The sequence below is a fragment of the Halomonas sp. CSM-2 genome (assembly GCF_002119345.1).
GTDB classification, from domain to species: domain Bacteria; phylum Pseudomonadota; class Gammaproteobacteria; order Pseudomonadales; family Halomonadaceae; genus Vreelandella; species Vreelandella janggokensis.
Genome location: NZ_NBYR01000016.1, coordinates 57,672 through 99,612, shown reverse-complemented (window position 1 = coordinate 99,612; position 41,941 = coordinate 57,672). Strand labels below are relative to the sequence as shown.

Genomic DNA, 41,941 nt, shown 5'->3' with positions numbered 1-41,941 from the left:
GTGCTGCTGGGCGACGACGCTGGCAGCGTCATCGCCCAGCAGCACACTCAGCTGGCCTGCCAGGCGATTGCGCACAGCGGTAACGTCGGGGATCGGGCTGCCATGATCCACCAGCGCGACCCTCGGCGTTTGGCCTGTTGCGTATTGCTCACGAACATTGTCGGCCAGCAGCTCGGCAAGGCGCAGGTCATTATCGCCCAGTTCATCGACCAGCGGCTGAGCCACGCGCACGTTAACGTGGGGAAAGCGTTCCTGCAGGGTGGCCATTCGCTCCGGCAGGTAGCCGGTCAGTGCCTTACTGGGGCCGAAAAAGAACGGCAGCACGATAATGTCGTCAGCGCCTTGTTCAGCCGCCCGCTCGGCAGCAGGACCCAGCGTTATCGCAGGAATGCCATCAACCTTTTCCACTGGGATCTTGTTGGAGTGCAGCAGCGAAGCCGCCTGCACGGTTTCGCCCATGAGCTCGCTAAGGGACGCCGCCACACGCCGCAAGTTATGGGTTGCCTGGGGCCGCAGGGAGCCGTTATCCACCAGAAAAATCGCGCGCATGCCTGTCTCCTTTTTCATCCCTATTTCTTCATTGCTATTCGCCGATACGTTCAAGCACATCTGCCGCTGCTCGATGAAGCTGGGCGTGGCGCTTTGCCAACGTGACGATATCACGATCATAGCCGCCGCCAATCACCGCCGCGACGGGGATGTCAGCTTCTCGACAGCACGTCAGTACATAGGCATCTCGTTGATAAAGCCCTTCGTCACTCAGCGCCAGATAGCCCAGGCGGTCATCACGATGAACATCCACGCCGGCGTCATAAAGCACCACATCCGGCTGATAAGCCGCCAACAGGCCTGGCAATCGCGATGCCAGCACCGCCAGATAAGCATTGTCTTCCATCCCATTGGCAAGGGCGACATCTAGATCGCTTTTCGCCTTGCGGGCGGGAAAGTTGCGACCGGCATGCATTGAAAACGTAAAGACGCCAGGTACACCTGCGAAGAGGCGTGCCGTGCCATCGCCCTGGTGAACATCGCAATCGACGATCAACACCCGCTCGACCCAGCCTTTTGTCAGGGCATGAGCCGCCGCAACAGCAAGGTCATTAATCAAGCAATAACCGCTCGCTGCATCAGCATGGGCATGATGGGTGCCACCGGCTGAGTTGCAGGCAAGTCCTGTTGCCAAAGCGACTTCCAGCGACAGCAGCGTGCCACCGGTTTCCAGCCTTACCCGTTCGACCAGCGCGTCAGACCAAACAAAGCCACTACGGCGCTGTGCGGCACGATCAAGCGTACCGCTCAAAAAAGCGTCCAGGTACGCCTGAGTATGCACGCGCGCCAACGCACCGACACTGGCAGGCCGGGGGGTTAGCCACTCAACTGGCGTCGCCAGCGCCTGCTCTCCAAGCTGTTGGCGAAGGACGCGAAACTTCTCCATTGGAAAGGGGTGGTTAACTGGTAAATCAATCGTATAACCGGGATGATGGACGATCGTTAACGCCATTGTACGATGCCACTTAGGTAATCGGGGGTAGATGCTTTATGTTGCTTGATACCACTGCCTTAAACCAGCAAAGAAACTTTTTCGATGAGCATGCCGACCTGTGGCTGTTTGGCTACGGCTCATTGATCTGGAAAGCTGATTTTGACTACCTGGAGCGCCAGCCCGCCTTCATTACCGGCTGGGCACGACGCTTCTGGCAAGCCTCCCACGACCACCGCGGTACTCCAGACGCACCTGGGCGTGTTGCCACGTTGATCCGTGCGCCAGGCGCAGTGTGCCACGGCATGGCCTACCGCATTACGCCTGATGTACTCGGCCCTCTGGATGTGCGCGAGAAAAATGGCTACCTGCGGGAAAAAGTACCCTTAACCTTTACTGACGAGAATGGCGGCGAGTATGGCCAGAGCGAGGGGCTGATTTATCTGGCAAGCGAGGACAACCCGGCATTTCTCGGCGAGGCGCCGCTTGCCGATATGGCACGTCAAATCAACCAGGCCCATGGCCCCAGCGGCCCCAATCGCGAGTACCTTTTAAACCTCGCCCACGCCCTGCGCGAGCTAGGGGCGGATGATGCGCATATTTTCGCGCTGGAGAAGCAACTGGGGTAGCCCTCAGGTACCCCAGCTACATATTCACATCATCAGCCATGACAGGATAAACAGCCCCAGCAGGGTTTGGATGATACCGCCGATGATCGAACCGCGGAAAAAGGCCCGCAATCCTCCCCATAGAATCAACACGCCGATGATCAGCACCACGATGCTGAAAAACGAGTCGCTGATGCCCAGCGAGCGTGTCAGGCCATCGATAAACTCATCAAACGCGCCGAAGAGATTGGTAAAGATACCCATTAGAAACTCGACGACGCCACGAATCACTTCACCGATCGTTTCGCCAACATCATCAAAAAATCCGTTTGCTTGCATGACTCATATCCATGTTTAAAGGGGCGACTGCCTATTGTCAGTGAAGTCGTGCGCTAGCGCAAAGCGAGGTGTCAAAACGGGGGTGTTTGCATAATGGGCGCTTAGCGCTAAAGTTGACCCAACAGCCGTTTAAAAAATAGCCGCTTCATTATTGGCCCTCTAACACAATAAGAGGTGGTCACTATGCCGTCACACTTTCCCCTCGCTGATCGGCTACAAGCGAGCACCCATCAGGTGGAAAACCAGCCGCCGTCGCTGGAAAACTACAATAGCTACACCACTGACCGCGCGCTTCAGGAAGGCGTCAAGCGCGAAGGCGACACTGACGACACGGCTCTCAAAACGTTTGGCCAGTGGGCAGGCTCCTCTGAAGCCATCGCCTTAGGGTTTGACGCCAACCGCCACTCGCCACAATTGGTGACCCATGACCGGCAAGGCCACCGGGTCGATTTGATCGAGTTTCACCCCGCCTATCACCAGCTTATGCAAACAGCGGTGGAGCACGGCCTGCACGCCAGCCCCTGGCGCAACCCGGGTCCGGGGGCCCATGTTGCCCGCGCCGCCAACTACTTCCTGCACACCCAGGTGGAAGCAGCTCACGGCTGCCCGATCACCATGACGTTCGCTGCCCTGCCAGCCTTACGCCATCAGCCCAGCCTGCTTGAGAGCTGGGGCGATAAAATCACCGCGCCCCACTACGACCCGCGCAACGTGCCCTATTTCGAAAAACAGGCCGTCACCCTGGGTATGGCAATGACCGAGAAGCAGGGTGGCTCGGACGTGCGCCTTAATACCACCCGCGCCTACCCGATTGATCAAGGCGGTCCGGGCGAGGCCTATGAACTGGTCGGCCATAAATGGTTTGTCTCGGCGCCGATGTGCGACGCTTTTCTGGTACTCGCCCAGGCACCCGGCGGTTTGAGCTGTTTTCTGCTGCCGCGCTGGCGGCCCGACGGTACTAAAAACCCACTTCATATCCAGCAGTTAAAGCGCAAGATGGGCAACGTGGCGAACGCTTCCAGCGAGGCCGAACTGCGCGGCGCCTTTGCCTGGATGGTGGGCGAGGAAGGACGCGGCGTGCGCACCATCATCGAGATGGTCGCCATGACCCGCTACGACTGCATGATTGGCTCCGCGGCCGGCATGCGCCAGGCGACTGCCCAGGCAATTCACCACACCACCCATCGTCATGCCTTCGGGGCGCGCTTGAGCGAACAGCCGCTGATGCAAAACGTGCTCGCCGACCTGGCCATCGAGAGTGAAGCCGCGACCACCCTGATGCTGCGCATGGCGAGCGCCATGGATCAGCAGGACAACGAGCACGAGCGCCTGCTTTCGCGGATTGCCACGCCGGTCGGCAAGTACTGGATCTGCAAGCGCACGCCCCACCACGCCTATGAAGCGATGGAGGTGATTGGCGGTAGCGGCGTCATGGAAACCCACATAACGGCACGCCTGTTCCGCGAATCCCCAGTTAACGCCATCTGGGAAGGCAGCGGTAATGTTCAATGCCTGGATATCCTGCGCGCGATTGAAAAGCAGCCCGAGGTGCTCGACGCCTACTTTGCAGAGCTCGCCAAGGCAAAAGGCGCTGATACGCATCTGGACCGCTTTATTCACCAGTTACAGCAGCAAATGCAGGATACCCAAGCGCTTCAGTACCGCGCACGCCAGTTGGCGGACGGTATGGCCCTGGCGTTACAGGGCGCCCTGCTGGTGCAGCACGCGCCGACTTGTGTGGCCGATGCGTTCTGCGCCGGACGGCTGGCGGAGCACAACGGCCTCAGTACCGGCACGCTGCCTGCCGGGCTTGATTGCACGGCAATCATTGCGCGCGCCCAGCCAGCAGAATAATTCTGTTGAAACAGGCCCGTGGAATCAGCGTTCACGACTTTGGTCGACTTCCATTGCGTAGCTGATAACGTTAAAAACCATCACGATTAAACAATAATCAGGTAATAGCGGGAGAGCTTGGCGCATCTCACAAGGATGACGCCAGCGCCGAAGGAGCAACAACCCCGGAAACTCTCAGGCAACCGGACCGCTATTGCTCACACTTTCCGAAGAGCGGCTGATGACTGCGTCACTCAGCCCACCGAAGGAGCAAGCGCGCCCCACAGGGCACGCGAATCTCTCAGGTTCCATGACGGAAGGGGTACGCCCAGCAGCCATTACGCCGTTAGGTGGGATTCCCGACGCTCATGAAAACCGGAGAGACTTATGCAACGCATTGCCGTTATCGGTGGTGGTATCACCGGCATTACCAGCGCCTACGCCCTGGCCAAACGTGGCTATGAGGTCACCGTCTTTGAAAAGCATCGCTATGCCGCGATGGAAACCTCGTTTGCCAACGGCGGCCAGCTGTCAGCCTCTAACGCCGAAGTGTGGAACCACTGGCCGACGGTCATCAAGGGCCTGCGCTGGATGCTCAGAAACGACGCGCCACTACTGGTCAATCCCCGCCCGAGTTGGCACAAGCTCAGCTGGTTTGGCGAATTTATTGCCGCGATTCCCAAGTACGCCGCCAATACCACCGAGACCGCACGGCTGGCCATTGCCGCCCGCGAGCACCTGTTTCAGTGGGCAAAAGACGAGCAGATCGATTTCGACTTAAAGCAGAAAGGCATTCTGCATATCTATCGCGACAAAGCGGGCTATGACCACGCCGCCAAGGTATCGCAACTGCTCAGCAAAGGTGGTCTGGAGCGCCAGCCGGTGACGCCCGAGGAAATGCGTGCCATCGAACCCACCCTGGCGGGTAACTACTACGGCGGCTTCTTTACCGAAAGCGACGCCACCGGCGATATTCACAAGTTTACCCACGGCCTGGCGCAAGCCGCCGAACGTCGCGGTGTAACCCTCAAATACGGCCATAGCGTGCAGGATATCGGCGCGGACGAACAGCACGCCTGGATCACCGCCTCTCTTGAAGGCGAGGCTGACGGCGAACCGGTGCGCGAAACCTTTGATAGCGTGGTGGTATGCGCCGGGGTGGGCAGCCGCGCCTTGGCCGCCAAGCTGGGCGACCGGGTCAATATCTATCCGGTCAAAGGCTACTCGATTACCGTGCAGCTCGATGATGCCGCCTCCCAGCAGGCTGCGCCAACGGTCAGCCTGCTGGATGATGAAACCAAACTGGTCACCAGCCGCCTCGGGGATGAACGTTTTCGGATTGCCGGTACCGCCGAGTTCAACGGTTTCAACCGCGATATTCGCGACAACCGCATCCGCCCGCTTATCCGCTGGGTGGAAGAGTGCTTCCCTGGTGTCAGCACCCGCCGCGTGGTGCCTTGGGCGGGCCTGCGCCCGATGCTCCCCAACATGCTGCCCAAGGTCGGCCCCGGCAAACTGCCCACCGTGTTCTACAATACTGGTCACGGCCACCTGGGCTGGACGCTCTCTGCCATTACAGCCGATATGCTGGCGGATGCGGTGGAGGCGAAAAACGCACAGGGCGAGCGATCGACCCAACCACTCGCCTAGCCTGACCTGTACCCATTGCACTTGCCAAGCGGTCATCCGTTAATATGAATGACATCTTATGGTCAGGTGTCTTTATGCTTAATCAACGTGCATTAACTTACCTCAATGAAGTTATTCGCCGCGGCTCGCTGAGGCGCGCCGCGGCCCACCTAAATGTCGATGCCTCCGCCGTTAGCCGCCAATTAAAAGCACTCGAAGAAGAATTGGATACCCAGCTATGCGAACGGCACGGACGCGGCATGCGCGCAACCGCAGCCGGTCAGTTGCTGGTGCATCATTTTCATGCCCAACGGGCCTCAGAAGAGACCGTGCTCTCCCAGCTCATGGCACTTCAGGGCCTGGCGAAAGGCGAAGTGCGTATTGCCGTTGGGGAAGGGTTTATCGCCGATCTGATCACCGCGCCGCTAGGAACGTTTATGTCGGCGTTTGCGGGTATTAATGTCGAAGTCCGCATGGCGGGCGTCAATGAAGCGATGTCGCTACTCAAAGACCGTGAAGTGGATATCGCACTGCTTTATGCACCGCCGGTGGACCCGCAGCTTTACTGCCATGTGGAAACCCGCCAGCCACTCGATGTCATTGTGCCACCCAATCACCCGCTCATTGAGTTGGACCGGCCTGTGACGCTGCATGACTTAAAAGATTGGCCGCTGGCGTTAATGGACAATCCTTTCGGTATGCGGCAAATGGTCAATATGGTGGCCCACCAGGAGCGTATTCATCTCGAAGCACGCCTGCACACCAACTCTGTCTCCGTGTTGAAGAATTTCGTTCGCTCAGGCATTGGCGTTACGTTTATGCCGGAAATCACTGTCATCGATGAAATAGAACGCGGCGAAATTTGCACGCTACCCATGCGCTACCCGGTGATGAACGGTACCCGTGCGCAGATCGTTAGCTTGAAGGGGCAGGAACTCCCTGTGGCTTCCACGGCCTGTATCGATCATTTACACAAAGGCATGCGCTTTTTCTCGGCCGATGCGCCGCGACTGTTGCAATAAAGTCCACACTAAGGGTCTTGCATAGTCAACGCCTCAATACATAGTCTTCTTGTAGGCAACACCTATAAATCTAATAGCGCTCACTCAGCACCCTACAGCTCACGACAATAAACCAGGAGACTGACTATGTTGACTCACCCCGTGTTGACCCAACGCTTTTCACCCAAGCATCTCATCTCGGCGTGCCTGATCGGCTCTGCCCTGATGGCTGGCAATGCCGTCGCCGAGACCACGATAAATTTGGGTTACAACGGCGCCCCCGACCCCGACAAGAATGCTGTACACGTCTTTGCCACTAACCTTAAGGAACTGGTTGAGGAAAAAACCGACAATCAGATTCAATTAGAGCTATATCCCAATAGCTCGCTGGGCGAAGAGCAGGAGCGCATGGAGCAAACCATGAGCACGCCCATGCTCAACGTGGCGTCCTTTGCGGGTGTCTCGCCCCTCGTCGATGAGATTTTCGTCAGTGCTATCCCTTTCCTGTTCGACGATTTTGCGGCAGCCCGTACCTTCTTTGATGAAGGGGAGTACTGGCAGGAAGTCAGTGAGGCGCTGAAGGAGCGCGCCGGTATCGATATGCTGGCAGTCGTTGAGGAAGGCGGCTTTTTAGCCTTTACCAATGACGAGAAGCCTATCAGTCACCCTGACGACTTCGAAGGTCTCCGTTTCCGGGCCATGGACCCAAGCCAGGTTGCTCTCTATGAGGCCTTCGTTGCCTCCGGCACGCCCATTCCCTGGACAGAAACCTACATGTCACTGCGCACCGGGGTAGCGGACGGTCAGATGAACCCGCCGATGTATATCATCCTGGGCAGCCTTTACGAAGTACAGGACTACCTGACGCTTGCCAACATCCAGTATTCGAATCAATTCCTGGTGGGCAACAGCGACATGATCGCCAGTTGGGATGACGAGCTTCGTGATGCCTTTCAGGAAGCCGTCGCCGAAGCGAACCAAAATGCCCGTGAGCACAACGAGGAGCAGGTCGACTCGCGTATCGCCTACCTGGAAGAACAAGGTATGGAAGTGATTCGCCCTTCTGAAGAGGAGCTCACCGCTTTCCGCGAAATCGGTCAGCCTGCTTATCTTGAATGGCTCGAAGAGCGTGATATCGAGCAACGCTGGATCGATATGGCACTGGAAGATGCCGGAATGAGCGACCTGCTCGACTAACGGTATCTATCATCGTGGCAACAACAGGGGCTGGTACGTTACCGGCCCTCTATTTTTTACTTCACATTTCTGAATTTAATGGAAGGCTGCCATGTTCAAAACGCTTCGGCTCCGTCTTCTCACGATCAGCCGCCCCATCACCCTGACTCTGGCAGGAGCGCTGCTATCTCTTAATGTGGCGGCCATTCTTTATGGTGTTTTCGCCCGCTATGTTGCCGGTGGTGCCCCTATCTGGACCGATGAGCTATCGCGCTTCTTGATTATCGCCACCGTGATGCTCGCGGCAGGCGCCGTCTGGTCGGAAGGCGGACATATGCGCGTCGGGCTACTGGAGAAGCTGCTGCCAGCTCCCTTCGCTCGCCTGCTCAATGTGTACCAGTGGCTACTTACCCTGTTGATTGCAGCGGGCGGCGCATGGGTTAGCTATCGCTATGCATTGTCGGTCAGCATGTTTACCACGTCCGGGCTCGGTATTAGCCGCACGGTTCCCCTTCTCTCGGTACCACTTGGCTTCCTGCTACTGGCTTGGCATGTGCTTCTCTATGGTCCGGCGCCCCTCAAGACCGTCGAGGACTCTCTATGAAAACCGTTGAGGACTCCCTATGACGTTGACCATGCTGGTCGTTTTCCTTGGCCACGTATTACTTGGGTTGCCACTGTTTATTGCGTTGTTGACCACCGCGTTTGTGGGTTTTTTATTCGTCGACTTCTCGATGATTCCACGCATGATGCCCCAGCAATTCTTCGGTGGTATCAATGTTTTCTCACTGATGGCCATTCCGTTATTTATCCTTGCTGGCAACCTGATGAACGTCAGTGGTTTGACCGAGCGTCTGATGGGGTTCGCCCGCCTGATAGTTGGGCACTTGCGGGGAGGTATGGGTCACGTCAACGTGGTTTCGAGCGTTTTCTTCGCGGGTGTCAACGGCTCTGCCGTGGCCGATACCTCGGCGCTTGGGTCGTTGCTGGTACCCGCCATGGAGAAAGAGGGCTACTCAAGGGCATTTGCCGCCGGGTTGACCGCGGGCAGTTCACTGATTGGCCCGATTATTCCGCCCAGTATCTTCATGATTCTTTACGCCTCACTGACGAATACGTCAGTCGGTGATCTATTTCTGGCGGGCGTCGTGCCAGGGCTGTTGCTGGGTATTGCCTTTATGGGCATGAACGCCTGGTATGCCTGGCGCCACCGATTACCCAAAAGCACTCAATTTCCCTCATTGGGTCAGCTAGGCTTGGCGTTCATCGCGGCTCTGCCTGCGCTAATTGCTCCCTTCATTATCGTTGCCGGTATCGTGCTGGGCTTTGTCACGCCCACAGAATCGGGCGCGTTGACAGCGCTGTATGTCGCCTTATGTGGCGTCGTGCTGGGAGGGTTACGGCTCAAGGAATGCTGGAAAGCCATCTTGGATACGGCGCGCCTGACCTCTGCCATCTTCCTGATCATGGCCGCCTCAGCCACGATTAGCTGGCTGCTGTCCTATGCCCAGGTGCCGGAACAGTTTGTGTCACTGCTATCACCCTATGTGGATAATAGTGTCGTTATTTTATTACTGCTCAGCGCCATCACCTTTGTCACCGGCATGTTCATGGAGGAGGTATCGGCGTTGATGCTACTGACGCCCATCTTCGCGCCGGTCGCCATGATGGCGGGTATCGACCCTATCCATCTGGGTATCATCATCACGCTGAACATCACCATTGCGCTGATTACGCCACCGCTAGGCGCATGCGTATTCGTGGCGGCGGCGGTTAGTCGTCTTGAAATTGTGTCGCTATTCAGAACCATTTGGCCCTTTGTACTGACGGCAATTGCCGTCCTTATTTTATTGATTCTCTTTCCACCGCTGACGCTGTGGCTACCTACTCAGTTTTGATAACCCGCTTGGATAAGACGATGCCTTTGAACACACTATTGAAGGCCTTGCCGCCTGTACCCAGTTACCCAGCACCGTGCTGGGAACAGCTGCGCCGCGTCCCGATTGACGATAACAGTGAACGTTTAATGCCGATGAGCCTTGCGCCCGCACCGATCAGCGTTTTTCCCGCCTATGCTCGGCTTGGCATCCCAGGCGCGGTACCGGAGTGTTTCGTTCGAGAGGGGGTTTATCGGGCACTACTCGCTGCAGCACGCAGCTTGCCCGACGGCATCGGCTTAATCGTACTGGATGGATGGCGTCCATGGCGGGTGCAGCAGTATCTGTTTGATACCCTGCACGAAGCCATCCACCACCACCAACCCGACCTCAGTGAAGCCGAGTTGCTGGAACGTACCAGGGAGTTTGTCTCGGTACCCAGCCGTGACCCGCTCGCTCCCAGCCCACATCTGACGGGCGGAGCTGTTGACGTCACGCTGTGTGATGCCGATGGCTTGCCGCTGGATATGGGCACCCTGTTTGACGAGGCATTACCGGCCTCTCATAGCGACTATTTCGAGCACCTGGAATCGCTGACCCCTCAGCAACATAAGGCGCGGGATCACCGCCGCCTGCTGTATCACATCATGAGCGAGCATGGCTTCACCAACCTGCCCAGCGAGTGGTGGCACTTCGATTATGGCGATCAATTATGGGCCTACTATGGGCAACATGATAATGCGCTTTACGGGGCTGCCGAGTTGGATACCATCGAGAACCGCTGGCGCAGACAGCTAGGGTAGCTGTCTAACCTCGCCACTAGCGACTCGTTTTTCCAAGCATCAACCCCTCATAGAGAACACATTGAAATCCGCTAATAAATACCCGCCTGGCGATACGTCCCCACTGTTCTATAGCGTTTGAGATAGCATGCGCACAGGACAGCCAATGCCAAAGGCGATCAAATGAACTGGCTCTAAGCGCGTCGCTTCGAGCATTATAGGATGACGTCAATTTTGATTTGATTCGAAGGAGAAGCATCATGCCAAGCGTATTGATTACCGGGGCAACCTCAGGGTTTGGTAAAGCCGCCGCACGGCGATTTGCCAAGGCAGGGTGGTCGCTGATTCTGACGGGGCGCCGTGAGGAGCGACTGGCTGAACTGGAAAGTGAACTGGCACCTCACGTCACCGTACTGACGATCCCTCTGGACGTGCGCGATAGTGACGCGGTTTCACAAGCGCTAAGCCAACTCCCCGATACGCTGCTGCCACTCACTTGCCTGATTAATAATGCCGGGTTGGCACTTGCGCCCGAACCCGCACAAAAAGTGGCGCTGGAAGACTGGCACACCATGATCGACACCAACATCACGGGACTGGTCAACGTGACGCACGCCGCCATGCCTCACCTGTTAGCTACCGGCAAGGGTGCCAGCATCCTCAACCTGGGATCGGTGGCGGGGCAGTGGCCATATCCAGGCGGACATGTCTACGGGGCCTCGAAAGCCTTTGTTCAACAGTTCAGTTACAACCTGCGCTGCGACCTGCAGGGTACCGGGGTCCGCGTGACCGATCTGGCTCCCGGCATGGCCGAAACCGAGTTCACGCTGGTTCGCACCAAAGGCAATCAGGCGGCTTCCGATGCGCTTTATAAAGGCACCACGCCCCTGCAGGCCGAAGACATTGCCGAACAGCTTTATTACCTGGCACTCTACCGCCACACATCAATATCAATCGGCTTGAAATCATGCCGGTGCGCCAGGCATGGGCGCCGTTTGCGATTGATCGCGATCCTGCTTAGGCAAACCTCGTCGATGTCACTAACTCGATAGGTGAGACTTGATCACGCCCTTTCTCTTTAGCGACATAAAGGGCGTCATCCACTCGCTTCATGATACTTTTGACCGCTTCTTGAGGCTGTGCCTCAACCACACCAAAGCTGGCGGTGATGGGGCCTGATGTGGGTAAACTCGCAGTGTTAATCACGCACCGTATCTTATCGGCGAGAAGCACCGCGTGTTCCAGGGGTGTTTCGGGTGCCAGAAGCATGAACTCCTCGCCACCCCACCTTGCGCAGTAGTCTACTTGACGTAAATTGCCTTTCAGCAAATTGGCTATTTCGACCAATACCTGATCGCCTACATCGTGCCCATAGCGATCATTGATATCTTTAAAGTAATCGATATCCAGCATGATCAAAGAGAGAGGGCGTGCGTAGCGATCCTGACGGCTGAGTTCGCTTTTCAACATCGTATCGAATTGCGATCTGTTAACAAGCCCTGTCAGCATATCGGTGGTGGCAAGCCGCTTCAGTTGAGCCTCATTTTCCACCTGATCGGTCACATCACGCTGTGTAAGCACCAGCGTGATGGCATCGTGCTGATGGGTTCCCATTGCCGTGATGCGCCACTCGATGTGTCGGCACGACCCATCATGCCGGCGTGAGACCTCACGCCCACCGATACCCTCGAAGGCGTGCTCGACACTGGTGTTCAGCACATCGTGCAGTTGGGCAAGAATTTGCTGATTGGCCGCTTCTTGCTCAACCACGTTGGGGGTGGCACCCACCCACTCCTCCCGGGCCCCACCCCATAAGCGCTGATAGTCGGTATTGATGTCCATGACTTGGGCACTGCGCGAGTCCCTGGTCATGTTGAAGATAGCCACCGCATGGCCAGTCGCCTCACCACCCTCTTCAGGTCCTGGTCGCGCATAGTGCTGATACATACTATTTACTCATCCTTGAGCTTGTATTGCTCAACATGCGTAGCGGCACTGACCCACGTTGAAAGGTTCACTCGGTGTGGCCTCCGTGCTATTGAAAACAGTGGAGACATTAAAATCACTTTATTTACACTGACGATATAATCATTTACCAGCTGTTAACATAACCTGGGTTATCCAGCGCCAAATGCAGAGATATATTGCGCTAATTTTTGGATAGCCCTATAAAAAATTTACAAAGCACTTACTCAGCGTAGGAGAAATCGGTTAATTCTGCCTGCTTTGCGCCAGCGCATTTCTCAACGTGCCCACTAAAATAATGACCGTTTATTAACCATTCGGGCTCACCCCTCCCGAAACGCCTCGATCACCCGTTCGGCCAACACCTCGCTGGCGTCACCACTGCCTGGGCGCTTCACAAGTGACACTTGGTAATCACCAAGTGGGGGCAACGATTCGTTGTGGAGGCGCTTGAGCGGCGGGCGGATCAAGCTTTTAGGGAAAGCCGTCACGGCTAAATCGGCCAGCATGGCGGCTTTCTGACCAGCACAGAGGTTTTCAGGCGTTATAAGCTCGACAAGAGAAATATCGTGTACAGTAAACCCAGCATCAAAAAGAGCGTCGAACCTTGATAGGTTCGACGCTCTTGGTAAGACCCGCTAGCAACTTTTGAAATTTTGCTTTTAAACGCCTACCGGCCCACCATCGCGCTTTTGAATCACCACGGTTGATGCCCGAGGGCGTACCTGGCCGCTGGCGGCAACGGTGGCATCTTGGGTCAACGCGCTACCATCGGCCGGCCAGTTACCGGGATGCTGAATATTGATGAACAGCGCGGTTTTATCCGGCGTCGCAAAAATACCAGTGACTTCGCAGCCATTCGGCCCCACCGCAAAGCGCTTGAGCTGTTGCTGGTTGCTGTTGTTGATCACCGGTCCGGCACCCTGAATATCATCCAGCCCATTGGGAACCACGGCAAGCAACTGATCGTTGGTGTACTCGGTTACCCCCTCATAACCGTTATCAGTCTGAATCCAAAGAATGCCCTGCCCGTCGTCGCGCTCGTCGAACCAGAGCCCATCGGGACTGGCGAACTGGTTCATTTCGGTCAAGCCCGAATGGTTATCTGTGTCGTCAGCGGCGGCGCCAAATACAAACACTTCCCAGGTAAAGGCGTTGGGCAAGCGGCTTTCACGCCAGCGAATAATATGCCCCGCTTCGTTATTGGCACGAGGATTGGCGGCATTGGTGGGCGCTAAGTCATAACCAACGCCTACCTGTTCCAAGCGCTCACCGCTGTTGGTATAGGTTGGCTGTGTATCTTCAGCGATGCGCTGTGAGTTATTGGTCAGGGTGAGATACACCTCGCCCGAGGCGGGATCAACAGACGCCCACTCAGGGCGATCCATTGGCGTGGCGCCCAATAAATCCGCTGCATCGCAGGTATTGATGATGATACCTGCCGCATCGTCGTCGGCTAGACCAAGCGCCGCTGCCAGCGTTCGGCCGTCCTGTGTTTGCGCATCAGGTGTCAGCGGCAGCCACTCACCACTGCCGTCGGCGTGAAAGCGGGCCACGTAGAGAGTGCCGTTATCCAAATATTTATGACCGATGGCGAGGCGGTCATACGCTTCGCCGGGGCGATTGGCATCGGCGGGATCCCAGGCGGCATCGGAGACGTACTTGTATACGTACTCGTTACGGGCATCATGGCCGGAGTAATAGACCACTGGCTGACCGGCTTCCAGCTTGCCCAACCAGCACCCTTCATGGCGGAAACGCCCAAGTGCCGTGCGCTTGATCGCGAGGGCATCGCTGTAGGGGTCGACTTCCACCTGATAACCGAACGTGCGTGCTTCATTGCGGTAATCATCTTCAGCATTTTCGCCGCGCGGCGTAATATCGAATCGAGCGAACTCGTCGTCCTGCTCAGAGACATCACCTGCTGAGGTATCCCAGCCATAGCGGCTTTTATCGGTGGGAATACCAATCCGCGCATCGTCCTGGAAGCGCTCGCCGCGGTTCACAAAGATATCGGGCCAGTTCTCTTCACAGGCAATATAAGTCCCCCAGGGCGTTACCCCGTTACCGCAGTTATTGTTCGTGCCGCGTGTTTGCATCCCTGTCGGTGAGAACTGCGTCTTGACATAGTCACTGCCCGCCACTGGCCCAGCCAGGTCCATCACCGTTGCGCTCGTCAAACGGCGGTTATAGCGCGACCCCGGCACATGCGCCCAGTGGCCGTTGGCGTCTTTTTCAATCTCAACCATGGTGACGCCATGAGCATTGATTTCAGTGCGCGACTCATCCGCAGGCCGCTGCCTCTCATCCGCATTGGTAGGGCCGCCTTGAGGCGCCCATAGCGCTGCCTGGTCGATATATTCGTTGTTGAGTGCCAGCACAAAACGACGCGAAGCATTGTTAGCATCCAGGGCAAAACCGGCCATACCATCGTGATGCATTCCCACGCTAGAGGCTTGGCGCTCGGCAGTCATCGGCTGGTCGGGCTGCCAGCTGTCGCCAGCACTTAACGGCGTCCCCCAGGGCACTAAGACTTGGGCCACGTAACCTTCCGGCACCACCACGGCATCGGTCAGCGACCCATGAACCGCCTCAAATGCCAGCGTCAGGGGCTTTTTTTGCGCGCCGTTTGAGGCAAGCGCTTGAGCAGTACCGCCAAAGCTAAGCATCGAGGCAGCCGCCATGCTCAAACCACCGCGCATTACATCGCGACGGGATACGTGGCGTGCCAATACTTCGGCAAAAGGTTGGTTGCCACTGTGGTTAAACAGACGATGATCTTCGATCTCTTTACTCATTTTGGTCTCCCCCCCTGATCGTTTTTAAACCAACGATTGAACGTTAGGAGACACTAGAGAAGCTGAATGACAAGACGATGACGCCGTGGCTGCATTTATATGAAAGTTGCTGGAGTGGCAAAGCAGTGACATAAGTCCATACTTATTTAACAATCAGCACGATGACTTTATGGAAGCGTGCCTACCGGGAGCAAGAATGAGATTGATCCGCCTCATGTGGATCGTGCTGGCAGGGTTGAGTTTTAGTATCGGTGTCCTCGGCATTTTTCTGCCCCTGCTGCCTACCACCGTCTTTATGCTAATGGCGGTTTACTGCGCCTCCAAAGGCTCACCGCGCTTTGAGGCCTGGATCCGCTCTCGCCACTATGTCGGACCGCTGCTGGTAACCTGGGAGCAGGAGCGGGCCATCTCAAGGCGGGGTAAATTGGCGGCCGTTAGCACGATCGCGTTGAGCGCGCTGATTACCGGCTGGTCACTCGGCCCCGGTTGGAGTCGCTGGGGGGTAATAGCGCTACTGGCGCTGATTGCCCTTTGGCTGGCTACCCGACCAGAGCCTTCTTCCTCACCTTAAAACCGCCTAAATTACCACCTTATGGGTCGACACCACCTGGCGCAGCCCCATGAACGAGCGGATCTGGCGGTTACTGCTGTACAAATAAAGTACAGTCTTTAGTCTTGGCATATCGGATATTCACACATGAGGATACGCCATGCCTTCTACCCTTCCCGCTCACGTCACCCTTGAAGACCTTGCACAATGGCCTACACCGCTGCCCGATGTAGAAGTTCACGGACTTGATATGGGCTGGTATATCGTTCGCTTGCATCGGGACAACACTGTCAGTTTGCTCACCGATGAGAATGGCGAAACGCAACGTTTTACCGGCACGCAATGGATTGGCCGTGCCTTGGCGCCGCTGGGTTTCACCCACGGCACGCTGACCTGGGCCGACGCCGCCGATGAAATGATCGGCACCGATGTACCCCCTGTGTCTGCTCAGCAGCGCATGGCCCATGGTGTTCGCGTAGCTTTTAACCAGACCTGTCTATAAAATTGATAGAGCGCCATCAAGAGCTTTCAAGTAGCTGTGTTGACGATCAATTTGCCTAAGGATGGACGCTATGCGCGATGATGAAAAATATACCAATACCGAAGAGCAGTTGCTTTATCTTCAAAAAAGCCTGGATGAAGAAGATAGCACCGCTCTGGAAGCGCTATTTGCCGAGCTGGACATCCTGGCCATTGCGCGCACCCTTGAATCTTTTCCCGCTAAAACCCGCGATCGGCTTTGGGAGTACATCCCTGGCGAACTCATCGGCGAGGTATTGGCAGAAGTCGATGAAGACATCCGTGCTGACTATATCGAAGATTTATCGGCAAGCGATGTTGAGCAGATCGTCAAGGGCCTGGATGCCCAGGAAGTGGCTGAAGTACTGGACGTTGCTGACGAAGCCATCAAGACCAGCGTTTATGCCAGCCTGGACCAGGAAATTCGCGCCCAGGTCGAAAACCTGCATGCCTATGAAGATGATGTGGTGGGGCGATACATGGACCCCGAGACGGTCAATGTAAAGCAGGGTGTCTCGTTAGAAGCCGTGCAACGCTATATACGCATCCACCAGCTGCTCGACGATGAATCCCAGCAGATCATGATCACGGATAAAGATAAGCGATTGCTCGGCACACTGACGCTGATTGATTTGATCAAACAACCACAAAGTGCCGTGGTTGATGATTATATGGATGATTTTTTTACCCTGAATGATCAAATGAAAGTCAGTGATGCAGCGGCGTTATTGCGCTCCAAAGAGCTGCCCTTTGTGCCCGTGTGCGATAGCGATGGATTGCTGGTTGGGCAGTTGAACTCCGCCGATGTATTAGAAATCACCCAAGATGACGCTGATATGACCCTGAAGCATATGTCAGGCGTCAGTGATGAAGAAGAAGTATTCACCCCCATCATGCGCAGTGCTAAAAGCCGCGGTATTTGGCTGGGTATTAACCTGTTGACCGCTTTTTTAGCCGCTTTTGTGATCGGTCAGTTCGAAGCGGTGCTCGATCAAATCGTGGCATTAGCCATCCTGATGCCTGTCGTTGCCAGCATGGGCGGCATTGCCGGTAGCCAAACCCTGACGGTCGTGATCCGCGGCCTCGCGTTGGGCCAACTTGCCGGTAACAACAAACAGTGGCTGTATAACAAGGAACTCTGGGTAGGCATGAGCAACGGTCTGGTGTGGGCCCTCGTCGTCGGGTTCATTTCCTATCTGTGGTTCAGTGACTTACTGATCACGCTGGTCATCACCCTGGCCATTTTTATCAACATGAGCCTCGCCAACTTGTCAGGCGTGCTGATTCCGCTAGTGTTGAAAAGGCTGCAGATTGATCCAGCGCTGTCCGGCGCAGTCATTCTAACCACCGTCACCGATGTGGTTGGCTTTCTATCCTTTCTGGGGCTGGCGACGCTGATTATTCTGTGATCAAAACTGAGACGGCACTCACTTCGCCCGCTAACGTTCATCTAATGCTATGCTGTGGTGCCCCGCTTCTGCGGGGCTTTTTATTGAACACGGATATCCAAGAACTGATACCCGAGAACTGATAACCGAGAGAGGCGTATGCTCCCCGACTACTCCGTGATCGCCTGGCTGTTAATCGTATTTTCCGTGTACCTGACCGGCGTTTCCAAAGGCGGCTTTGCGGGTGGTTTCGGCACGCTGTCGGTGCCGCTGATGGCGCTGGCGATCAGCCCGGCTCAGGCAGCGGGCCTTTTATTACCGCTGTTACTGGTGATGGATGTGTTTGCGGTGAAGGCGTGGTGGGGCAGGCAGGCGGTAGCCGAGGTATGGCGTTTTGTGCCGGGGCTGTTCATCGGCGTGGCAGTAGGGACGCTGCTGTTCGACAGCCTGAGCGAACAGGGCTTGCGCCTGACCCTCGGCGTGATCACCTTGGTGTTTGCCGCTTACATGCTACTCAAGCCCGTCGCCAAAAAGCCCATTTCCTCCCGATGGGCATTACCGGCGGCGAGCATCTGCGGGTTTACCAGCTTCATGGCTCACGCAGGTGCACCACCGCTCAACGTGTACCTGCTGCCGCGCAAGCTGTCGAAAGAGACCTTTATCGCCACCTGCGCCGTCACCTTTGCCGTGGTAAACGTGATCAAGCTGGCCCCGTACATGTGGCTTGGTGAGATTAACGTGACCAGTGCCTGGGCCTCGCTGGTACTGGTGCCCATTGCCTGGATCGGCGTGCGCAACGGCCTGTGGCTGCAAAGTCGCGTCAACGAAGTGTTGTTCTACCGCTTGGTTATTCTGGCGATGTTTTTAGTCGGTTTTAATCTGATTTGGCAAGCGTTGGGCTAGCGGCCCAACCACACCGCTGCAAACTCATCGGCCGGTTTGGGCCGACCGAACAAAAACCCTTGCGCTTCGAGGCATCCCATTTCGGCCAGCAGCTCGGCCTGCGCCTGATGCTCGACCCCTTCCGCCAGGGTTTTCATTCCCAGGGCATCGGCCATTGCAATGATGGTTTTCACAATGGCGCGGTCATGCTGATTGTCGAGCATCTCGCGTACAAAGGAGATATCGATTTTCAGCGCGTCGGCGGCAAAGCGTCGTAGATAGGCAAGCGATGAATACCCGGTGCCAAAATCATCGATAAACAGGACATACCCAGCATCGCGCATCCTCTGGGTAATCTCGACCGCCTGGTCGGGGTCGCGCATGAAGTCGCTCTCGGTGAGCTCCAGGGCCAACGCCGACGCGGGCACGCCTTGTGTCAGTTCAGCAATATGCTGAGCCAACTGTGGATCGGCAAACTGTTGCGCGGCGATATTAATCGACAAGCGCCCTGGCAGTGCTGCCATCCCTTGTGATTGCCATTCAAGGAGCTGCCTGGCAGCCTCCGCCAGCACCCAATCACCCAACGCGCTAATCAGCCCGCGCTCCTCCGCCAATGGGATGAATTCCCCCGGGCTTATCCACCCCCAGTCGGGCTCGTACCAGCGACACAACGCCTCCGCGCCCGCCAGTTGGCCAGTCTTCAGATTGACTTGGGGTTGGTAATAAAGCGCCAGGCGGTTTTCCATCAGCGCTTGGTGGAGCCGCTCGGTCATTTTCTGACGGCGGCGCTGTTGACGCATCATGTCGTAGCTGAATGGGCAGACGCTGCCATCACGCTTGGCGTGGTGCAAGGCAATACTGGCCGCCTTGAACAGTTCGCTCGCCACCGTCGCATCCGCAGGGTAACGAGAGAAACCCACACTCACTTCCAGATTGAACGCGTTATGCCCCAATCGGATGGTTTCAGCGACGGCCTCACGAAGGTTGTCCAGCGTTTCGGCCAATTCGGCCTCGTCAGGGTTATCCATCAGTATCGCGAATTCATCGCCGGATAAACGTGCCAGAGTACTGCTATCAGGTATGGCATCCTGCAGGCGCCCTGCGATCGTCGCCAACAGCTGGTCGCCCACCTGATGGCCATGGGTATCGTTGACCTCCTTGAAACGGCGGATGTCGAGCAGAATCAAGCTTAGTGACTGATGGTGCCTGGCTGCTTCGCGCAGCATCCGGGTTTGAACCTCCAGGAAGCGAACGCGGTTCGCAAGCCCCGTTGTGCCGTCAGTATATGCCAGCTGGTGCATACGGCGCTGATCACGTCGGCGCTCTAATTCTGCCGCGGCGCCGGTCGACAAAATACGGAGCACTGAGGTCGCGAAGGCATTGGTCGTAAGCGGCTCACGGTAGAAAACCATCATCACGCCAATCGCTTCACCGTGAGCGTTATCGAGACGTCGGCCTATCCAGGCCTGGGCCTTGATGGCATTGCCGGGTAGGGGCGTGTAATCGCCATTATGCGAAACGGCCTCGCGTTCAATTGCCACCTGTTCGCAGGGTGAACCACTCAGCAGAAAGGTCTGGTTGCTTAGCGGTGTACCGTCTGCGATGAGGCTTACCGTAGTGACCGTGCCCGCCGAGGGATAACGCTCGCCAACCTCATGGGGAGACCGATTGAGCAGTGCGATAAAGCCGCCGTCAGCTTCCAACAATTCCACCAATGTGCTGATCAACTGTTGAAAGTAATCGTCACCCACGTGTGACGTGACCGTTGAGGCCACCTGCATCACCGCCTGCTGAACGCGCTGGGCTTCCTGATTATCAGTCACATCAGTGATAAACCCTTCCAGGCAGACAACCTTGTCCGCCTCATCAAGAACCGCTTGTCCTTGCTCCCACATCCAGCGGATTCGGCCATCGCGATGATGCAGCCGATAAACTACCTGGTAAGGGCGCCTGTCGCGAATCGCCGCCTGCACCTCATCAAACAATCGCGATGCATCTTGCTCATTGATCAATTCAGCGAAGCTGATGAGGTGGTTGCCTACCAGTTCATGGGGGTGATAACCCGTTAGCTCTTGAGCGCCCTGGCTGACCAACTCCATGGTCCAATGCTCATCATTCAGGCAACGGTATGCCATCCCCGGCAGGTGATTGAGCAGCGTATCCAGGCGCCGCTCGCTTTCCCTTGCCACGGCCTCGCTGGCCTTGAGCGCCTCCTCCGCCTGCTGGCGGCCAAGCTCGGCACCGGCTTGCGCCGCCGCAATGCGTAGCACTTCCCTGGCGAGGTCATCCAGCGCCATGGGGGCATTTTTTAATAGCGCCAGTAGTCCGATCGTTCTCCCGTCCGCTGCCAACAACGGCAGGCCCATGTAACTATCGGCTCCCAGCGCCGCCAGCAGATGATCATCAGGAAAGCGCTGTTGCACATCACAGGGATATAAGCACGGTTCGCGCCCCACGACGGTCTCACAGGGTGTACCAGCCAATGGGTAGACGACATTGGGCATATGCATTCCGTTGGACCAAACCGCCAGTGTTTCGACGACACTCGCCTGTGTGCCATTTTCGGTATTAACGTGGGCCACCAATGCATGATCCACGCCCAGCAAGGTGGCCAGCCGCTCCACTAGCGTTGGGTAAAACTGAGGAGTACCCGTTTGCCCCATCCCTTCAGCCAACTGCCGAAAGATATCGGCCGCTTCAATCCCCGTCTGCATTGGTTGTCTCGCTGCCCAGTTTGAATCAAGCTTATAGTGAACCGTCTTGACGGTGAAGCCCTGACACTAAACGCTTGGCTAATATAGGCTACACCTACCGAAGGTATTAGCTTGCTTTCCAACGATATAAGATGAAAAAAATCAATTGGCCCTTTAAGCTAGCATGAGCAAAGGAGCCGATATGACGGGCATCATAAGTAGCGACAACACACATCACCTCGCCATACCGGCTCTGCCGGGTTTTCTGCAGAGCGACCTAGACCAATGCGCCAGGCTACCATCGCTGCCCACGGTGGCTATTCGCGTCCTGGAGGTGGCGGGCTACCCGGATGCGACCCTGAATGATTATGCCAATGCCATCGAGCAGGATCCGGCACTGACCTTGCGGTTGATTTCATTGGCCAATAGCGCTTTTTATGCCCGTCAACAAACAGAAACGCATTCGTGTCGGGAAGCTACGTCGCGACTCGGGCTGGACGCCACGCTGGCCGCGGTGCTGAGTTTTAGCTTATGGCGTGACCGCCAGTCAGGTGACCTGATTCAGCGTATTTGGGGGCGCTCCATTGTGTCGGCCCTGGCGGCCCGCTCCCTTGCAGAACAGCTGTGCCCCGAGGAGGCCAGCTTTGTATTTACCGCGGCACTGCTCCAGGACATCGGCATGCTGGCATTGCTAGCGGTTTACCCCAAAGACGCCCATGACCTGTACGCAAACACCACCTTTTCCCATGCGCAACTCAGTCGTGGCGAACACCTGCGCTTCGGCTGTGACCACTCATCGGTTGGCAGTTGGCTCGCCGCCAAGTGGGGGGTGCCGGTTTCGCTGGCCCAATCCATCAGCGCCAGCCACGATGAGATTGGAACTCAGAAAGAGACTTACTTACTGTGCCTGCGTCTTTCAGGCCCTATCGCCGATACGTGGCTGTCGGCCAACCCCAGTCAAGCGTTGGCGACCCTATTGCGTCAGTTGAGTCCAGTGGTGACGACGCCTGCTATCTCACTAAGCGACTTGCTAAAAAACGTCCAATCCCAACTGCCCCTTTTAACCAATCTCTTCGAACTTACCGTCCCTTCCTCGCACGATACCGAGGCGTTGATCATCCAGGCACAGCAGTTACTCTTTCAGCAGACATTTGTGCTCAACGCCCGGTTGAATGCCCAACAGCAGGAGCTCGATGAGCTCCAGCAACGCCAGACGGAACTGGAAGAACGTAGCCGACGGGATCCGCTCACCGGACTTTCCAATCGCGCTTGGCTGGAAGAACAGCTGCACAAACGTTTTGAATATTGCCAAACGCACGACCACACCATGTCAGTGGTGTTTATCGATCTGGACCATTTCAAGAAGCTCAATGACCGCTTTGGCCACCAGACCGGTGACCGCGTACTGGAGCGCTTCGGCCGCGTACTCGGCTCGCTGGTTCGCGAGGGGGATTTAGCCGGCCGCTACGGGGGCGAAGAATTTTTGATCATTCTGCCCGATGAGTCGGCCAAGGGAGCACAACGTTTCGCCAAGCGGATTGCCAAGCGCCTTGCCGAAACGCCCATGGAAACGGTTGATGGCAAGCCCCTTTTCGTATCGGTTTCCATCGGCATTGCCTGCCTTAGCGACGGCGGCTTTGGCAACGGCAGAGAACTTATCGATGCCGCCGACCAGAGCATGTACTACATCAAACGCAATGGGCGCGGCGGCATTTCGCTTTATGGGCACTAACGATGCATTGCGAAGGCCCGGGGTTAGCGATTCATCGCATAGGGCAGGTACAGCGCAATACTCGGGAAAAGATGCAGCAAGGCAACCGCCACCAGCATCAAGAGAAAGAACGGCAGCGTTGCTTTGGTGATAGTCAGGATATCCTTCCCGGTGAGACCTTGTATCACGAAGAGATTAAAGCCCACGGGCGGCGTGATTTGCGACATCTCGACCACAATCACCAGATAAATCCCAAACCAGATAAGGTCAAACCCGGCAGCGCTGACCAGCGGCATGATAATCGAGGTGACCAGCAGAATCAGCGAAATGCCGTCCAGAAAGCACCCCATCACCAGCAACAGCACCGTTAGCGCCAATAGCAGCATGGTGGGCGACAGGCCCATTTCCCCAATCGCTTGCGCCAGCTTCATCGGGACCTGGGTAAAGCCCATGGCCGAGGTAAGAAACGATGCCCCGGCGATGATAAAAGCGATCATGCACGCCGTGCGCACCGCTGCGAAAAGCGAGGATTGAAATATCTCGCGGTTGAAATGCCCATTCGAACGAGCAATCAACATCGATAGCACCACCCCGACCGCCGCCGCCTCGGTGGGCGACGCCAAGCCGCCGTAGATCGACACAATAATCCCGCCAATCAACAACAGGATGGGGATCAGCGACCAGGTATTTCGCAGCTTTTCGACAAAACTCATTCCCGACTCGTCATTGCCGGTCAGCCCGGCACGGTTGCCCTTGAGCAGCGACCAAAGCACCAGATAGCCCATGAACATCGAAAGAATCATGAGGCCAGGACCAATACCCGCCATGAACAGCCGCGAGATGGATTGCTCGGTCACGACGCCATAGACGATCAGCACGATGGAGGGAGGAATCAACAACCCCAGTGTCGAGGCACTAGCCAGAGTGCCGATCGCCATCTGCGGGTCGTAACCCCGGCGTTCCAGCTCCGGTAAGGTCATCTTGCCCACCGTGGCACAGGTGGCCGCCGACGAGCCACACACCGCCGCGAACATGCCACTGCCGATGATATTGGTGTGTAGCAAACGCCCGGGAAACCGGTTTAACCAGGGCGAAAGCCCACGAAACATGTTGTCGGCCAGCCCCGAGCGGAACAGGATCTCGCCCATCCAGATGAACATCGGCAGCGCGGTGAGATCCCAACCGTAACTCGCCCCCCAGAAATCAGACGCCAGCACCGGGCCTGGTTCAAACGAGCTGAACAGTGAGAGCGCTATCCAGGCGGTACCAATCAACGCAAAGGCTATCCAAACGCCGCTGCCCAACAGCACCAGCAGGGTCAGAATGGTGACGACACTAAGTAGCAGCACAGGGCATCTCCCACAAGGTTCAGGGGTCGTTGTTTTCTTCGCTGGCCATGACTTCGCGAAAACGTGATGGGTCCTTGAATGCCAGGCGCAGCGCCATCACCAGCGCCTCGCCCAGCGCCAAACACAGCAAGGCAACGCCGGTCACCAACACGGCTTGGGGAATCCACAGCGGAATCGACAAAAAGCCTGAGGAAACATCGTTATAGGCGATGCTTTCGCGGATCAACGCAATCAACCCGTAGCAGAGCAGCAGGCTAAGCGTCATCGCCACCATCAAGCCAAACACCTCGAACCAGACTCGGAGCGTCGAGGGAAGCTGGGTAATCAGCAAGGTTACCCGGATATGGGCGTGGTGGACGAAGGTATACGCCAAGCCTAGAAAGGTGGCACCAACCAGCAGATAAGATGCCATTTCAGAGACGCCGGTGATGCTGATGTTTAGTCGCGCGCTACCGACCATGACCAGTAGCGCATCGACCAACCTAGAAAACACCTGGGTCGAGACCAGCGCGCAAATCGCGATCATGCAAAGCGCAGCGCCCCAGGCACCCAGGCGATAAAGCTTATCGAATTTGAACGTCATCGGTTTGGCCTCTTGCGCGCAAAGCGGCGCAGTATCTGCGCCGCTCAACACAGGTCATCAATCCTCAAGTTGATCACGGTATGACTGCAGCGCTTCCTTGGCTTGATCGTCAGCCCGGGATTCCCAATCGGCAAACAGTTCATCACCCGCTTCCTGCAGTGCCTCCCCCACATCCTCGTTGGGTTCGGAAACGGTGATGCCGTTTTCTTTCAATATCGCCAGGCTTTCCTGGTTATCTTCGCGGCTCATTTCCCAGCCGCGCTCTTCGGCTTTCTCGGCCGCTTCCATCAAGGCATCCTGGGTGTCTTCGTCCAGCTGGTCAAAGCTGCGCTGGTTGATGAACACGATGTTCTTGGGTAGCCAGAGGTTGGCATCGGTGTAATGCGAGACGTAATCCCAGGCAGCCATCGAATTGCCCGTGGAACTCGAGGTGATCATGGCATCTACCCGGCCGGTGCTGAACGCTGTGGGGATATCGGACTCTTCCGTTTCGGTCGGGCTGCCCCCCAGGTTTTCGATAAACCGCTGAGTATTGATATTGGGCGCCCGCACACGCAAGCCGTCAAATTGATCCGGGTCGGTCAGCTCTTCAGCGGTATAGATACCCTGAGCAGGCCAGGGTACCGCGTAAAGCGGAATCAGGCCTTCTTCCTCAAACAGATCACTGATGATTGGCTTAGTGGCTTCCCAAAGCGCATAAGCTTCTTCATAGCCTCCGGCCACACCGGGTAGGGTATCCACCTCAAAAATCGGGTTTTCATTGGAGAGTACCGAGAGGAATATCTCCCCTGCGGCAATGGTGCCACGGCGTACCGATGGCTTGATTTCGCCGTGAGAAACGAGGGCACCACCGCTTTGCACGTTAATGGTCAGGTCCCCATCCGTTGCCTCGGCAACGTCTTCGGCGAACTGCTTGGTGTTTTGGGTATGAAAACTGGCATCGCCGTAAGGCGTTGCCATGGTCCATTCGGCGGCCTGAGCGGTCGCGGCGATGCTACATGCCGTGACCAGAAGCAGCGGCGTTGCAATGCGGGTACGCATGATTAAGCCCTCGTGTCGATAGGTTAGTACCTTGTGGTGTTACTGCACGCTTGACGTAGGCGGTGCTTTTCATCACCTTCAAGCCTATAGCCTAGTGCCGTTGATAATCTTATGAGATTTCGTCGTCAACCTTTTTTCCACGAAATAACAGCACGATAGATAGCGCATCAAGGCGTAACGCCAGCAAAAAGCTTGGCAGTGCCGCCAACGACTTCATATATTGAATAAATGCTTGATCGCTTTTTTTAATGACCATGGCTCTTTGATGAGAATAGCTCTTTGATAACTACAGGAGGCCGTATGCCCCTTCCGCTTCTCAACTGCGACATGGGTGAAAGCTTTGGCAACTGGTCGATTGGCCTGGACGACGAGGTGATGCCTTTTGTTGACTGCGCCAACATTGCCTGCGGCTATCATGCCTCCGATCCCCACGTCATGCGCCGCACGGTCAAACTCGCGGCTCGATACGGTGTGCGTATTGGCGCGCACCCCGGCTACCCTGACCTGATGGGCTTTGGTCGCCGCTCCATGGCCTGTTCACAAAGCGAGGTCGAGGATATGGTGCTCTACCAGATTGGCGCTCTGGCGGGTATCTGCCAGGCGGAGGGCACTCAGTTGAGCTACATCAAACCCCATGGCGCGCTCTACAACGATATGGCGGCCAACCCTGAACTGCTTGAAGGCGTGATGCGCGCAGTGCATGCCTATGATCCCGGCCTGCCGCTCATGATCATGGCCACTGCCAACCCCGAGCCGCACCGCGAGTTAGCCGCCAAGCTGAGGGTCAACCTGTGGTTCGAGACCTTTGCCGACCGGGCCTATGAAGCCAACGGCCACCTGGCCTCACGGCGGCTGCCCGATGCGGTCCACCATGAGCAGGCCACGATCGTCGACCAGGCCGTCATGCTGGCCAAAGGCGAACCCCTCACCGCCCGCGACGGAACCTCGCTGTCGTTACCCTGCGATACGCTTTGCGTTCACGGCGACAACCCCGAGTCTGTCGCCGCCGTGCGCGCCATCCGCGATGCATTTAATAATCTGGGGGCAGCGTGAAGCTGCGTATCGAAACCGCCGGGATGGAAGCCTTGATGGTACGCCTTTTCGATACCATCGACGTCACCAACATGGCCTGGATTCTGGCGGCTGACCAGGCGCTGCGCGATGCTTTTGGCGAGGCGCTGGTCGATTTGCTGCCGTCCTATACGACGCTGTTACTGCATTATGACTGCCGAACGCTTAGCCACCTCGACGCCCAGGCACGCGTGCAGGACGCCCTGACGGGCCTGTCGCCCGCCGATACCCAGCAAGGCCAGCACCATGAGATCCCCGTCTGGTACGACGAGAGCGTCGGGCCGGATCTTGAGCGGGTGGCCAAGCGCGCGGGCATTAGCATTGCCGAGCTGATTGATCAACACTGCCAAGACGACTACTGCGTGTTCGCGCTGGGCTTTGCGCCGGGGTACGGCTTCATGGGCTTGGTGAATGACACCATTGCGACACCACGCCTGACCACTCCCAGGCGGCACGTGGCCGCCGGTAGCGTCGGCATCGCCGATCGTCAAACGGCCATTTACCCACTCCCCTCTCCCGGCGGATGGAACGTGTTGGGCCGCACGGCAGTGCCGCTATTCGAACACGCCAAACGCGGGGAACCGCTATTGCGTCCAGGCGACAGCGTACGCTTCCGGTCTATCTCCCGCGCCGACTTTGAGGCCCAGGGTGGCGATACCACGCCAATGGAGGAACGCTCGTGAGCCAGGCAGGATTAGTGGTAAAAAAGGCAGGGCCGCTGGCATTGGTTCAAGACGCAGGACGCTTTGGCGTGGGTCATCTGGGTGTCACCCAGGGCGGGGCTGCCGACTGGATCGCATTTCATTGGGCCAACTGGCTACTGGGCAACCCGCTCAACAGCGCTGCCCTTGAAATTGTCATGGGAGGTGGCCTGACGCTGGAAGCCGAGGACGAGGTAACGCTGGCACTGGCCGGTGCCGACCTGGCTGCCACCCTTGACGGCAAACCACTCGCACCCAACGCCAGCTTCAGCTTGCGCTCAGGGCAGGAGTTGGCCTTTAAGCAGCCACGTCAGGGGTTACGCGCTTACCTGGCTTTTCCCGGGGGCCTGGATGCGCCCGAGGTGCTTGGCAGTCGTTCGTGCACGGTCCGCGAGCAATTAGGCGGCCTGCAGGAGAACGGTCAGCCGCTCATGGCGGGCGAGCGCCTGACGTGGCGGGGAAGCTCTCAACCACCACGCACGCTGCCTGAAAACCTGACCCCGCTCATGCCAACGTCCGGCTGCCGCCTGCCCATCGTGCTTGGCTCCCAGGTAGCCAGTTTTTCCGGCAACAGCCTGTATCAGGCGTTTAACACACCCTGGCAGGTCGATAACCGCGCCGACCGCATGGGCATTCGACTGACCGGGCCGGTGCTTGGCGGCACGCTAAAGGGCATCGTTTCGGAGGGTATACCGCTGGGCGCCGTACAGGTCCCCCCCGACGGCCAGCCCATTGTGCTGATGAACGACCGCCAGACCATTGGCGGCTACCCACGCCTGGGGGCGTTGACACCAACCGCCTGTGCCACGCTTGCCCAGTGCCTGCCGGGCACCCAGGTATGGCTGACGCCGGTCAGCGTCAGCCAGGCCCAAGCCGCCTACCGTCGACAGTTCGCCCACTGGATCGCCGATTAGGCCGCGTTAAGCGGCATGGCGGGACCGAAGTGCTCATAGTGGCGATGTGAATCCGCCACGCCCAGTTGCTTCAGCGCCTGCTCGACACCTTCCATCATGCCATGGGGGCCAACGAAGTAGCAGTGCGCGCCTTCGGGTAAATAATCGGCCAGCAGCGCCTGGTGGAGACGCCCTTGATGGTCGCCTTCGTCGCCTTGCTCAAATACGGTCACCAGCGTGAACTGTGCCGGATAGGCCTTTTCAAGCGCGCGTAGCTCATCGGCAAAGGCCCAATATTCAGGGGTTTGTGCCGCGTGCAGATAGACCACCCGGCGGCCCTGGCCAAGTGCCTGTTTGGCGATCGGCAGCAGCGGGGTCTGCCCCACACCGCCGCTGATCAGCATCAGTGGTACGTCACCGGGTACCAGCGTCATCTCACCCGCCGGAGGGAGTAACTCGACAACCCCGCCATTGGCTAACTGATCGTGGAAGTAACGGCTCACGCGACCATCGCTCTCGCGCTTGATCGACACCCGGTAGGCGCGGCCGTTGGGTGTTGCCGACAGGCTATAGTGGCGGTGCACCGGCTCGCCGTCGATGGTCACCTTGACGCCGATGTACTGGCCGGGCGCATGCGCCGCCACCGGGCCGCCGTCTTCGGGCTCAAGGATGAACGACCGAATCACCGCGCTTTCCTGCTGGCTATCCGCCACGCGGAAACGCCGCGTGCCGCGCCAGCCGCCTTCACGTTGCTCAAACTCCTGATAGCGGTTTTCTTCCAGCTCGATCAATAAATCGGCAAGCTCCTGGTAGAGCGCTCCCCAGGCATCAGCGATCTCAGGGGTAACCGCATCGCCCAACACCTCGCCAATCGCCATCATCAGGCACTCGCCCACAATCGGATACTGCTCCGGCAAAATGCCCAGCGATACGTGTTTGTTGACCACCGTTTCGAGCGTTTGACGGGCTTTCACTGGGTCTTCGCGCAAGCCTACATAGGCCAATACGGCGCCTGCCAATGCCCGGGGCTGGGCGCCGTTTTGCTGATGAACCTGATTGAAAAGCGGCTTCACGCTGGGGTAACGCTCAAACATCAGCGGGTAAAAACGCTGGGTGATGGTATTCAAGTGTTCGGCCACGACGGGCGCGGTGGCAGCAATTAACGCTTCTTGGTCTTGGGTAAGCATGGTGAGCCTCGCTGATTGAGTGATAGGGCGACGTTTTTTATTAAAGTAGTATCTATAATACATCTTTAAGCGTTGCCGCCAACCTTCAGCGACAATCTGCCACATCACCCGGCTACCCGGCCTGGCCGCTGTCCTTGAGCGCGCTTCGCCTTGTCCCCAATTCACCGTATAATGGAGGTTTGAGCGATCGCCCTTCGACCCGTCGCGGACTGTCTATGCACCTGACCAGCTTTACCGATTATTCCATTCGCGTGCTGCTCTATCTGGCGGTAAAAGGCGAGGAGCGCGCAACGATCGACGAGATCGCCTCGACGTATAACGTATCGCGCCATCACGTGATGAAGATCGTCCAGGAGCTCAACCAAAAAGGTTACCTCACCGCCCTACGCGGCAAGCACGGCGGCCTGTGGCTGAAGCGCGACCCTGCCAGCATCAAACTCGGTGCCCTGGTGCGCGATACCGAGTCTGAATTTGGCCTGGTGGAGTGCTTTCGCGACAAAAACGCCTGCGTGATCACCCCCGCCTGCCGCCTGCCACCTGTGCTCAACGAGGCGCTGGAGGCGTTTTTTGCTGTACTCGATCGCTACACCCTGGCAGATCTGCTGGAAGAGCGTTTGCCGCAGCTACGCCAGCTACTGCGCATTCCAGCGCTGAACGTGACGACCTAAACCACAGAAAAGAGCCGGCACTAGTGGCAAAAAAAAGGCGCTGCCCGAGGGCAGCGCCTTGTCGATGGCGGCGTCGCGCTTAAACGTCGAAGCGATCCGCGTTCATCACTTTCGTCCAGGCGGCGATAAAGTCGTTCACAAACTTCTCGCCATTGTCATCCTGGGCATAAACTTCCGCGTAGGAACGCAGCAGAGAGTTGGAGCCGAACACCAGGTCAACGCGCGTGGCGGTCCACTTGACGGCATCCGTTTTGCGGTCACGAATTTCGTAAGTGTTGTTACCTGCTGACTTCCAGGCGTAACTCATGTCGGTCAGGTTAACGAAGAAGTCATTGGTCAACTGGCCTTCACGGTCGGTGAATACGCCATGCTTGGTGCCACCGAAGTTGGTGCCCAGGACACGCATACCACCGAGCAGAACCGTTAATTCCGGCCCGGTCAGGCCCATCAACTGCGCGCGGTCGAGGAGCATTTCTTCCGGCTTGACCACGTAATCTTTCTTCTGCCAGTTACGGAAACCATCGGCCAGCGGCTCGAGCGGCGCGAAGGAATCGGCGTCGGTCATCTCGTCAGTGGCGTCACCGCGACCCGGTGTGAAGGGTACAAGCGCCTCGTAACCCGCCGCTTTAGCCGCTTTTTCGATGCCTACGCTGCCGCCCAGCACGATCACATCGGCGATGCTGGCACCCGAGTCGGCAGAGATTTTTTCGTACACTGCCAGCACCTTGGCCAACCGCTCGGGCTCGTTACCCGCCCAGTCTTTCTGCGGGGCAAGACGAATACGCGCGCCGTTGGCACCGCCGCGCATGTCGGAACCGCGATAGGTCCGTGCGCTGTCCCAGGCAGTGGTGATCATGTCGCTCTGGCTGAGACCACTTTCAGCAATCTGCTTTTTGACCTTCTCGACGGAGTAGTTGGTGTTACCCGCCGGAATGGGGTCCTGCCAGATCAGGTCTTCGTCGGGTACTTCCGGGCCAATGTAGCGTGCTTTCGGCCCCAGGTCGCGGTGGGTCAGCTTGAACCACGCCTTGGCGAACGTCGTCTTGAAGTACTCCGGGTCAGCCATGAATTTTTCGCAGTACGCCCGGTAGGTCGGATCCATCTTCATCGCCATGTCCGCATCGGTCATGATCGGGTTATGACGTATCGACGGGTCACTGGCATCGACCGGCTTGTCTTCTTCCTTGATGTTCACCGGCTCCCACTGATTTGCGCCAGCAGGGCTCTTCCTGAGTTCCCATTCGTAGCCAAACAGCAGGTCAAAGTAACCCATGTCGAACTGGGTTGGGTTCGTCGTCCATGCGCCTTCGATACCCGATGTAACGGCATTGCTGGCCTTGCCGTCCATGTTTGGATTGCCCCAACCGAAACCCTGATTCTCAACGTCTGAGGCTTCAGGCTCGGCATCCAGCACAGAGGCATCGCCATTACCGTGACACTTGCCCACAGTGTGACCACCAGCAGTCAGCGCGGCGGTTTCTTCGTCGTTCATCGCCATACGGGCGAAGGTTTCGCGTATCTGCTGACCGGTCTTCAGCGGATCCGACTGGCCGTTAACACCTTCGGGGTTAACGTAGATAAGGCCCATCTGGACGGCTGCCAGCGGGTTTTCCATGGTCTCGGGGCTATCGACATCTTCATAACGCTCATCTGAAGGCGCCAACCACTCTTTCTCATCGCCCCAATAGATATCTTTTTCCGGTTCCCAGATATCTTCACGGCCGAACGAGAACCCGTAGGACGGCAGCCCCATGGATTCGTAGGCAACAGTACCGGCCAGGATCATCAGATCGGCCCAGCTGATCTTGTTGCCGTATTTTTTCTTGATCGGCCACAACAGACGACGCGCCTTATCAAGGCTGGTGTTATCGGGCCAGGAGTTGAGCGGCGCGAAGCGCTGGCTGCCGGTACCGCCGCCGCCACGACCATCGGCAATACGGTAGGTACCTGCCGAGTGCCATGCCATACGGATCATCAAACCGCCGTAATGGCCCCAGTCTGCCGGCCACCACGATTGGCTATCGGTCATCAGGGCGTGAACATCCTGCTTGAGCGCATCAAAATCGAGCTTTCTGACTTCTTCCCGATAGTTGAAATCAGGGCTCATCGGATTGGATTTGCGATCTTGCTGATGCAGGATCTCCAGGTTGATGCCTTCCGGCCACCAATCCTTGTTGGACGTACCTGTGGAGGTGTTGCCCCCGTGCATTACCGGACATTTGCCGCTCATATTGCTCTCCCCTCAATTGCTTTTGTCGCTGGCAAGTACCAGCACAACCATCGATGGGTGCTCGCTAGTCGTATATGACCCCGCCAACACCGCATTTGTCTTGTTAATGTTTTAGACCACTATCGCCATAGTCTCAATTTGCATTTAACCAATGATTTAATAGCCTTGACCTATAAGCAATATGACTCACCCGTCAAGCACACTCGCCTAGCGGTTGACGGTAAACTCTTCGGTGTCGATGTCGGCCTGCTGGGCGTCGCTGTAGCGCCCGCCAGCGACCTGCTCGGGCGTCAGCATCGCGGTGAGTTGCTGACAGGTGGCGGCATCCAGATAGAGCGTCTCGGCCGAGAGGTTATCGCGCATATGGGCCATCGAGGTGGAACCGGGGATCGGAATGACGTCGGCGCCCTGGGCATTGACCCACGCCAACGCCAACTGAGCAGAGGTAACACCTAGACGCTTGGCAAGCCGTGTGACGTCATCGAGCAACTCCCGGTTATGGGCAAAGTTATCCGGGCTGAAGCGCGGCATATGACGGCGCATGTCGCCCTCGGGCAAGCTCGCCGGGTCACTGATCGCCTCGGCCAAGAACCCGCGCCCCAGCGGGCTGAACGCCACCAAGGCCGTATTCGTCTCCCGGCAGGCCTCTAGCAGGGCAATCTCGGGATTGCGCGTCCACAGCGAGTATTCAGACTGCACGGCGGCAATGGGGTATTCCGTCACTGCACGGCGCAGCGTCGCCGCGGAAATTTCGGAAACCCCCACCCCGCCGATCTTGCCCGCATCCACCAGACGGCCCAGCGCCCCGACGCTTTCCTCGATCGGCACCTGGCGGTCGAGGCGGTGCAGGTAATAGATATCGATGTGATCGGTTTGCAGACGTTTAAGGCTGGCCTCGCACTGGCGACGTAGCGTGTCGGGGTGCCCATCGATCAACCGCTTGTTTGTCTCGGGGTCAATCGCCATGCCGCACTTACTGGCCAGTAGCACCTGCTCACGCTTCCCCTTCAGCGCGCGGCCAAGCAGCGTTTCGTTGGCCGTGGCGCCGTAGAGCGTGGCGGTATCAAAGTGGCGATAGCCCATATCGAACGCTGCATCGAGGGCGCGCAGCGCCTCCGGCTCGGGCACTTGCTGACCGTAGCCGTGAGAAAGGTTCATGCAGCCAAGCCCGATCGAGGGGGCGTGGACGGCGCGGAGGCGTTGAAGAAAACTCGACATGGCAATTCCCGTATTGATCACGCAACTGTTTTATAACGTTTCACCACCAAACTGCAACGCGACCAAATGGCGATAGAGCGCACTGGTCGTGATCAGCTCGCGGTGCGTTCCCGCCGCCACCAACCGCCCGCCGTCGAACACCAGCAGGCGATCCGCGGCGATCACTGTGGCCAGCCGGTGGGCAATGACGATGCTGGTGCGCCCGACCATCAGCCGATCCAGCGCCTGCTGGACAAGGCGCTCGCTTTCCGCATCCAGCGCGCTGGTGGCTTCATCCAGCAACAGCACGGCAGGATCTTTGAGCAGCGCCCGGGCGATGGCAAGGCGCTGACGTTGACCGCCGGAAAGCTGCACGCCTCCAGGGCCAAGGGGCGTATCGAAACCTTGCGGAAGCGCATCGATAAAGTCCAGAGCGCTGGCATCCTGGGCTGCCATGCGTAGCCTTTCATTACTCGCTTCAGCGTCCCCATAGCGTAGATTCTCGGCCACCGTACCACTGAACAGCACCGGCGCCTGCGCCACAAGCCCCATGACACGGCGCAAGGCCACCAGATCCAGGGTGCGGATATCGTAGCCATCCAGGGTGACTTGCCCCTGACTTGGATCGTAAAAACGCAGCAACAACGCCAGCAAGGTACTTTTACCGGCCCCCGAGGGTCCCACCACGGCGACCCGTTCGCCCGGCTGAATATGCAGATCAACATCAACCAGCGCCGGGGTTTCCCGGCCAGGGTAAGTGAAGCTTAGGTTTTCCAGCGCAATATCGCCCTGCGATGGTCTGGGCAGGGCTTGCGGCGGCACGGGGGACTGGATCCTGGGTTGGGTATCGAGCAACTCCAGCAGGCGTTCCGCCGCCCCCGCCGCACGCTGCACGTCGCCTGCCACTTCGGCCAGGGTGGCAATCGCTCCTGCCGCCAGCACCGCGTAGAAGATGAACGCCGAGAGCTCACCGGGGCTCATGGTGCCGGCCAATACGGCCTGACCGCCCTGCCAGAGCATCAAGCCCACGGCGGTGAATACCACCAGCATGGCGATGCCGGTCAGCCAGGCGCGCTGCTGGGTGCGTTCAACAGCACTGGAGAAAGCTTGCTCTACACGCTCGCTATAATGCGTCTTATCCACTGGCTCGTGGGTAAACGCCTGAAGCGTCTGGATGCCACTCAGCGCTTCTTCGGCATAGCGGCCAAGCTCGGCCACCCGATCCTGACTGGTTCGTGACAGCCGCCTGACCCGCCGGCCGTACCACACAATAGGTAACAGCGTCGCCGGAATGCCGATCAGCACCATCGCCGACAGCCACGGCTGGGTCACCAGCATGAGCACCACGGCGCCTACCAGCATGACCAGGTTACGCAGCGCCAGCGACACCGACGAGCCGAAGAGGCTTTGCAGGACGCTGGTATCCGCCGTCAGCCTCGAGGCGATCTCACCAGCGGCACGGCCGTCGCTTGCGCTCTCGAAAAAGCTCGGCTCCAGGGTCAGCAAATGGTCAAACACGCGCTGGCGCAAGTCGGCCGCCAGCCGCTCGCCGATCCAGGTCACCTGGTAGTAGCGCAGCGCGGACGCCAGCGCCAGTACCGTCACCACGGCCAGCATCAGCGCCAGCGATTGGGCCAGCGCCTGCTGATTCGCAGCCAGAAACCCACGATCGATCACCAGACGCAGTCCGTTGCCGAGCAGTAGAACGCTCCCCGAGGCCAACAAAAGCGCCAGGCCTGCCAGGGCCAGCCGCACCCGATAAGGGCGAAGCAGCCCCAGCAGGCGCAGCAGCACGCGGGGGTCAGGGCGTTGGTTCATGGTAGCAAGTGCTCGAAAAAGAAGGCGGTCAATGACCATAGCAGGCGTATCGAGGGCCTGCACAGCATAAAAAAGCCCGCGATGGCTCGCGGGCTTCGTTCTGGATCGTTATCTGCGTGGGTCGACCTATTCGACCATCGGCAGTAGCGAGTTGATGCTGTCGCGGGCGTCGCCGTAGAACATGCGGCTGTTTTCCTTGAAGAACAGCGGGTTCTCGATCCCCGAGTAGCCGGTGCCCTGGCCACGCTTGCAGATGAACACCTGCTTGGCTTCCCAGACCTTCAACACGGGCATGCCAGCGATCGGGCTGTTGGGGTCTTCCTCGGCAGCCGGATTGACGATGTCGTTGGAACCGATAACGATGACGACGTCGGTGGTGGCAAAATCATCATTGATTTCATCCATTTCCAACACGATATCGTACGGCACCTTGGCCTCGGCGAGCAGCACGTTCATATGCCCCGGCAGACGTCCCGCCACGGGGTGAATACCGAAGCGGACTTCCTTACCCGCCGCACGAAGCTTGCGTACCAGGTCGCTGACGGCGGTTTGCGCCTGCGCCACTGCCATGCCGTAACCCGGCACGATAATGACGCTGTCGGCGTCGTTCAAGGCACTGGCTACTCCGTTTGCATCAATCGCCACCTGCTCGCCTTCGATCTCGGCGGCCGGCCCTTGGGTGCCGCCAAAGCCGCCCAGGATCACGCTGATGAAGTTACGGTTCATCGCCTTGCACATGATATACGAGAGAATGGCACCCGATGAGCCCACCAGTGCGCCGGTGACGATCAGCAGGTCGTTGGATAGCGTGAAACCGATGGCAGCTGCCGCCCAGCCCGAGTAGCTGTTGAGCATGGAGACCACGACCGGCATGTCCGCCCCGCCGATGCCCATGATCAGGTGGTAGCCGATAAAGAACGCCAGCGCTGCCAGCAGGATCAGCGTCCAGAAGCCCGCGCCGTTGAGGTACATGATCGCCAGCAGAAGCGACAGCGCCGCTGCCCCGGCGTTGAGCATATGCCCACCCGGCAGCTGCTTCGGCTTACCGTCAACCTTGCCAGCCAGCTTGCCAAAGGCGATGACCGAGCCGGTAAAGGTCACCGCGCCGATGAAGATCCCCAGCACCACCTCGATCTGCAGGAACATCAGCTCATCGGGGGCTTTGGTCGCCACCAGCGCGGCAAAGGCGGAAAACTCCTGCATCGCGCCATCGGCGGCCTGTGCCGCCATCACCCGGCGGCGCTCCAGATCCGCGCTCCAGGCAACAAACACCGCGGCCAGACCGACAAAACTATGCAGTGCGGCCACCAGCTGGGGCATTTCGGTCATCTCGACCTTTTTAGCCAGGTATACCCCGATGGCGGCGCCGATAATCATCATCGGAATCAGCCACCAGTAGCCACCGATACCGGGGCCAAAGGCAGTGAAGAACACCGCTACCGCCATGCCGACGATGCCGTACCACACCGCTCGCTTGGCTTTCTCCTGGTTACTCAACCCCCCCAATGAGAGGATAAACAAAACACTTGCCGCGATCGCCGCAGCAGATACGAATCCTTGACCTAACATATCGTTTCTCCGCTGCTTAGGATTTCTGGAACATGGCGAGCATCCGGCGTGTCACCAGGAAGCCACCCACGATATTAATGGTCGCAATCAGCACCGAAATGGCGGCTAATATGCCGACGATCACGCTACTCGTGCCGATCTGCAGGATAGCGCCGAGAATGATGATGCCCGAGATTGCGTTGGTCACCGCCATGAGTGGCGTGTGCAGCGAGTGGCTGACGTTCCAGATCACCTGGAAACCGATAAAGCAGGCCAATACAAACACAATGAAGTGCTGCATGAACGAGACGGGCGCCACCTGGCCAAGCAGCAGCATGAGGGCACCACCTATCGCCAACAAGCCTGCCTGTCGCTTGGTCTGAGCCTTGAACGCCGCATGCTCGGCGGCTTTTTTCTCCTCCGGCGTCGGTTCCTTTTCTTTCTTCTTCGGCGGAGCCGCGCCAATCGCTTTCACTTTGGGCGGCGGCGGCGGGAAGGTGATCTCGCCTTGATGCGCGACGGTGGCACCACGGATCACGTCGTCATCCATGTTGTGATTGATCACACCGTCTTTCTCGGGGGTGAGATCGGTCAGCATATGACGGATATTGGTGGCGTACAGCAGCGACGCCTGGGTGGCCATGCGCGAGGGGAAATCGGTGTAACCCACCACGACCACGCCGTTATCACTCACCACACGCTCGTCGGGCTTGGTCAGGTCACAGTTGCCGCCTTTCTCGGCTGCCAGGTCGATAATCACCGAGCCGGGCTTCATCGCGGCAACCATATCCTCAAGCCACAGCTTGGGAGCTGGCTTACCGGGAATCAGCGCGGTGGTAATCACGATATCCACATCCGGCGCCTGCTCGCGGAAACACTCAAGCTGTTTTTCGCGGAACTCGGGGCTGGAAGGTGCCGCGTAACCACCGCTTTCGGAACCGTCCTGGCTTTCGTCAAATTCGAGGAACAGGAACTCGGCGCCCATGGATTCAATCTGTTCAGACACTTCGGGGCGCACGTCAAAGGCGCGCACAACGGCGCCCAGGCTGGTTGCCGTACCGATCGCCGCCAAGCCCGCCACGCCAGCGCCGACCACCAGCACTTTGGCAGGCGGCACCTTGCCGGCGGCGGTGACCTGACCGGTAAAGAAGCGGCCGAAGTTGTTGCCTGCCTCAATGACGGCACGGTAACCCGCAATATTGGCCATGGACGATAGCGCGTCCATCTTCTGTGCCCGAGAAATACGCGGCACCATGTCCATCGCCACCACGGTGGCACCCTGCGCCTTGCAGGCTTCCAGCAGCGCTTCGTTTTGCGCTGGCCAGAAGAAGGTAATCAGGGTTTGACCTTCGTGCAGCTGCTTGACTTCGTCATCGGAAGGCTCGCGGACTTTAATGACCACCTCGGCGTCGCGCCACAGCGCATCAGCGCCGTCGACAACGCTCACGCCCGCGTCGCGATACGCGGCGTCACTAAAGCCCGCCGCCTCACCGGCGCCAGCTTCAATCAGGCACTCATGGCCCAGCTTCTGAATATGTTGGGCGCTCTCGGGGGTGAGCGCGACGCGCGCCTCCCCCCGGGCACTTTCTTTCGGTGCGCCTATTTTCACTCGCATTCTCCTTGTATTGTATGACGTAAGCTTTACCTTCCTGCAGTGCCGCGGGTCAAACGTTGGGCACTGTCCATTTTCGACGTTAGTCAAAGCGCTTCTCAGCCGCCTAGGATCTAACGCCATCATCGCCAGATACTATTCAACCTTTGATTCAACTGCGTTGTTTAATTACAACATGGACCCAGACCAGTGTGCATGATGGCCCCGACAACGTCTAAATTCGTTAGCAAGCTCACAAAATTCTGATCAAGCCACCTATCAGCATAACGCTTAGGGTACCGCCATTTGACGTGGGAGCGTCATGCTCGCTTCCATTAGCGTCACGACCCTTGTGAGGCCGCCAACGCTTGATCAATATCCGCCAGCAGGTCGTCGATATGCTCAATACCGATCGACAGGCGCACCATATCCGGTGTGACACCAGCGGTTTTGAGCTCTTCCTCATTCAGTTGGCGGTGCGTGGTCGACGCCGGAATGGAAGAACAGCTCTTGGCATCGCCGATATTGACCAGCCGCAGAATGAGCGCCAGGGCATCGTAGAAGCGCTCACCGGCGGCCTGGCCCCCTTCAATGCCGAAACTGAGAATCCCCGAGGCGTGGCCGTTCATGTACTGCTTGGCCAGCGCGTGATCGGGATGATTTTCCAAGCCGGCATAATGCACCCAGGTGACCAACGGGTGGCTTTCCAGGTGCTTGGCAACGGCCAGGGCATTCGCACAGATGCGTTCGATGCGAAGTGACAGGGTTTCCAGCCCCTGAAGCAGGTTCCAGGCCGCCTGGGCAGAAAGCGCCGCGCCCATATTGCGCAAAGGCACGACACGGGCCCTCGCAATAAAGGCCGCATCGCCCACATCGCGGGTATAGCTCACGCCGTGATAGGAGACATCGGGCTCAGTGAGTAGAGGAAAGCGATTGGCGTTCGCGGCCCAGGGGAAGGTGCCCGAATCCACGATCACGCCGCCCACGGTGGTGCCGTGGCCACCGATATATTTGGTGGCGGAATGGATGACGATATCCGCCCCGTGTTCAATCGGCCGACACAGGAACGGCGTCGCGGTGGTGTTATCGACCATCACCGGCACCCCGTGACGATGAGCCGCCTCGGCGAGCTTCGCCAGGTCGACCACTCCCCCCGAGGGGTTACCAATACTTTCGCAGAAAACCGCTTTGGTTCGCTCGTCGATCAGTGCTTCGATGCCTTGGATATCGTCCTTGTCGGCAAAACGCACCTGAATACCCTGGCGTGGCAAGGTGTGGGCGAACAGATTGTAGGTGCCGCCATACAGCTCGCTGATCGAAACAATGTTATCGCCCGCTTCGGCGATGGTCTGGATCGCATAGGTGATCGCCGCCATCCCCGACGCCACCGCCAGCCCGGCGATACCGCCCTCCAGCGCAGCGACCCGCTGTTCCAACACGGCACAGGTGGGGTTCATGATGCGCGAGTAGATGTTGCCTTCCACTTTAAGATCAAACAGATCCGCCGCGTGCTGCGCATTGTCAAAGGAAAACGACGTGGTTTGATGAATCGGCACCGCCACGGCGTTTTGGGAATCGGGCGAATAGCCATGGTGGAGAGCAATGGTTTCTGGCTTCATGAGGACGGCTCGCTATTTTTTATTGAGGTTCGTTACTGATCCTAAACAAGCACCGCACGGAAGGCCAATAATCGTTTAGCGTCTAGTAGCAAGCGCCCCGTCACGTTTACCCATTCCACTCGCTGCGTGCCACCGCATTGTGGGCATGCAAACTCTCCGCATGCACTACCTTGAGCTGAAAACCGCTTACACCCGGTGCTTGCCGCAGGGCTTTATCGACCCGCCGTGCCGCGTCTTCGCAGAACATCAGGTTTTGCCCGTTGGCGAGGGCGAAGGCCTGCTCGTCGATACGTTTCACCGCGGTTTGCAGTGCGGTGCCTAGCGCCGTTTCGATACGATCAATCGTACCCTCCAACCAGTCTGCAATGGGCAATTCATCGTTTTCGCCTTCTGCTAAACGCAGCGAACACTCGACAAAGCTGCGCTGACTGTGGGGCGTGGCTAATATACCCTCTTCGCTGCCCAGCCATGCCAGTACCGCCGATTGGGTTAACGGAATTTCCGAAAAATCCTCCTTAAAGGCTTGCTGGATAGACTGCCGCGCCAGCGCCGCCGAGCAGGGGCATGTTGATGAATAGCCCACCGTCACCCCTAGCTCAGCCTGAAAACCATCAGGCGTTAATTGGCAGCACAGTGAAAAGGGGTAGCTTTTCCACCCGGCGAGCGGACTAATAAGGGCTTGCCGCTTGAGCGGCAGTTCTCCTTCCACATTCAGGTACGCATGCTGGGATAACCCCTCCTGGCTGGTTAAAAACGCGCTCAATATGTCTTTCACGGCTGGCAAGGTAAGCGGTGCGTCCTCAAGCGGTGACAGCGCCAAATACAGCCGCGACATATGGATACCGCGCGCTTCGCTATCATCAAGGCTCACCCCTGCGTCCAGTTTGACTATCACGCTGCGAGTACCCAACTGTGCAGGTAGCGCAATGCCCTCCATGCCCACCCAGGTCAAGGTACTCGGTAAGCGAGTAGTTTGGCTGGCGATATCGGGTAAGGTTAAAACGGTCATTGGGCTACCTCTTGAGATGAGTTGAAGAAGTTGTAAAGCTCGGCCACGGTGTCGTGCGCCACGTTTTGGGTAATAAACACAAAGCGTGATACGCGATCAGCCTGACGCAATGCCAGCCGCAGTTCCTCTTCAAAGGAGGCTTGATCCGATTCGTCACTGTCGCGCTCACGGGAGGCGATCACCTCTTTCATTTCATTTAAGTGCA

At 57.8% G+C, this 41,941-nt stretch carries 36 protein-coding genes, 1 pseudogene and 1 riboswitch (1 of these 38 running past the window's edge); of the genes and pseudogenes, 18 read left to right on the top strand and 19 right to left on the bottom strand.

Annotation, left to right across the window (positions count from 1 at the left end; translation table 11 throughout):
* Together B7L15_RS14795 and B7L15_RS14790 are read right to left on the bottom strand one after the other, a co-directional pair.
* The coding region (locus tag B7L15_RS14795) for a sirohydrochlorin chelatase (RefSeq protein ID WP_176243702.1) at window positions 1-549 on the bottom strand (549 nt) is incomplete at its 3' end.
* A gap of 34 nt (window positions 550-583) precedes the next feature.
* Window positions 584-1,501 carry a histone deacetylase family protein gene (locus tag B7L15_RS14790; protein WP_085919707.1) on the bottom strand — a complete coding sequence of 306 codons (918 nt, stop codon included), beginning with the start codon at window positions 1,499-1,501 and terminating at the stop codon, window positions 584-586.
* 38 nt (window positions 1,502-1,539) lie between these two features.
* Between B7L15_RS14790 and B7L15_RS14785 the strand changes: the two genes are divergently transcribed.
* Window positions 1,540-2,109 carry a gamma-glutamylcyclotransferase gene (locus tag B7L15_RS14785; protein ID WP_085919706.1) on the top strand — a complete coding sequence of 190 codons (570 nt, stop codon included), beginning with the start codon at window positions 1,540-1,542 and terminating at the stop codon, window positions 2,107-2,109.
* Between the two features lie 24 nt (window positions 2,110-2,133).
* Here the strand turns inward: B7L15_RS14785 and B7L15_RS14780 are convergent, their stop codons facing one another.
* Entirely contained in the window at window positions 2,134-2,427 is a 294-nt protein-coding gene (locus B7L15_RS14780; protein WP_085919705.1) for a hypothetical protein, read from the bottom strand.
* Between the two features lie 183 nt (window positions 2,428-2,610).
* Between B7L15_RS14780 and B7L15_RS14775 the strand changes: the two genes are divergently transcribed.
* The 8 genes and pseudogenes from B7L15_RS14775 to B7L15_RS14740 all read left to right on the top strand — a co-directional run bounded on the left by B7L15_RS14775 (window position 2,611) and on the right by B7L15_RS14740 (window position 11,746).
* Window positions 2,611-4,281 carry an isovaleryl-CoA dehydrogenase gene (locus B7L15_RS14775; RefSeq protein ID WP_085919704.1) on the top strand — a complete coding sequence of 557 codons (1,671 nt, stop codon included), beginning with the start codon at window positions 2,611-2,613 and terminating at the stop codon, window positions 4,279-4,281.
* Between the two features lie 98 nt (window positions 4,282-4,379).
* Window positions 4,380-4,481: riboswitch (glycine riboswitch) on the top strand.
* 166 nt (window positions 4,482-4,647) lie between these two features.
* Window positions 4,648-5,910: a D-amino acid dehydrogenase gene (locus B7L15_RS14770; protein ID WP_085919703.1), complete on the top strand. Its 1,263-nt coding sequence runs from the start codon at window positions 4,648-4,650 to the stop codon at window positions 5,908-5,910.
* A gap of 74 nt (window positions 5,911-5,984) precedes the next feature.
* Window positions 5,985-6,911, top strand: coding sequence for a LysR family transcriptional regulator (locus tag B7L15_RS14765; RefSeq protein WP_085919702.1), 927 nt, complete (start codon window positions 5,985-5,987; stop codon window positions 6,909-6,911).
* A gap of 126 nt (window positions 6,912-7,037) precedes the next feature.
* Window positions 7,038-8,087: a TRAP transporter substrate-binding protein DctP gene (dctP, locus tag B7L15_RS14760; RefSeq protein WP_085919701.1), complete on the top strand. Its 1,050-nt coding sequence runs from the start codon at window positions 7,038-7,040 to the stop codon at window positions 8,085-8,087.
* Window positions 8,088-8,178: 91 nt separating this feature from the next.
* A complete protein-coding gene (locus B7L15_RS14755; RefSeq protein ID WP_085919700.1) occupies window positions 8,179-8,670 on the top strand; it encodes a TRAP transporter small permease in 492 nt (163 codons plus the stop codon).
* A gap of 19 nt (window positions 8,671-8,689) precedes the next feature.
* On the top strand, window positions 8,690-9,964 hold the full coding sequence (locus tag B7L15_RS14750; protein WP_085919699.1) for a TRAP transporter large permease: 1,275 nt from the start codon (window positions 8,690-8,692) through the stop codon (window positions 9,962-9,964).
* A gap of 20 nt (window positions 9,965-9,984) precedes the next feature.
* Window positions 9,985-10,746 carry a M15 family metallopeptidase gene (locus B7L15_RS14745; RefSeq protein ID WP_175474672.1) on the top strand — a complete coding sequence of 254 codons (762 nt, stop codon included), beginning with the start codon at window positions 9,985-9,987 and terminating at the stop codon, window positions 10,744-10,746.
* Between the two features lie 239 nt (window positions 10,747-10,985).
* Window positions 10,986-11,746, top strand: a pseudogene (locus B7L15_RS14740) (SDR family NAD(P)-dependent oxidoreductase).
* On the opposite strand, the gene B7L15_RS14735 reads toward B7L15_RS14740, so the two are convergent.
* From B7L15_RS14735 to B7L15_RS14725, 3 genes are all read right to left on the bottom strand, one after another.
* On the bottom strand, window positions 11,743-12,672 hold the full coding sequence (locus tag B7L15_RS14735; protein ID WP_085919698.1) for a GGDEF domain-containing protein: 930 nt from the start codon (window positions 12,670-12,672) through the stop codon (window positions 11,743-11,745). The pseudogene B7L15_RS14740 and the gene B7L15_RS14735 overlap by 4 nt on opposite strands.
* A 341-nt stretch (window positions 12,673-13,013) precedes the next feature.
* On the bottom strand, window positions 13,014-13,199 hold the full coding sequence (locus B7L15_RS14730; RefSeq protein WP_233337288.1) for a hypothetical protein: 186 nt from the start codon (window positions 13,197-13,199) through the stop codon (window positions 13,014-13,016).
* 153 nt (window positions 13,200-13,352) lie between these two features.
* On the bottom strand, window positions 13,353-15,488 hold the full coding sequence (locus tag B7L15_RS14725) for a PhoX family protein (RefSeq protein WP_085919697.1): 2,136 nt from the start codon (window positions 15,486-15,488) through the stop codon (window positions 13,353-13,355).
* 196 nt (window positions 15,489-15,684) lie between these two features.
* Here B7L15_RS14725 and B7L15_RS14720 point away from each other — a divergent pair, with 196 nt between their 5' ends.
* From B7L15_RS14720 to B7L15_RS14705, 4 genes are all read left to right on the top strand, one after another.
* The gene (locus B7L15_RS14720) at window positions 15,685-16,059 is read left to right on the top strand and encodes a YbaN family protein (RefSeq protein ID WP_233337289.1); all 375 of its coding nucleotides are present in this window, start codon (window positions 15,685-15,687) and stop codon (window positions 16,057-16,059) included.
* Between the two features lie 139 nt (window positions 16,060-16,198).
* Entirely contained in the window at window positions 16,199-16,540 is a 342-nt protein-coding gene (locus B7L15_RS14715) for a DUF6482 family protein (RefSeq protein WP_085919695.1), read from the top strand.
* A gap of 70 nt (window positions 16,541-16,610) precedes the next feature.
* Window positions 16,611-17,966 (top strand): magnesium transporter, encoded by a 1,356-nt coding sequence (gene mgtE / locus B7L15_RS14710; RefSeq protein WP_085919694.1) that lies wholly within the window; start codon window positions 16,611-16,613, stop codon window positions 17,964-17,966.
* Between the two features lie 138 nt (window positions 17,967-18,104).
* On the top strand, window positions 18,105-18,848 hold the full coding sequence (locus B7L15_RS14705) for a sulfite exporter TauE/SafE family protein (RefSeq protein ID WP_085919693.1): 744 nt from the start codon (window positions 18,105-18,107) through the stop codon (window positions 18,846-18,848).
* Here the strand turns inward: B7L15_RS14705 and B7L15_RS14700 are convergent.
* Window positions 18,845-21,541, bottom strand: coding sequence for an EAL domain-containing protein (locus tag B7L15_RS14700; protein ID WP_085919692.1), 2,697 nt, complete (start codon window positions 21,539-21,541; stop codon window positions 18,845-18,847). The genes B7L15_RS14705 and B7L15_RS14700 overlap by 4 nt on opposite strands.
* 181 nt (window positions 21,542-21,722) lie before the next feature.
* Here B7L15_RS14700 and B7L15_RS14695 point away from each other — a divergent pair, with 181 nt between their 5' ends.
* A complete protein-coding gene (locus tag B7L15_RS14695; RefSeq protein WP_085919691.1) occupies window positions 21,723-23,252 on the top strand; it encodes a sensor domain-containing diguanylate cyclase in 1,530 nt (509 codons plus the stop codon).
* 23 nt (window positions 23,253-23,275) lie between these two features.
* Here B7L15_RS14695 and B7L15_RS14690 read toward each other — a convergent pair whose 3' ends face one another.
* The 3 genes from B7L15_RS14690 to B7L15_RS14680 are packed head-to-tail and all read right to left on the bottom strand — an operon-like array spanning window position 23,276 to window position 26,204.
* Window positions 23,276-24,580 carry a TRAP transporter large permease gene (locus tag B7L15_RS14690; RefSeq protein ID WP_085919690.1) on the bottom strand — a complete coding sequence of 435 codons (1,305 nt, stop codon included), beginning with the start codon at window positions 24,578-24,580 and terminating at the stop codon, window positions 23,276-23,278.
* Between the two features lie 19 nt (window positions 24,581-24,599).
* A complete protein-coding gene (locus B7L15_RS14685) occupies window positions 24,600-25,163 on the bottom strand; it encodes a TRAP transporter small permease (protein ID WP_085919689.1) in 564 nt (187 codons plus the stop codon).
* Between the two features lie 57 nt (window positions 25,164-25,220).
* Window positions 25,221-26,204: a TRAP transporter substrate-binding protein gene (locus B7L15_RS14680; RefSeq protein WP_085919688.1), complete on the bottom strand. Its 984-nt coding sequence runs from the start codon at window positions 26,202-26,204 to the stop codon at window positions 25,221-25,223.
* A gap of 300 nt (window positions 26,205-26,504) precedes the next feature.
* On the opposite strand from B7L15_RS14680, the gene B7L15_RS14675 reads away from it, so the two are divergent.
* The 3 genes from B7L15_RS14675 to B7L15_RS14665 are packed head-to-tail and all read left to right on the top strand — an operon-like array spanning window position 26,505 to window position 28,890.
* The gene (locus B7L15_RS14675) at window positions 26,505-27,257 is read left to right on the top strand and encodes a 5-oxoprolinase subunit PxpA (RefSeq protein ID WP_085919687.1); all 753 of its coding nucleotides are present in this window, start codon (window positions 26,505-26,507) and stop codon (window positions 27,255-27,257) included.
* The gene (gene pxpB / locus B7L15_RS14670; RefSeq protein WP_085919686.1) at window positions 27,254-27,958 is read left to right on the top strand and encodes a 5-oxoprolinase subunit PxpB; all 705 of its coding nucleotides are present in this window, start codon (window positions 27,254-27,256) and stop codon (window positions 27,956-27,958) included. Before B7L15_RS14675 ends, pxpB begins: the two co-directional genes overlap by 4 nt.
* The gene (locus tag B7L15_RS14665; protein ID WP_085919685.1) at window positions 27,955-28,890 is read left to right on the top strand and encodes a biotin-dependent carboxyltransferase family protein; all 936 of its coding nucleotides are present in this window, start codon (window positions 27,955-27,957) and stop codon (window positions 28,888-28,890) included. The genes pxpB and B7L15_RS14665 overlap by 4 nt, the downstream gene beginning before the upstream one ends.
* On the opposite strand, the gene hmpA is transcribed toward B7L15_RS14665, so the two are convergent.
* The gene (gene hmpA, locus B7L15_RS14660; protein ID WP_085919684.1) at window positions 28,887-30,056 is read right to left on the bottom strand and encodes an NO-inducible flavohemoprotein; all 1,170 of its coding nucleotides are present in this window, start codon (window positions 30,054-30,056) and stop codon (window positions 28,887-28,889) included. The genes B7L15_RS14665 and hmpA overlap by 4 nt on opposite strands.
* 215 nt (window positions 30,057-30,271) lie before the next feature.
* Here hmpA and B7L15_RS14655 point away from each other — a divergent pair, with 215 nt between their 5' ends.
* On the top strand, window positions 30,272-30,724 hold the full coding sequence (locus B7L15_RS14655; RefSeq protein WP_085919683.1) for an Rrf2 family transcriptional regulator: 453 nt from the start codon (window positions 30,272-30,274) through the stop codon (window positions 30,722-30,724).
* Between the two features lie 79 nt (window positions 30,725-30,803).
* Here the strand turns inward: B7L15_RS14655 and katG are convergent, their stop codons facing one another.
* The 8 genes from katG to B7L15_RS14615 all read right to left on the bottom strand — a co-directional run.
* Entirely contained in the window at window positions 30,804-32,954 is a 2,151-nt protein-coding gene (katG, locus tag B7L15_RS14650; RefSeq protein ID WP_085919682.1) for a catalase/peroxidase HPI, read from the bottom strand.
* A 207-nt stretch (window positions 32,955-33,161) separates the two neighbouring features.
* Window positions 33,162-34,172 (bottom strand): aldo/keto reductase, encoded by a 1,011-nt coding sequence (locus tag B7L15_RS14645; protein WP_085919681.1) that lies wholly within the window; start codon window positions 34,170-34,172, stop codon window positions 33,162-33,164.
* 30 nt (window positions 34,173-34,202) lie between these two features.
* On the bottom strand, window positions 34,203-35,969 hold the full coding sequence (locus B7L15_RS14640; RefSeq protein WP_085919711.1) for an ABC transporter transmembrane domain-containing protein: 1,767 nt from the start codon (window positions 35,967-35,969) through the stop codon (window positions 34,203-34,205).
* 126 nt (window positions 35,970-36,095) lie between these two features.
* On the bottom strand, window positions 36,096-37,538 hold the full coding sequence (locus tag B7L15_RS14635) for an NAD(P)(+) transhydrogenase (Re/Si-specific) subunit beta (RefSeq protein ID WP_085919680.1): 1,443 nt from the start codon (window positions 37,536-37,538) through the stop codon (window positions 36,096-36,098).
* Window positions 37,539-37,554: 16 nt separating this feature from the next.
* Window positions 37,555-39,126 (bottom strand): Re/Si-specific NAD(P)(+) transhydrogenase subunit alpha, encoded by a 1,572-nt coding sequence (locus tag B7L15_RS14630; protein ID WP_085919679.1) that lies wholly within the window; start codon window positions 39,124-39,126, stop codon window positions 37,555-37,557.
* A gap of 323 nt (window positions 39,127-39,449) precedes the next feature.
* A complete protein-coding gene (locus tag B7L15_RS14625; RefSeq protein WP_085919678.1) occupies window positions 39,450-40,727 on the bottom strand; it encodes an O-acetylhomoserine aminocarboxypropyltransferase/cysteine synthase family protein in 1,278 nt (425 codons plus the stop codon).
* 106 nt (window positions 40,728-40,833) lie between these two features.
* Window positions 40,834-41,736, bottom strand: a complete 903-nt coding sequence (gene folE2 / locus B7L15_RS14620) for a GTP cyclohydrolase FolE2 (protein ID WP_085919677.1) — start codon at window positions 41,734-41,736, stop codon at window positions 40,834-40,836.
* Window positions 41,733-41,941: the 3' portion of a hypothetical protein gene (locus B7L15_RS14615; RefSeq protein WP_233337291.1), read on the bottom strand. The gene runs 172 nt beyond the window's last position; only the last 209 of its 381 coding nucleotides appear in the window; its start codon lies off the right edge, out of view; its stop codon occupies window positions 41,733-41,735. The genes folE2 and B7L15_RS14615 overlap by 4 nt, the downstream gene beginning before the upstream one ends.

Bases quoted from the DNA above. Each gene is read 5' to 3' on its own strand.
- B7L15_RS14675 (WP_085919687.1), top strand. From the start codon at position 26,505: ATGCCCCTTCCGCTTCTCAACTGCGACATGGGTGAAAGCTTTGGCAAC.
- B7L15_RS14750 (WP_085919699.1), top strand. From the start codon at position 8,690: ATGACGTTGACCATGCTGGTCGTTTTCCTTGGCCACGTATTACTTGGG.
- B7L15_RS14695 (WP_085919691.1), top strand. From the start codon at position 21,723: ATGACGGGCATCATAAGTAGCGACAACACACATCACCTCGCCATACCG.
- mgtE (WP_085919694.1), top strand. From the start codon at position 16,611: ATGCGCGATGATGAAAAATATACCAATACCGAAGAGCAGTTGCTTTAT.
- B7L15_RS14685 (WP_085919689.1), bottom strand. From the start codon at position 25,163: ATGACGTTCAAATTCGATAAGCTTTATCGCCTGGGTGCCTGGGGCGCT.
- B7L15_RS14715 (WP_085919695.1), top strand. From the start codon at position 16,199: ATGCCTTCTACCCTTCCCGCTCACGTCACCCTTGAAGACCTTGCACAA.
- dctP (WP_085919701.1), top strand. From the start codon at position 7,038: ATGTTGACTCACCCCGTGTTGACCCAACGCTTTTCACCCAAGCATCTC.
- B7L15_RS14635 (WP_085919680.1), bottom strand. From the start codon at position 37,538: ATGTTAGGTCAAGGATTCGTATCTGCTGCGGCGATCGCGGCAAGTGTT.
- B7L15_RS14735 (WP_085919698.1), bottom strand. From the start codon at position 12,672: ATGTATCAGCACTATGCGCGACCAGGACCTGAAGAGGGTGGTGAGGCG.
- B7L15_RS14640 (WP_085919711.1), bottom strand. From the start codon at position 35,969: ATGAACCAACGCCCTGACCCCCGCGTGCTGCTGCGCCTGCTGGGGCTG.
- B7L15_RS14755 (WP_085919700.1), top strand. From the start codon at position 8,179: ATGTTCAAAACGCTTCGGCTCCGTCTTCTCACGATCAGCCGCCCCATC.
- B7L15_RS14780 (WP_085919705.1), bottom strand. From the start codon at position 2,427: ATGCAAGCAAACGGATTTTTTGATGATGTTGGCGAAACGATCGGTGAA.
- B7L15_RS14645 (WP_085919681.1), bottom strand. From the start codon at position 34,172: ATGTCGAGTTTTCTTCAACGCCTCCGCGCCGTCCACGCCCCCTCGATC.
- B7L15_RS14625 (WP_085919678.1), bottom strand. From the start codon at position 40,727: ATGAAGCCAGAAACCATTGCTCTCCACCATGGCTATTCGCCCGATTCC.
- B7L15_RS14775 (WP_085919704.1), top strand. From the start codon at position 2,611: ATGCCGTCACACTTTCCCCTCGCTGATCGGCTACAAGCGAGCACCCAT.
- B7L15_RS14725 (WP_085919697.1), bottom strand. From the start codon at position 15,488: ATGAGTAAAGAGATCGAAGATCATCGTCTGTTTAACCACAGTGGCAAC.
- hmpA (WP_085919684.1), bottom strand. From the start codon at position 30,056: ATGCTTACCCAAGACCAAGAAGCGTTAATTGCTGCCACCGCGCCCGTC.
- B7L15_RS14745 (WP_175474672.1), top strand. From the start codon at position 9,985: ATGCCTTTGAACACACTATTGAAGGCCTTGCCGCCTGTACCCAGTTAC.
- B7L15_RS14790 (WP_085919707.1), bottom strand. From the start codon at position 1,501: ATGGCGTTAACGATCGTCCATCATCCCGGTTATACGATTGATTTACCA.
- B7L15_RS14680 (WP_085919688.1), bottom strand. From the start codon at position 26,204: ATGCGTACCCGCATTGCAACGCCGCTGCTTCTGGTCACGGCATGTAGC.
- B7L15_RS14720 (WP_233337289.1), top strand. From the start codon at position 15,685: ATGAGATTGATCCGCCTCATGTGGATCGTGCTGGCAGGGTTGAGTTTT.
- B7L15_RS14655 (WP_085919683.1), top strand. From the start codon at position 30,272: ATGCACCTGACCAGCTTTACCGATTATTCCATTCGCGTGCTGCTCTAT.
- folE2 (WP_085919677.1), bottom strand. From the start codon at position 41,736: ATGACCGTTTTAACCTTACCCGATATCGCCAGCCAAACTACTCGCTTA.
- B7L15_RS14785 (WP_085919706.1), top strand. From the start codon at position 1,540: ATGTTGCTTGATACCACTGCCTTAAACCAGCAAAGAAACTTTTTCGAT.
- katG (WP_085919682.1), bottom strand. From the start codon at position 32,954: ATGAGCGGCAAATGTCCGGTAATGCACGGGGGCAACACCTCCACAGGT.
- B7L15_RS14765 (WP_085919702.1), top strand. From the start codon at position 5,985: ATGCTTAATCAACGTGCATTAACTTACCTCAATGAAGTTATTCGCCGC.
- B7L15_RS14705 (WP_085919693.1), top strand. From the start codon at position 18,105: ATGCTCCCCGACTACTCCGTGATCGCCTGGCTGTTAATCGTATTTTCC.
- B7L15_RS14730 (WP_233337288.1), bottom strand. From the start codon at position 13,199: ATGCTGGCCGATTTAGCCGTGACGGCTTTCCCTAAAAGCTTGATCCGC.
- B7L15_RS14770 (WP_085919703.1), top strand. From the start codon at position 4,648: ATGCAACGCATTGCCGTTATCGGTGGTGGTATCACCGGCATTACCAGC.
- B7L15_RS14700 (WP_085919692.1), bottom strand. From the start codon at position 21,541: ATGCAGACGGGGATTGAAGCGGCCGATATCTTTCGGCAGTTGGCTGAA.